This is a genomic window from Methylobacterium ajmalii (genome assembly GCF_036448855.1).
Lineage (GTDB): Bacteria > Pseudomonadota > Alphaproteobacteria > Rhizobiales > Beijerinckiaceae > Methylobacterium > Methylobacterium ajmalii.
This window is the reverse complement of sequence record NZ_JAZFXT010000006.1, coordinates 1-56,027: the sequence shown is the minus strand read 5'-3', so window position 1 is coordinate 56,027 and position 56,027 is coordinate 1. Positions and strand designations below refer to the sequence as shown.

Sequence of the window (56,027 nt, the reverse complement as noted above, 5' to 3'; positions counted from 1 at the left end):
GCAACGCCGAGATCTCGCTGCGCTGCCTGGCGCTCGGCGCCATCGACTACCTGCCCAAGCCCGAGGGCAACCGCGGCGTCACCACCCAGGCGAGCTTCCGCGAGGACCTGGTCCAGAAGATCCGGATGCTCGGCGCCGACCTGCGCAACCGGCCCCGCGCCCGCCCCGCGGCATTGTCCGAGCGGCCGGGCTTCGGCGCCGCCGCGCCGGTCGAGCGGGTCGCCTCGCCGCTCTCGGCCCCCGCGCCGCGCCCGGCCGCCGCGCCGTCCGCGATCTCGACCCGACCACGCCCGCTGCGGGTCGCCGCACCCCGCTGCCTGCTCGTCGGCGCCTCGACGGGCGGTCCCCGGGCGGTGGGGGAGGTGCTGGAGAGCATCGGCGCCGCCACCCTGCGGCGGGTGCCGATCCTGATCGTCCAGCACATGCCGCCGGTCTTCACCGCGGTGTTCGCCGAGCATCTCGGTGCCCGGATCGGCCTGCCGGCGGCGGAGGCCAAGCACGGCGAGCCGGTGCGCCCCGGCGTCGTCTACGTCGCCCCCGGCGGGCGCCACATGGGCCTGTCGGGCTCCGCCGCCGAGGCGGTGATCCAGCTCAACGACGGCCCGCCGGTGAACTTCTGCCGCCCGGCGGTCGACGTGATGTTCCGCGACGCCGCCGAGGTCTACGGCGCCGCCACCCTGTCGGTGGTGCTCACCGGCATGGGATCCGACGGCACCAAGGGCGCCAAGGCCCTGGTCGATGCCGGCGGCGTCATGCTGGCCCAGGACGAGGCGTCCTCGACCGTCTGGGGCATGCCCGGCAGCCTGGTGCGGGCCGGCTACGCCCACGACATCCTGCCGCTGTCGGGCCTCGGCCCGGCCCTCCGCTCCGCCATCGCCGGCCCGGGCCATTGATGCGCGTCCTGCCACGGATCCGGGGGAGGATGCCGCACCAATGACCGAGACCGAGTTCGATTTCCTCCGCGCCTACCTCAAGCAGCGCTCCGGCCTCGCCCTGACGGCGGAGAAGCGCTACCTCGTCGAGAGCCGCCTGTCGCCGGTCTGCCGGCGCTTCAACCTCGCCGGGCTGACCGAGCTCGTCGGCTGCCTGCGGGTCGCCCGGGACGGTGCGATCGAGCGCGCCGTGGTCGAGGCGATGACCACCAACGAGACCTTCTTCTTCCGCGACCGCACGCCGTTCGACCTCTTCCGCGACGTGCTGCTGCCCGGCGCGCTCGTCGCCCGGGCCAACCAGCGCCGCCTGCGGATCTGGTGCGCCGCCGCCTCGACCGGCCAGGAGCCGTACTCGTTGGCGATGATGCTGGCCGAGGCCGCGCCCCGCCTCGCCGGCTGGCGGGTCGAGATCATCGCCACCGACCTCTCGACCGAGGTGCTGGAGAAGGCCAAGCTCGGCCTATACAACCAGTTCGAGGTCCAGCGCGGCCTGCCGGTGCAGCTGATGCTGAAGCACTTCACCCAGGTGGGCGAGCAGTGGCGGATCGCCGAGTCCCTGCGCCAGATGGTCGACTTCCGGCCGCTCAACCTGCTGCAGCCGTTCGAGCAGCTCGGCACCTTCGACATCGTCTACTGCCGCAACGTGCTGATCTATTTCGACACGGCGACCAAGGCCGACGTGCTGCGCCGGATCGCCGACCAGCTCGCGCCCGACGGCGCGGTGCTGCTCGGCGCCGCCGAGACGGTGATCGGCATCACCGAGACGCTGGTGCCCGACCCCGAGCATCGCGGCCTGTACCGCCACGGCCGTGCCGCGGCGAGCCAAGGCCTGTCGAGCCCCGGCTTGTCCACGAGCCCGGCGCTGGCCGCGAGCCACGCGGCGGCGGTCCCGGGCTATCCGGGATTCGCCGCGCCGGCCGCCGGCCCTGCGGCGACGCCGGCCGCTCCGAGCGCGGCCGCCGCGCTCGCCGGCCTGCGCTGGGCCTCGCGCTGACGGATCGGCCCCGCGGCCCGGGACCGCGAGCCCGCGAGGATCGGTCCACCGGTCCTCGCGTCTCGCCGCGGCCATGACGAGCCGGCCGGCGATCCCCTCCGGACGGCGCGGCCGGAGCCCGGCACAGCTTGGCGCAAGGCGGGACAGGAAAGATCGTCCTGCCCCACGATCCTCCCGCTCAGGGTCTCGCGTCTTCCTCGTCCGCTCCCGCCAATCGGTCGGGTTCCCGGCGTCGGCCGCTGTCGTGCTGCGATCCTGGAGCCGCCGCCGTCCGCCCTGCGGCACGAGGGCCTCTTACTGTCGCCGCCGACCGGCCGGAGGCTCGGCTCGCCGCTCCCGAGATGCCGGCTTCGTCCTGCCAGGCGCGGCGCGGGACGGGCGCGCGGCCGGTCGTACACGGCCCCGCCCCGTCGATGTCCCGATTGTCTCCAGACACAAAAAAACCCCGCCGGAGCGGGGTTCTTTGGTCCGTTCCGTCCCCCAGGGGGGATCGGACGGTCAGACCGCGATGCGGTTCTCTTCCTCGGTCGGCTCGCGCAGCACGTAGCCGCGGCCCCAGACCGTCTCGATGTAGTTCTTGCCCTGGCTGGCATTCGCGAGCTTCTTGCGGAGCTTGCAGATGAACACGTCGATGATCTTCAGCTCCGGCTCGTCCATGCCGCCGTAGAGATGGTTGAGGAACATCTCCTTGGTCAGCGTGGTGCCCTTGCGCAGGCTGAGGAGCTCCAGCATCTGGTACTCCTTGCCGGTGAGATGCACCCGGGCGCCCGATACCTCGACGGTTTTCTGGTCGAGGTTCACGATCAGGTCGCCGGTGGTGATCACCGACTGCGCGTGGCCCTTCGACCGGCGCACGATCGCGTGGATTCTCGCGACCAGTTCATCTTTGTGGAAAGGTTTGGTGAGGTAATCATCGGCACCGAACCCGAGGCCCTTCACCTTGTCCTCGATCCCGGCCATGCCGGAGAGGATCAGGATCGGGGTCTTGACCTTCGCCACCCGGAGGGAGCGCAGAACCTCGTAGCCCGACATGTCGGGCAGGTTCAGGTCGAGCAGGATGATGTCGTAGTCGTACAGCTTCCCGAGATCGACACCTTCCTCGCCGAGGTCGGTCGTATACGTGTTGAAGTTTTCGGACTTGAGCATCAACTCGATGCTCTGCGCTGTCGCGCTGTCGTCCTCGATCAGAAGTACCCGCATCTCAGGTCCCCAAGCCCTGGCCCTCAAGGGTTAAGGCAAGCCCCCGCCGCCCGTCTCCCACCGGCCCGTGGGGGACGCCCGTTGTCTTCCGAACCGCGACGCTATGCCTTAACGGTTAACAAACCCTGTTCACGTCCCGCAAGCGGTTATGAAACCGCGTGACGGGCAGGGCCCTTGCGGGTTTGCGTTCCGTTCCGGCCGAATCGCGACACCATACCCGCATCCCGCCTCGCCGGGCCGGCTAAATGGCTCCCGCCATTGACGCCCGCCCGTGATGTTGCGTCCGCGCCACGCCCCCGGAGAACCTCCGGGAGCCCGCCGTGGATCCCATCTGCCTCAGTGTTAAGGAGAGGGGTAAATGGATCGTTGATGGAATCCGGCAATGGCAGCGGCAGGGATCGGGAAACCGCTTCGTATCAACAGGATGCTGCCGTGACCGGCCCGGGGCGCCTCGATGCCGCCCGCGCCGCGCTGGCCGGCATCGACGAGGTCGAGACGTTCGGCCGGGTCGTCGCGGTGCGGGGCCTGCTCGTCGAGGTCGCCGGCCCGGTCGCGGCGATGCGGCTCGGCGGCCGGCTCGACGTGGTGGTGGACGAGGCCGCCGGCACCGCCGTTCCGTGCGAGATCATCGGCTTCTCCGGCCCCCACGCGCTCGCGATGCCGTTCGGCTCGCTCCAGGGGGTGCGCCGCGGCTGCCCGGCTCGGGTCCGGGGGGAGGGGGCGGGCGCGATCCGTCCGAGCCGGGCCTGGCTCGGCCGCGTGATCGACGCGCTCGGCCGCCCGATCGACGGCAAGGGCCCGCTGCCGCCCGGCCCGCTGCCCTACGGCCTCCGGGCCGATCCGCCCCCCGCCCATGCCCGCCGCCGCGTCGGCCCGCCCCTCGATCTCGGGGTGCGCTGCCTCAACACCTTCCTGACGATGTGCGCGGGCCAGCGCATGGGCATCTTCGCCGGCTCCGGCGTCGGCAAGTCGGTGCTGCTCTCGATGCTGGCGCGCTACACCGCCGCCGACGTCGCGGTGATCGGCCTCGTCGGCGAGCGCGGCCGCGAGGTGCAGGAATTCCTCCAGGACGACCTCGGGGAGGAGGGCCTCGCCCGCTCGATCGTTGTGGTGGCGACCTCCGACGAGCCGGCGCTGATGCGCCGCAACGCCGCCTACGTCACCTTCGCCCTCGCCGAGCACTTCCGCGACCAGGGCGCGCAGGTGCTGTGCATGGTCGATTCGATCACCCGCTTCGCCATGGCCCAACGCGACATCGGGCTCGCCGCCGGCGAGCCGCCGACCGCCAAGGGCTACACGCCGACCGTGTTCTCCGAGCTGCCGCGCCTCCTCGAGCGGGCCGGGCCCGGCACCGGGGACGGCGCGATCACCGGCCTGTTCACCGTGCTGGTCGAGGGCGACGACCACAACGAGCCGGTGGCCGACGCGGTGCGGGGCATCCTCGACGGGCACATCGTGATGGAGCGCGCCATCGCCGAGCGCGGCCGCTACCCGGCGATCAACGTGCTGCGCTCGGTCTCCCGCACCATGCCGCGCTCCTGCGACCCGGACTACCTCGAGGTGGTCCGCCGCGCCCGCCGGGTGCTCTCGACCTATGCCGACATGGAGGAGCTGATCCGGCTCGGCGCCTATCGCCCCGGCAGCTCGCCGGAGGTCGACGAGGCGATCGGCCTGATGCCCGATCTGGAGGCTTTTCTGGGGCAGGGTAAGGAAGAAGCAACCTCCATCCGCGAGGGTTATGAGCGCCTCGCCGCGATCGTCGGCGGGCCGTGAGGGTGGGGCGGGCCGCCCGCCCTGCGGCCTCGTGAAGGCGCGCGACGGGCGAGGCTCGGCCGCATGCCGCTGGCGGGAGTGGAGTAACAATGAAATCGCGGGACACGCTCATCCGGCTGCGCCGCTTCCAGGCCGACGAGAAGCGCCGCAAGGTCGCGCAAATCGAGGCGATGATCGCCGATTTCGCCCGCATGGCCGCCGACCTCGACCGTGAGATCGGCCAGGAGGAGCAGCGGGCCGGGATCTCCGACCCCGCCCATTTCGCCTACCCGACCTATGCCCGCGCCGCCGCCCAGCGCCGCGACAACATCCGCCGCTCCGCCCAGGACCTCGACGTGCAGCTCGCCGAGGCCAAGGCGGCCCTCGCCGAGGCGTTCGAGGAGCTGAAGAAGGTCGAGATCCTCGATGACCGCGAGCGCTCGGGCGAGCGCGTCGCCGAGAATGCCCGCGACCAGGCCAGCATGGACGCGATCGGGCTCGGCCGCGCCCGGGCCTGAAGAGGGCCGGGCGGAAGGCCGGCTCGCCCCACCTCGGGGCGTCCGGCGTAAGGTTTCGCGATGAAAGCGCATGACCCTCTTCCGGACGGCGGAGGAGGCAGGCACGCCGTGTTGTCATCACCCGCCCCGTGGGCCGGGCGCCTGGCGTAGGGACGGGTCAGCCGACCCGCTCCAGGATCACCTCCCTGGCGGGCGGGGCATCCCCGCCGATCCGGTAGGCCGCGACGACCGCGGCCTCGGCGCGATCCGCCTCCGCTTCGCTGCGCGCATGCACGATCGCGAGCGGCCGCTCCGGCCCGACCTCGGCTCCCAGAGCCGCCAGGTCGGTGAGGCCGACCGCGTGGTCGATCGGGTCCTGCGGCCGGGTCCGGCCGCCGCCGAGGCCGATCACCGCGACGCCGATGTCCCGGGTGGCGATGGCCTGGACGCGGCCCGCCCGCGGCGCGGGAATCGCCCGCACCAAACCGGCGCGGGGCAGGTGGCGCTCCGGCGCCGCGATCAGGTCGGCGGGTCCGCCGAGCGCCGTCACCATCCCGGAAAACACCTCCGCGGCGCGGCCCGAGGCCAGGCTGTCCTCCAGCCGGGCGGTCGCGTCGGCGAGGTCGGGGCTCAAGCCCCCGAGGACCAGCATCTCGGCGCCGAGCGCCACCGTCACGGCGTGGAAGCGCGGCTCGCGCCGGCGGCCGGCCAGGTAGTCGAGGGCATACGCGACCTCGACGGCGTTCCCGGCGGCCGAGGCCAGGGGCTGGTCCATGTCGGTGAGGAGCGCTCGCGTCGGCAGGCCGGCGCCGTTCGCCACCGTCACCAGGCTCTCGGCGAGGCCCCGCGCCTCCTCGGTACGGGCCATGAAGGCGCCGGAACCCGCTTTCACGTCCATGACGAGGCCCTGCAGCCCGGCCGCGAGCTTCTTCGACAGGATCGAGGCGGTGATCAGGTCGAGGGATTCGACCGTGCCGGTGACGTCCCGGATGGCGTAGAGCCGCCGGTCGGCGGGGGCGAGGTCCGGGGTCTGGCCGATCACCGCGCAGCCGACCTTCCGGGTGACGCGCCGGAACAGGTCGACGTCCGGCGCCGTGGTGTAGCCCGGGATGCTGTCGAGCTTGTCGAGGGTGCCGCCGGTATGGCCGAGGCCGCGGCCCGAGATCATCGGCACGTAGCCGCCGCAGGCCGCGACCATCGCGGCGAGCGGCAGGCTCACCGTGTCGCCGACCCCCCCGGTCGAGTGCTTGTCGAGGACCGGGCCCGGCAGGTCCCACTGCAGGACGGTGCCGGAGCGGGTCATCGCCCGGGTGAGCGCGACGCGCTCGGGCAGCGACAGGCCGCGGAAGAAGACCGCCATGGCGAAGGCCGCCGCCTGGCCCTCGGTCACCCGCCCGTCGGTCAGCCCGGCGATGAAGGCCTCGAGGGCGTCGTCCGGCAGCGCCTGCCCGTCGCGCTTGAGGCGGATCAGTTCCTGCGGCAGCAGCGTCATGGATGGGATCCCGGAAGAGAGCGTCAGAGGTCGCGGGAGAGCAGCGCCGCGACGAGGCGCCCGACATCGTCGGCAGCCTGTTCGGCGACGCGCTTGGTCTCGGCGTGGTGGGGCGCGCCGATTCCGGTCCCGGCCTCGAACCCGGCGGCGTAGTTCGTCACCAGCGACAGGGCCGCGACCCTGAGGCCGAAGAACCGGGCGAGGATCACCTCCGGCACCGTCGACATGCCGACGAGGTCGGCGCCGAGCGCCTTAGCCATGCGGATCTCCGCCGGCGTCTCGAAGCTCGGGCCCGAGAACCAGGCGTAGACGCCCTCCGCCAACGGCACGCCGCAAGCCCGCGCCGCTCGCTTCAGCGCCGCGCGCAGGGCCGGATCGTAGGCGTCCACCATCGGCACGAAGCGGGCGTCGGACGCCTCGCCGTAGAGCGGGTTCATGCCCGACAGGTTGACGTGGTCGGTGACGAGGGCGAGGCGGCCGGGCCCGGCCTCGGGCAGGAGCGAGCCGGCGGCGTTGGTGAGGAGCAGCGGCGGGGCGCCGAGCGCCGCCACCAGCCCGACCGGCACCCGCATCGCGGCGGCGTCGCCGTGCTCGTAGGCGTGGGCGCGGCCCTGGAACAGCAGCACCCGGCGCCCCGAGAGGCGCCCGGCCACCAGCCGCCCGGCATGGCCCGAGACGCCGGAGGCGGGAAAGTGCGGGATCTCGCCGTAGGGCAGGGCGACCGCCTCGGTGAGCCGCCCGGCCAGGGGCCCGAGCCCGGTGCCGGCCACGAGGGCGAGGGCGAAGGGCTCGTCTCCGAGGCGGGCCCGCACATAGGCGGCCGCCGCGGCGATGCGGGGATCGCTCTCGCTCACGCGAGGTTGTCCGGCCCGAACGAGGCGGGCAGCAGCTCGTCGAGGGTGAAGGTCCGGCGCAGCCCCTCCGGCCCGGCGACGTGGATCGGCGTGTCGGGGGCGGCGAATTCGCGGATGCGCTGGCGGCAGGCGCCGCAGGGGGTGACCAGCGCCGCGCCGTCGCCGAGCACCAAAATCGCGGCGATGCGCCGGCCGCCGGCCGCCACCATCGCGGCGATCGCCCCGGCTTCCGCGCAGGTGCCGACCGGGTAGGCGGCGTTCTCGACGTTGCAGCCGGCATGCACCGCCCCGGCCTCGTCCAGGACGGCGGAGCCGACGCGGAAGCGCGAATAGGGGGCGTGGGCGCGGCCCTGGACCGCGCGGGCGGCGGAAAACAGGGTGTCGATCGGGTCCATCCCGGCTCCGGCTGCGTGACGGCGAGACCCGATCATGGCCGGACCGGCGCCCGCCGTCGAGCCCGTCGACAAGCCGGTGCGGTGGTCTTAAACCCGTCGTCTTTCCAAGAGGCGAGGGATCCGGGGCGATGCTGGGACGGTTCGAGCGCAACGGGTCCGGCGAGGCCGTCGTCGAGTACGGCGACAGCAACCTGCGGGTGGTGAAGCCCGGCCGGTTCGTGCGCTGCGGCGTGACCGGCGTCGAGATCCCGCTCGATGCCCTGCGCTACTGGAGCGTGGCGCGCCAGGAGGCCTATGCCGATCCCGACGCCGTGATGGTGCGCCTGCGCCAGGACTCACGGGCCGGGTAGCGGTCGGAGCCGCCGCAGCAGCGCGGCGAGCGCCTCCGGCTCGTCGAGGGCCAGCACCACCGGCAGCGTCGCCACCGGCAGGTCGTCCGGCAGGCGCACCCGGTCCTTCTCGGTCGTCACCAGGAGGAGGTTTGCCCGCGCCGCGTCCGCGACGAGGCCCGCGACCTCCGCGGCCGTGAAGGCGTGGTGGTCCGGGAAGGCCCGGGTCTCGCGTATCTCCGCCCCGATCTCGCGCAGGCTCGCGAAGAACTTTTGCGGCCGCCCGATCCCCGCGAAGGCCAGGACCGGGCGTCCCGCCAGCGCCGCGGCGGCCGCCGGATCGGGCACCAGCCGGCCGCGAAGCGCCGGCAGTCCGCGCGCCCGCGCCTCGGCCAGGATCCGAGCACCCGGTGCCCCCTCGCCGATCACCAGGGCGGCGTGGATGCGGGGCCATTGCGCGGCGGCCGGCGCCCGCAGCGGACCCGCCGGGAAGACCCGGCCGTTGCCGAGCCCCACGGCGCCGTCGAACACCGCGATGGACAGATCCTTGGCGAGGCCCGGGTTCTGCAGCCCGTCATCCATCACCACCACGTCGGCGCCATCCGCCAGGCAGGCCTGCGCGCCCGCCACCCGGTCGCGGGCGACGAAAGCCGGGCCGGCGCGGGCCAGCAGCAGCGGCTCGTCGCCGACCTGCGCCGCGCCGTGCCGGGCGGGATCGACCCGCACGGGACCGGTCAGGCTGCCGCCGTAACCCCGGCTCAGGAAGGCCGGGCGCCGGCCGAGGTCGCGCAGCAGGACCGCCACCGCCAGCGCCGTCGGCGTCTTGCCGGTGCCACCGAGGGAGAAGTTGCCGACGCAGACCACGGGGGCGGGCACCCGGGTGCCCGCCCGCGCCATTCGGCGGGCGGAGAGCGCCCCGTAGACGTGACCGATCGGCGCCAGCAGCCGGGCCGCCGGGCCCGGCGTCTCGTGCCACCAGAAGCCCGGCGCCTGCCTCACGAGGCGAACCGCCCGGCGATGATCAGCTGGCAGATGAAGGGCTCGAGCGCCGCCATCGCCCGGTCGGTGGCGCCGCCGGCCGCCTCGATCGCCGCCGCGCCGGCCCGGGCCATCGCCCGGCGGCTTTCGGAATCGCCGAGCAGCCCGTCGACCGCCGCCGTCAGTTCCTGCCCGTCCCGGACCGTCCGGGCGCCGCCGGCGCGTTCGAGAGCGCCGTAGACCTGGGCGAAGTTGCGGACATGCGGCCCGGTCAGGATCGCCGCGCCGAGGCGGGCCGGCTCGATCGGGTTCTGGCCGCCGTGACGGGCGAGCGAGCCGCCGACGAAGACGAGCGGGCACAGGCGGTAGAACAGGCCGAGCTCGCCGACCGTGTCGGCGACGTAGAGATCGACCTTGTCGTGCGGCTGCCCGCCGGTGGCGCGGCGCCCGACCCGCAGCCCCGCGGCGGCGGCCTGGGCCGCCACCTCCGCCCCCCGGTCGGGATGGCGCGGCACCACGATGGTGAGGAGGCCCGGATGCGTCCGCGCCAGCGCCCGATGGACCGCGGCGGCGGCGGCCTCCTCGCCCGGGTGGGTCGAGGCGGCGAGCCAGACCGGACGGCCCTGCATCACGCCCTGGAGCTGGCGCAGCGCCTCGGGCTCCGCCGGGGGCGGGCCCGCATCGAATTTCAGGTTGCCGCCGGTCTCGACCCGCGGCGCGCCGAGGCGGGCGAAGCGCTCCGCCTCCTCCCGGCTCTGGGCGAGGCAGAGCGCGACCCGCGACAGCAGCGCGCGGGCGACCGCCGGGGTGCGCCCCCAGCCGCGGGCCGAGCGCTCGGACATCCGCCCGTTCACCAGGATCAGCGGCACCCCGCGGGCGTGCAGCGCCAGGATGGTGTTGGGCCACAACTCCGATTCGGCGACGAGGGCGAGGTCCGGCTGCCAATGGTCGAGGAAGCGGGCAACGTAGCGCGGCGCGTCGAGGGGCACGAACTGGTGCAGCGCCCCCGCCGGAAGCCGCCGCGCCAGCAGCTCGGCCGAGGTGCGGGTGCCGGAGGTGACGAGAACCGTGAAGCCGCGCCGGGTCAGCCGCTCGACGAGGCCGAGGAGCGACAGGGCCTCGCCGATGCTGGCGCCGTGGGCCCAGACCAGCGGGCCCGCCGGCCGCGGCCTGCCGGGGCGGCCGGTGCGCTCGGGCAGGCGCACCGGGTCCTCCTTGCCGCGCCGGCGCCGCCAGGCGAGCAGCCCCGCGAGCGCCGGCTCGCCGGCGATCAGCCCGTAATGGTAGGCGCGCAGCAGGGCCGGCAGGTCGCCGGGTCGCTGCTCGCGAGGCCGGGTCTCCTCGCGCCTCATCGGGCCGAGGCCCCCTTGCGGGTATGGCCCTTGCGGGTATGGACCGGATCGATCCGGCCGACCTGCGCGAAGGCCCGGGCATGGACCGCGTTCAGCTCGGTCTCGATGCGCAGGCGCGCCGCCTCGATCCCCGCCGCGTCGAGGTCTCGCGGCACGCTGATCGGCTCGCCGAAGGCCATCACGCCGCGGCCGAAGGGCAGGCCGAGGCTCGCCCGGTCCCAGCTGTCGAATTGCAGGTAGCGGCTCGTCACGACGGCAGTCGGCACCACCGGGCGGCCGGACATCCGCGCCAGCATCACGATGCCCTCGCCGCAGCGCCGCGACACCTTCGGCACGTCGGCGCTGAACGCCACCGACTCGCCGTCCTCCAGGGCCTTGAGGCAGCCGCGCAGGGCCTGGACCCCGCCCTTGGCCCAGATGTCGCGCGCGCGCCGCGCGCCCGAGCCGCGGATCACCCGCACGCCCATCCGCTCCAGGACCGCGGTGTTCACCCCGCCGTCGACCGAGCGCGACACCATGGTGGCGGCCCGGTCCTGCGGCCGGCGCACGAACGGCACCATCAGGTGCTGGCCGTGCCACATCGCGATGATGAAGGGCCGCAGCGGCGTGAGCCAGTCGTAGGCGCCCGGCGGATCGAGGCTGAAGCGGTTCGTGCCCTGCACCAGCTTCAGGTAGCTCGCGCCGAGGAACCCGAGGCTTTCCTGGGCGGCCCGGCTGCGGGCGATGCGGGTGACGACGCTCATCGGCAGCACTTCGTTCGGGAGGACGGGCTCTTCGGTGCGCGGTAAGAAGACCCCGCGCGGCCCCGCACCCGCGGGACGACAAGGGAGCCCGCGCGAATCCGGGCGCCGTCATGCTCCGTTCGGGCCCGCGAGGCAACCGCCGCGCGGGCGCAGATGCGGGCAGCGGCGTGCGGCAACGCACGCATTCCGAGGCGGACATGATCCCCGCGGAGGACGGGGGAGCCACGAGCTGCGTGTTGATCCTGGTGAAGGTGGCGGGTCGATCCCCGCATGGGCGGGGGAGCCCTGGGGCGGCCCGGCTTCGCAATCCAGGTGTGAGGTCGATCCCCGCGAGTGCGGGGGAGCCATTGCCCAAATCCCGGTCCTCCGGCGGCTGATGGGTCGATCCCCGCGAGTGCGGGGGAGCCATCCGGGGCCCGGCCGGCGGCACCTTCGTGGGGGGTCGATCCCCGCGAGTGCGGGGGAGCCGGGCTCGACGCGGTGAAGGGCGCCTATCGCGAGGGTCGATCCCCGCGAGTGCGGGGGAGCCACGCGGCGCGTCACCATCGTCGAGATGCAGTGGGGTCGATCCCCCTCGAGTGCGGGGGAGCCGCCTACGCCCGAGCGGTGATCCACTGGCAGGGGGGTCGATCCCCGCGAGTGCGGGGGAGCCTCTGCCAGCTAACTCTCTGATACCGTTCACGATGTCAAAGATGCCGTTGGGGCAGATACGCAACCGGCGACGCCGCAGGATGCCCGAGACCGGCCCGGTCGTCGAGGGCCATCGTCCGCGCGACGCCCGGCCCCGGATGGCGCGACGCACGCCAGCACTTGTTTGGAATGAATCCAATCTATAGATTGGAGCCATTCCAGACTGGAGCATGCCCGTGAAGGCCCTGACCGATCTCACCGAACGCGAGGTGCTGGCCCTTGCCATCGCCAGCGAGGAGGAGGATTCCCGCATCTACCGCAGCTTCGCCGAGGGCCTGCGGGCCGACCTGCCGGGCTCGGCCGGGGTGTTCGAGGCGATGGCGGAGGAGGAGGCGGGGCACCGCGACGACCTCTACGCGGCGTATCGCCAGCGCTTCGGCGAGCACCTGCCGCCCCTGCGGCGCGAGGACGTGAAGGGGTTTCCCCGCCGCCGGCCGGTCTGGTGGCAGGGGCTCGACGCGGCGCGGATGCGGCGGGAGGCGCAGGGGATGGAGGCGCAGGCCGCCGCCTTCTACGAGCGGGCGGCGGAGCTCTCCCGCGATCTCGGGGTGCGCCAGCTCTTCACCCGGCTCGCCGAGATCGAGCGCGGCCACGGCGACCGGGCCGCCTCCCTGTCGGCCGAGCAGGAGAGCGGGGACGCCGCCGCCGAGGAGGCGCGGGCGGCCCACCGCCTGTTCGTGCTGCGCTACGTCCAGCCGGGCCTCGCCGGGCTGATCGACGGCTCGGTCTCGACGCTCGCGCCGCTCTTCGCCGCCGCCTTCGCCACCCACAACAACTGGCAGACCTTCCTGGTCGGCCTCGCCGCCTCGATCGGCGCGGGCATCAGCATGGGCTTCACCGAGGCCCTGTCGGACGACGGCAGCATCACCGGGCGCGGCTCGCCCTGGCTGCGCGGCCTCGTCTGCGGCGTGATGACGACGGTCGGGGGGCTCGGCCACACGCTGCCCTACCTGGTGCCGGATTCCTGGTCGAACGCCTTCGCGATCGCCACCGTGCTGGCGGCGCTGGTGGTGGTCGTCGAGCTCTGCGCGATCTCGGCGATCCGCACCCGCTACATGGAGACGCCGTTCTGGCGCGCCGCGCTCCAGGTGGTGCTCGGCGGGGTGCTGGTGCTGCTCGCCGGCGTCGCCATCGGCAGCGCCTGATGGGGAGGCGGGCGGCCTCGTGCGGCACCGTGCGCGGGGGGCGGCCCCGAAAGCCGCTCCCGCCACCTTGAAAATGGTCTAGATACGGGGGAGCCGAGGGCCCGACGGAACGGCCCACCAAGAAACGTCCTCCGAGACTCCGCCCGAGGAAACGCCGTGCAGACCAGCTTCACCCCCGCGCAGCTCGCCGACCCGGCCATGGCGGCCTCGGAGAAGATCCTGCGCACCTGCGTGCATTGCGGCTTCTGCACCGCCACCTGCCCGACCTACCTGCTGCTCGGCGACGAGCTCGATTCGCCGCGCGGGCGCATCTACCTGATCAAGGACATGCTGGAGGGCGGCAAGCCGGCGAGCCCCGAGGTGGTCAAGCACGTCGACCGCTGCCTGTCGTGCCTGTCCTGCATGACCACCTGCCCGTCGGGGGTGCATTACATGCACCTCGTCGACCATGCCCGCGCCCATATCGAAAAGACCTATTCCCGCCCGGCCGAGGACCGGTTCCTGCGCGCGGTGCTGGCGCGCGTGCTGCCCTATCCGAACCGCTTCCGCCTGGCACTCCTCGGCGCCACCCTCGGCCGGCCGTTCCGGGGCATCGCCGCGAGGATGCCGAAGGTCGGCAATCGGCTGGCCGCGATGCTCGACCTCGCGCCGGCCTCGCTGCCGACCCGCTCGGCGCACGACAGGCCCGGCCGCTTCCCCGCCGCCGGCCCGCGCCGGGGCCGGGTGGCGCTCCTGCGCGGCTGCGCCCAGAGCGTCCTGCGGCCGGACTTCAACGAGGCGGCGATCCGGCTCCTGAACCGCCACGGCGTCGAGGTGGTGCAGGCCAAGGGCGAGGGCTGCTGCGGCGCACTCACCCACCACATGGGCCAGGAGGAGTCCTCGCACGCGCTGGCCCGGCGCACGATCGATGCCTGGATCGCCGAGATGGACGGCGAGGGGCTGGACGCCATCGTGGTCACGGCCTCGGGCTGCGGCACCACGATCAAGGATTACGGCTTCATGTTCCGCGACGACCCGGCCTATGCCGAGAAGGCGGCCCGGGTCGCGGGGATCGCCCGCGACGTGACCGAATACGTGACGAGCCTCGGCCTGTCCGAGCCGGTGGTCGAGACCGACCTCGTCGTCGCCTACCACTCCGCCTGCTCGATGCAGCACGGGCAGGGCCTGCGCACCGAGCCGAAGGCGCTGCTCGCGCGCGCCGGCTTCACCGTGAAGGACGTGCCGGAGGGCCACATCTGCTGCGGCTCGGCCGGGACGTACAACATCCTGCAGCCGGAGCTGGCCGCGCATCTGCGCGCCCGCAAGGTCGCCAATATCGAGCGCGTGCGCCCCGACGTGATCGCCACCGGCAACATCGGCTGCGCTACGCAGATCGGGAAGGGCACCGCGATCCCGATCGTCCACACGGTGGAACTCCTCGACTGGGCGACCGGCGGCCCGCGCCCGGCGGCCCTGGACGGGGTGGCGGACAAGCGGCCGGCGCTGGCGGCGGCGGAATAGGCGGCGACCCGCCGGACGGGCGGGTCCCGTCCGGCGCTTCCCCCGTCAGAACACCGAGATCAGCACGATCCCGCCGACCATCAGGGCGGCGCCGAGCAGCCGTGGCGGGCCGGCCTTGACCTGACGCATGCCGAGCCAGCCGAAATGGTCGAGCGCCACCGAGGTCAGGAGGTTCGCGGTGATGAGGAGCCCGTTGAGCGCGCCGGCCCCGACCTTGTCGACGAAGAGGAGGCCCGCGAACACCGCGACCGCCCCGGTGATGCCGGCGAGCGGCATCCACCAGCGCACCCCGGCCAAGTCCGCGCGCTTGGGCAGCGGCGTGGGTTTCAGCAGGAACATCAGCGCGAAGGCGAAGACGACCGGCACGAACGACACGGTGGCGGCGAGCCAGGGGTTCACCAGCGCCCCGCGCAGCTGCGAATTCCATACCACGCCGATCGCCATCAGGGCGCCCGCCACCAGGATGAACGGGTAGAGCAGCTTGCCGCTCAGGCTGTGGCCCTCGCCTTCGTCTTTCTTGCCCGCGGTCTTCGCGATGAACACCACGCCGGCCGCCATCAGGAGCCCGCCGAGCCAGGGCAGCGGCTTGAAGCCGGCGGCCTGGAGCCCGAACAGCCCGAAGGCGTCGAGGGCGAGCGAGGTGATGATGTTGGCGGTCAGGGTCAGGCCGTTGAACGGCCCGGCGCCGACCTTGTCGATGAAGGCGAGCCCGCCGAACACCGCGACCGCGCCGGCCAGCCCCCCGAGGGGGGCGTACCAGGGCATCTTCTCCAGGGTCTCGAGGGTCGGCAGCGGCGTCGGCATCACCAGGAACAGGGTGGTGAAGACGAACACGATCGGCAGGAACGACACCGTGGCGGCGAGCCACGGATTGACCATGTGCCCGCGCAGCTGCGCGTTCATCGCGTTGCCGAGCGCCTGGAGCGCACCGGCGACCAGGATGAAGGGATAGAGGAGCGCGGCGATCGACACCGGAAAAACCTTCCTGTGGGAGGAGATCAGACGAGGAGGAGCGGTCAGACGAGAAGAAGACCTGCGAGCGCCAGCGCGAGGGCCGGCGGCATCACCACCAGGCCGAGCTTGAGGAAGCTCCAGAAGCTGACGTCCTGGCCCTCGCGGCGGATGGCGGTGAGCCACAGGATGGTGGCGAGTGAGCCGGTGACCGAGAGGTTCGGCCCCAGATCGACGCCGATCAGCACGGCGCCCGCGACCTTCTCGGGGACGTGCGCGGCCTGGACCGCGGCCCCGGCGATCAGGCCCGCCGGCAGGTTGTTGACGAGGTTGCAGGCGATGGCGATGAGCGCGCCGGCGCCCCAGGCGGTCTCGGTCGGCGCGGCGGTGGCGGCCTGTTTCAGGGCGTCGGCGATCATCGCCAGCACGCCGGTTTTCTCCAGCGCCTCGACCAGCACGAACAGCCCGGCGACGAGCGGCAGCACGCTCCAGGACACGTCCTTGACCACCTCCACGGCGCCGCTGCCGCGACGCAGCGCCAGCACGATGAGGGTGGTGGCGAGCCCCGCCACGAAGGTCGGCAGGCCGAGGTCGCGCCCGAGCGCCGAGGCGCCGATCAGCACCGCGCCGGTCGCCACGATGCCGAGGCCCGCGACGATGCCGGTGCGCGACAGCGCCGTCGCCTCGACGTCGGTGGCGACCGATTGCTGCTTGAGGGTGCCGTTCTGGGTGAGCCGCAGGACGAGGTAGGTCGTCCCGATCGCCAGCAGCGACGGCAGGCCGAACAGGGCGAGCCAGCGTGTCAGCGGCGGCATGTGCTCGGCGAAGACCACGAGGTTGGCCGGGTTCGAGATCGGCAGCACGAACGACGCCGCGTTGGCGATGAAGGCGCAGATGAACAGGTAGGGCAGCGGGTTCTCGACCTTGGCGGCCCGGGTCGCGGCATAGACCGCGGGCGTCAGCACCACCGCGCAGGCGTCGTTCGACAGGAAGACCGTGACGACCGTGCCGACGAGGTAGACCAGGGTGAAGAGCCGGGTGGCCGAGCCCTTGGCGGTGCGCACCGCGATGCCGGCGAGCCAGTCGAACAGGCCCTCCTTCCGGGCGACCTCCGACATCAGCATCATGCCGACGAGGAAGAGGTAGACGTCGGTGCCCTTGAGGACGCCCTCCCAGGCGGTGCCGGCCGGCATCAGGCCGAGGAGCACGAGGGCGAGGGCGCCCGCGACCGCCCAGATCGCCTCCGGCCAGGAGAACGGGCGCACGATCACGCCGAGGGTGGCGAGGGCGGCGATCGCCCAGGTCGCGAGGTTGGGGCTGAGCGTCAGCGCGGCCATCGGAGGAGTGGTCCTGTCGTCACTGTCGGGAGGATCTGAAGGGTGTTCGGCTTGGGACCACCCGCGTTCGCGGCGCTCCCACCCGCGACCCTATCCCGAGGTGCGAGCGAAACGAGCCTCGACGGAGGGCCCCGGGGATCACGGTGGATTCTGGAGGCCTCCTTCGAGGCTCCCGTCGGTCGCACCTCGGGACGAGGTCGCGTGTAGGAAGGGTTTCAGCCGTTGCGGTTCGCCTCGGGAAGCAGGCGGTTCTCCATCACCACTGCCGCCCGTTCCTGTTCGGGCCGAGCTGCGTCCCCATGAGGCCGCGCGCCTCCCAGGCGCCGAGCGCGTCCGCGTCGCTGCCGATGCCGCGGGAGGTGGGCAGGCCGGTCGGATCGCTCGCCGGCTCGATCGCGTCGGTGTCGGTGCCGCCCGCGCCCGTCGCCCGGACCTCGATCGCCCGGGCATCCGCCGGCCAGGCGATCGTGGCCGCGTAGCAGCGTGCCCCGTCCTCCCGCGCCATCGGCCGCCACGACCCGTCGTCGATGCGGTACTCCACCGTCTCGGCCGGTCCCAGCACCAGGGCGCGCAGGGTCACGCTCTCGCCGACCATGTGGCCGGCGTCGCAGGCGAGGCGCCGGTCGGCGGGGGCGGTGATCAGCACGAACGGCCAGGGGCGCGCCATTTCCTTGAAGCGCCAGCTCACCACGCCGCCGTCGATCGCCGCGATCGCGTAGCCGACCGGGCCCTCCTCGATCTGCCCGGTCGAGCGGGTCGCCGCGTAGACGGTGCGTCCGTCATTGGCGAGCTCGTTGTAGTGGGTGTGCCCCATCTCGACGAGGCGCACCGGGCCGCGATGGACGAGGTCGGCGACGCGCTCGGCTTCGCCCTCGCCCTTCAGGTCGGCCGGGTAGCTGTGCATGAACAGGGCGCAGGGCGTGTCGCCGGCCCGTTCCAGCTCGTCGGCGAGCCAGGCGACCTGGGCGGGGCCGAGGCGGAAATCCGGCCCGCCGGAGCCCGGCCCGCACATGTCGAGGAAGAGGCAGCGCACGCCGCGCATGTCGACCGCGTAGGGCAGGTGCGGTACCCCGAGCCCGTCATGGAAGGCGTCGAGGCTGCCGCCCTCCATGTCGTGGTCGCCGGTGATGACATGGGCCGGCAGGCGGAGCCGGTCGAGGCCGGCCCGCACCAGGGCGTATTGCTCGGGGCGGCCGTTATCGGCGTTGTCCCCGGGCACGAAGATGAAGTCGAGCCCCTCCACCTCGTTCAGCTGCGCCACGATGGCGGCGAAGTCGCGGGCGTTGTCGGCTTCCGCCCCGGTGAGGTGGAGGTCGCCGATATGGGCGAAGGCGAGGGGGATCGTCATGGCCGGGCTCAGACCCCCAGAAGGGCGGGCCGACGGTTCGGTCCGGAGGGCGTGCCGGCCTGGGCCGGCTCGAAGCCCCGGGTCTCGGGCATCACCAGCAGGTAGAGGGCGAAGCCCAGGCCCGCGATGCCGGCGAGCGTCAGGAAGGCCGTCGAGTAGCCGGCCGAGACGATGATGAGCCCGGCGAGGGTCGCGCTCAACGAGGCGCCGAGGCCCTGGGCGGTCGCGACCGCGCCCTGGCTGACGTTGAACCGCCCGGTGCCGCGGGTCAGGTCGGCCACCACGATCGGAAAGAGCGCGCCGTAGACGCCGGCGCCGATGCCGTCGAGGAGCTGCACCGCCACGAGGTAGAACGGGTTGTTCGAGAAGGTGTAGAGCACACCGCGCAGCGCCAGCACCCCGAAGGCGGCGAGGAAGATGGGCTTCCGGCCGATCGCGTCGGCCTTGTGCCCGACGAACATCGCCACCGGCACCATCACGCACTGCGCCGCCACGATGCAGATCGCGATCAGCGAGGTGGCGTTCTCCTTGCCCGACAGGTGGGTGAGGAGTTGGCCGACCGAGGTCAGCATCGCGGCGTTCGAGAGGTGGAAGATCGCGGCCAGAAGCGCGAACAGCATCAGGTACTTGTTCTGGAGGAGCGCGGTCAGGCCGGAGGGCTGCTCGCCGCCCGACTGGTCCTCGGCGCTGTCGAGGCCGCGGGCGAGGTCGTTGTCGATCGCGTCCTCCGGCACCATCAGCATCGCGCCGATCGAGAGCGCGGCGAGCACGCCCATCAGCCAGAAGACCACGATCGGGCCGAACAGGTAGGCCAGCCCCCCGGCGAGCGCCGCCGAGACGGCGTTGCCGGCGTGGTTGAAGCCCTCGTTGCGGCCGATGCGCTTGGCGAAGAGCTTGGGCCCCACCACCCCGAGGGTGATGGCGGCGAGCGCCGGCGGAAAGATCGCCCCGGCGATGCCGGCGAGCGACTGGGTGGCGGCCACTGCGTAGAAGTTCGAGATGAAGGGCAGCGCCAGGCAGCTCAGGGTCACGGCGAGCGCCGCCGCGATGACGATGGTGCGCTTGTGCCGAGAACGGTCGATGAGCGCGCCGGCCGGCGTCTGGGCGATCAGGCCGGCGATGCCGGCGATCGTCATGATCATGCCGGTGGTCGCCTCGTTCCAGCCTTGGTCCGGGCCGCGCACGGCAATGAGGTAGATGGCGAGGTAGGGACCGAGGCCGTCGCGCACGTCCGCCAGGGTGAAGTTGAGCGCGTCGAGCCCCCGCAATGCCCGCCGCGACGGCTGTCGGTCGGGCGCGCCGGACCCAGAGGCAGGGAGGGATTGTGCCGTGCTCACCGTGATGTCTCCCTGAGGAAGGACGGGCCTATCCGGAGCCGAGAACCGGCGGGATCGCGAAAAGTTGCGATGCCATCGGGATTAAGCACCTGCGCGGGACGTCCGCGCCGCGCAGGTCGTCTTCAGGCGGGCCGTCCCCGGACGGCCGGGATCAGAACCGGCGCGGTGCCGGGGGCGGAGCGCCCGGGCCGCCGGGGGGCGGAGGTGGCGGAGCCGCACCGGGACCTCCGGGAGGCGGCGGAGGCGGAGGAGCCGCGCCGGGCCCACCGGGCGGCGGGGGCGGCGGCGGCGGCGCGTCGGGGCCGCCGGGCGGGCGGGGCTCGCCGCGAGGGCCCGGCGGACGGGGCGGGGGGCCGCCGACCTCCCAGAGGCTGTCCGGGCTCGCGCCGAGCGCGCGGACCTCGACCACCGCCCCGAGCGGGCTCTTCGTCACCGCGCCGCGCAGGCTGACCGGCTGGCCGGCCTGCAGGACGCTCGAGAGGCGCGCCGCCTCGTGCGGCGGCAGCCGCAGGGTGGTGCCGTCGTCGAGGATCGCACCGTTCACCTCGCCCCGGCGCCCGTGCAGCAGGGCCGCGATGCGCCCGCTCACGACCGTCTCGGCGGCGGCCGGCTCCGGGCCCCCGAGGGTGACGAGGGTCGCGCCGGTGGCCTCGTTGCGGATCTGGGCGCCGTCGACCAGGGGCAGCGCCCGGGCGCGCATGCCCCGCACCGACACCGCGTCGCCCGGCCGGACCGTGAACACCACGGCGCCCGACAGGCGCGGCGGCAGCTTCACCTCGGTGCCGTCGGCGAGGATCAGCCCGTCGACCTCGCCCCGGGGGGTGAGCGTGTACTGCTTCACCGTCCCCTTCGTCTCCGGCAGGGTGCCGGGATCCCAGACCGAGTTGTCCTGCGCCGCGGCCGGACCGGCGGCGAGGAGCAGGGCCGCGAGGCCGGCCGCCCGGAGGCGGAGCGCGGGTGCGCCTGTCGTCATGGCTGTCGCTCGTTCGCGCCGGCGGACGGCCGGCTCGACCGCGACATCCCAATTTCCGTGCCAGACGGTAAGTCTTTGAAAGATCTCGACGAAACGCGGTGCGCGACGGCTCAGGCGTCGGGAATCCCGACACCCTCCGTCGGGTTTTCGGACGCCTCGCGCCCGAGGCCGTGCCGCTCGATCTTGGCGTAGAGGAGCTGGCGCTGGATGCCGAGCGCCTTCGCGGCCCGGGCGCGGTTGCCGCCGCTCGCCCGCAGGGCCCGGCTGATCATCGCCTCCTCGAGCCGCGCCACGGCGGTCGGCAGATCGTCGCCGAGCCAGGCCGGCAGGGCCGCCTCGATGTCTTCCGGCACCGATCCGCCGAGGCCGAGATCGCCGGCCCCGATCACCGGGCCGCGCGCCAGCAGGGCCGCGCGCTCGATCACGTTGCGCAGCTCGCGCACGTTGCCGGGCCAGGGGTGGCGCATCAGCGCGGCGGCGGCCTCCGGCGACAGGCGGGTCGTCCCGGCGCCGGCGAGGGCGAGGAAGTGCTCGGCGAGCGGCAGGATGTCGGCCAGGCGCTCGCGCAGGGGCGGCAGGGCGATCGGCACGACGTTCAGGCGGTAGAACAGGTCCTGGCGAAAGCCGCCCTCGGCGACGAGGCGCGGCAGGTCGCGATGGGTCGCCGCCACCACCCGCACGGCCACCGGGACGGCCCGGCCGCCGACCGGCGTGACCACCCGCTCCTGGAGCGCCCGCAGGATCTTGGCCTGCATGGCAGGGGGCATGTCGCCGATCTCGTCGAGGAACAGCGTGCCGCCCGACGCCTCCCGGAACGCGCCGGCGCGGTCCTGGGTCGCCCCCGTGAAGGCGCCGCGCAGGTGCCCGAACAGCTCGCTCTCCAGGAGGTCGGCGGGTATCGCCGCGCAGTTGACCGGCACGAACGGGCCGGTGCTCCGGCGGCCATGGGCGTGCAGCGCCCGCGCGGCGACCTCCTTGCCGGTGCCGGTCTCGCCCTGCAGCAGCACGGTGGTGTCGCTGTCGGCGGCGAGGCCGACCGCCTTCTGCACCCGCCGCATCGCCTCGCTGGTGCCGATCAGGCCCGGCGCCGCCGCCGGGGCGGGCGGCTCGATCGGACGCGCCGGGCGGGCCAGCATGCCGCCGAGGAGGTCGGCCAGCTCGGCCCGGCCGACCGGCTTCGTCAGGTGGTCGTAGGCGCCGAGCCGCATCGCCTCGATGGTGTTCTCGGCGCTGGCATAGGCGGTCAGCACCGCGACCGGGGGCGCGACGGCCTGCGCCCGTAGGCGCTGGAGCACCGCCATCCCGTCGAGCGCGCCCGGCATCCGCAGGTCGAGGAGCACCGCGGCGATGGCCGGATCGTCCGCGACCCGCGCCAGCGCCTCGGCCCCCGAAGCAGCGAGGATCGGGACATGGCCGAGATCGCTCACCGTCTCGGCCAGCCCTTCGCGCAGGGCCGGCTCGTCGTCGACGATCAGGATGCGGGCGGGGCGGCTGTCCGTCACGGGGCGGTCTCGGGCGGATCCGTGTCTGGCGGATCGATTGCGGGCTGATCGACGAGGGGCAGGTCGATCTCGAAGGTCGCGCCGGGATCCGGCGCGTCGGGGGACGGGCTTGCGGGAGGTGGGGCGGCGAGGTGCACCCGTCCACCATGGGCGCGGGCGATCTCGCGCACGATCGCCAGGCCGAGGCCGGTCCCGTCCGGCCGGCCGGTGACGAAGGGATCGAACAGCCGCTCGCGCAGGGCCGCCGCGACGCCCGGTCCCCGGTCGGCGACGCGGATGCGCACCCGGCCGTTCCCGAGATGGGCCGACAGCCTCACCGTGCCGCCCGGCGGGCTGTGCTGGAGGGCGTTGAGGACGAGGTTGTCGAGGGCGCGCCGAACTTGCGCCTCGTCGAGGCGGACGCGCCGCTCCGGCACCTCCGCGACCACGATCCGCACGCCCCGCTCGCGGGCGAGGTCGTCGTGGAGGTGCGCGCTCTCCTCCAGCACCGCCGCGAGGTCGACGGGCGCGAGGACCGGCGTGCGCGGCTGGGTCAGGCTGAGGAGGTCGCGGGTCAGCCGGTCGAGCCGGGCGACCTGCGCCAGCACGAGATCGAGGGCGGCCCGGGGCCGGGCCGGGTCGGGGCTCGCCAGCGCGTTCTCGGCCTTGAGCCGGATCGCCGCCAGGGGATTGCGGATCTCGTGGGCGATGCCGGCGGTGAGCTGTCCCAGCGCGGCGAGGCGCTCGGCTTCCGCGGCGCGCTGGCGGGCCGTGCCGAGGCGCAGGCCCGCGGCGTTCAGCGCCTCGACCAGCCGGTCGAGCTCGCGCAGGCCCGTCGGCGCCAGGCGGGGCAGGTCGCCCTCCGGGGTCTCGCGGCCGAGCTGGCCCTCGAGCCGGGCGATCCGCCGCCCCAGCACCCAGAGCAACCGCCCGAGGATCAGCGCCGAGCCCAGCACCGTCGCGGCGAGGAAGCCGAACCCGGCGAGGAGCTGGCCGTAGGCCCGGCCCGCGTCGGTATGGACCCGCGTCATCGTCCAGGCCGTCGCCCCGTGGATCGGGCCGCGCAGGGGGCAGCCCTGCAACACCAGGGTCTGGGTGCGGGAGATCCGCCGCGTCGCCACCGGCCGTTCGCCGCCCAGGGTCTCGGCGTTGATGCGCCGGATCGTGTCGATCTCGGCCGAGGGCAGGTCGGTCTTCGGCCCGGTGCCCTCGTAGGTCGGGAAGGCGTAGGCGGCCGAGCCGGCGCCTGCTGTCCAGATGCCGCCTTCCACCCCCGGATGGCCGGCGAGCGCCGTCACCACCACGTCGGTGAGCTGCCCCTTCAGGGTGTCGTCGATCTCGGTGGCCCCGCCGCTCCAGCCGGCGGTGAAGAACGCGAACCGGTCGCCGATCTCGCGGCAGGAGCGCGCCACCTCGACCTCGGCCTGCGCCACCTGCACGGCGGCCGACTGGGCGTAGAACTCGGTCAGCAGATAGCCGGTGGCGCCTGCCGAGGCGAGGAGCAGGGCCCAGAGAGTGAGGAGGTGGGTGCGGAGGGAGTGGAGGCGGGCGGGCATGGCGAGGATCGAATCCGGCCCCGTCGCACGCACGACGGGCCGCATCCCGGAGAATGTGGCCCGTTCATGCCCTCATATCGGGTCGTCCGCCACCGGGGGACGGATCCGGCCTGCGCCGGGACCCGATCCTCCGGCGCGAGCCGGTCTCAGCTGCAGCCGGTCGTCGAACCGCAGGTGTCGCACTTCAGGCAGGTCCCGTTCCGCACCAGCGTGAAGTTGGCGCATTCCGGGCAGGCCTCGCCGACATAGCCCTTCATCTTCGCCTCGGCGCGGCGGTCGGAGACGCTGCGGCCGGCCGGCACCGCCTCGGGCTTGGCGAAGGGCAGGGCCTCCGCCAGCGCCTCGACCTTGCCGGCGAGGCTCGGCTCGGTCTTGAGCGCCACCGCCCCCCGCACCGCGTGGACGGTGCCGCCGGCCGGGGCCGACTGGCCGGTCACCGGCGCGGCGACGCCCGGGGTGGCGCCGGCGGGACCGCCGTGGATCAGGGTCAGCCGGTCGCCCGACCCCCGCAGCAGGCCGCGGGAGACGTTGGTGGCCACCGTCGCGTCGGACGCGCTGGGCTTGGCCGGAGCGACGCCCGTCGCCGTGTTGCCGAGCTCCGAGAGGTCGACATGGGCGAGGTCGTTGCGGCCGAGATACGAGATCGCCAGCTCGCGGAAGACGTAGTCGAGCACCGAGGTGGCGTTCTTGATCGCGTCGTTGCCCTGGACGAAGCCGGCCGGCTCGAAGCGGGTGAAGGTGAAGGCGTCGACGTACTCCTCCAGCGGCACGCCGTATTGCAGGCCGAGCGAGACCGAGATGGCGAAGTTGTTGATGAAGGCCCGGAGCGCCGAGCCCTCCTTGTTCATGTCGAGGAAGATCTCACCCAGGCGCCCGTCGTCGTACTCGCCGGTGCGCAGGAAGATGGTGTGGCCGCCGATCTTGGCCTTCTGGGTGTAGCCCTTGCGGCGGCTCGGCAGCTTCTCCTGGGAGCGCAGGCGCTCGACGCGCTCGACGATCCGCTCGACGATCTTCTCGGTCACCGCCACGGTCTTGGCCACCGCCGGCTGCGCCAGCAGGGCCTCGACCGCATCCTCCTCGTCGTCCGACTCGTCGCTGACGAGGGCGGAGTTGAGGGGCTGCGACAGCTTCGAGCCGTCGCGGTAGAGGGCGTTGGCCTTCAGCGCCAGGGTCCAGGACAGCCGGTAGGCGTTCTTGCAATCCTCGACCGTGGCGTCGTTCGGCATGTTGATGGTCTTGGAGATCGCCCCCGAGATGAAGGGCTGCGCCGCCGCCATCATGCGGATGTGGCTCTCGACCGAGAGGTAGCGCTTGCCGATCCGGCCGCACGGATTGGCGCAGTCGAAGACCGCGTAATGCTCCGGCTTGAGGTGCGGCGCGCCCTCAAGCGTCATCGCCCCGCAGACATGGACGTTGGCGGCCTCGATGTCCTTGCGGCCGAAGCCGAGGAACGCGAGCAGGTCGAAGGACGGGTCGGCGAGCTTGTCGGCCGGCACGCCGAGGGTCTGGGTCAGGAAGTCCTCGCCCAGGGTCCAGCGGTTGAACACGAACTTGATGTCGAAGGCCGACTTCAAGCCCGCCTCCACCGCCGCGATCTTCTCGTCGGTGAAGCCCTTGGCGCGCAAGCTACCCGGGTTGATCGCCGGGGCTTGGCCGAGCGAGCCGTGGCCGACGGCATAGGCTTCGATCTCGGCGATCTCGGCCTCGCGGTAGCCGAGCGTGCGCAGCGCGTCCGGTACCGCCCGGTTGATGATCTTGAAGTAGCCGCCGCCGGCCAGCTTCTTGAACTTCACCAGCGCGAAGTCGGGCTCGATGCCAGTCGTGTCGCAATCCATCACGAGGCCGATCGTGCCGGTCGGCGCGATCACCGTGGATTGGGCGTTGCGGTAGCCGTGCTCCTCGCCGAGCTGCAGCGCCCGGTCCCAGGCCGCCTTCGCGCGCTCCACCAGCTCGCCCTGCGGGCAGCCGGCGTGATCGAGCGGGACGGGGTTGGTGTTGAGGAACTCGTAGCCCTCGGTTTCGCCGTGGGCGGCCCGGCGATGGTTGCGGATCACCCGCAGCATCGCGTCGGCGTTCTCCTCGTAGGCCGGGAACGGCCCGAGCTCGCGCGCCATCTCGGCCGAGGTGGCGTAGGACACGCCGGTCATGATGGCGGTGAGCGCGCCGGCAATCGCCCGGCCCTCACGGGAATCGTAGGACAGGCCCATGGTCATCAGGAGGCCGCCGATATTGGCGTAGCCGAGGCCCAGCGTCCGGTACTTGTAGGAGAGGTCGGCGATCTCGCGGCTCGGGAACTGCGCCATCAGCACCGAGATCTCGAGGACCACGGTCCAGAGCCGGCACAGGTGCTCGTAGCCCTCGACGTCGAAGCTCTTGGCGCCCCGGTCGTAGAGCGCCAGCAGGTTCGCCGAGGCGAGGTTGCAGGCGGTGTCGTCGAGGAACATGTACTCGGAGCACGGGTTCGAGGCCCGGATCCGCCCGCCCGACGGGCAGGTGTGCCAGTCGTTCATCGTCGTGTTGAAGTGCAGGCCCGGATCGGCCGAGGCCCAGGCGGCCTCCGCGATCTTGTCCCACAGCTCGGTCGCCTTCACGGTCTTCGCCACCTTGCCGGTGGTGCGGTGGGTCAGCGACCAGTCGGCATCCACATCGACCGCGCGCAGGAAGTCGTCGGTCAGCGAGACCGAGTTGTTCGAGTTCTGGCCGGCGACCGTCAGGTAGGCCTCGGAATCCCAGTCGGTGTCGTAGATCGGGAACGAGATGTCGGTGTAACCCTGGCGGGCGTACTGGATCACCCGCTTGATCGCGGCATCCGGCACCATCACCTTGCGGGCGGCCTTGACCTCGCGCTTGAGCGCCGGGTTGCGGTCGGGGTCGAAGCAGGCGTCGCCCGCGGCCTCGCAGTTGACGCAGGCCTTCATCACCGCCTTGAGGTGCTTGGACACCACCTTGGAGCCGGTGACGAGGGCGGCGACCTTCTGCTCCTCCTTGACCTTCCAGTCGATGAAGGCCTCGACGTCCGGGTGATCGATGTCGACGATCACCATCTTGGCGGCGCGCCGCGTGGTGCCGCCGGACTTGATCGCGCCCGCCGCCCGGTCGCCGATCTTGAGGAAGCTCATCAGGCCCGACGACTTGCCGCCGCCGCCGAGCTTCTCGTTCTCGCCGCGCAGGCGCGAGAAGTTCGAACCGGTGCCCGAGCCGTACTTGAACAGGCGGGCCTCGCGCACCCACAGGTCCATGATGCCGCCGTCGTTGACGAGGTCGTCGGCGACGGACTGGATGAAGCAGGCGTGGGGCTGCGGGTGCTCGTAGGCCGAGGCCGACTGGGTCAGCTCGCCGGTCTTGTAGTCGACGTAGAAGTGGCCCTGCGCCGGGCCGTCGATGCCGTAGGCCCAGTGCAGGCCGGTGTTGAACCATTGCGGCGAGTTCGGCGCCACCATCTGGCGGGCGAGCATCGCGCGCAGCTCGTCGTGGAACGCGCTCGCGTCCTCCTCGCTGGTGAAGTAGCCGCCCTTCCAGCCCCAGTAGGTCCAGCAGCCGGCCAGGCGATCGAAGACCTGCGTCGCCGAGGTCTCGGAGCCGGTCCGCTCGCCCTCGGGCAGGGCGGCGAGGGCCGCCTCGTCGGGCACCGAGCGCCACAGGAACGAGGGAACGCCGTTCTCCTCGACCTTCTTCAGGGCCGCCGGCACGCCGGCCTTGCGGAAGTACTTCTGGGCCAGCACGTCGCAGGCGACCTGGCTCCAGGCCTCCGGCACGTCGATCCCGTCGAGGCGGAAGACCACCGAGCCGTCCGGGTTGCGGATCTCGCTCACCGCCTTGCGGAACGGGATGCTGGCGTAGGGCGACTGCCCCGCGGTGGTGATGCGACGCTCGAACCGCATGGGATACTCTCCGGTCACGAACAGCCGGGGACCGCCCGCACGCATGCGGGGTCCGCCGGTTTCAAGGGAAGGGCGGGGCGCGAAAGATTCGGCGGACGAGCCTCGGCGCCTCTCGGGGAGCCGCCCGTCCTGTCGTCTGGAAACTACCGATCTCGGTGGCTTCCCGTCAATAACTTGTGTCAGCCGACTCCGTTCCTCGCTATATGTTGTGTCGAAGGGCGGATTCCTGTGGATAGCGCCGTGCCCCCGGCTAAGCGCGCTTCCGGCTTGGGAGAATCGCGCTCCGTCCCCCGCCGCCCACAGGCCGCGCCGCGTCCGGAGCTTGACTTGTTCACAGGCGGGTGGGGATTTTCGGTCACTTTCGGCACCACGACCGGGTCGGCCGCCGCCGCGCGGGGAATCGTGTTGCGGCGCGGGACGCGCTGGACATCCGGGGGGCATCTCACCATAGTCCCGCGCGACGACGGGGGGCCGGACCTCCCATTCCCGGGGGCTCCCCGCGAGAGAGACGGTCGCGATGGCGCTGAAAGACACCCTGCTTCGGATCTTCACCTGGTGGAGCGGCTCGACCGTCAGCCTGGAGTTCTACACCAAGCGCCGCGGCAGCTTCGTGGGCGAGGACGAGCTCGGCAACCGCTACTACCGGGCGCAGGGGCCCCTGATCGACGCCTCGGTCGGCTCCGAGCGCCGCTGGGTGATCTACAACGGCTACGCCGACGCCTCGAAGGTGCCGCCCGGCTGGCGCGGCTGGCTCTGCCACGCCACCGACGTGCCGCCCTCCGAGGAGACCTACGTCCCGCGCGAGTGGCAGAAGCCGCACGAGGAGAACCTCACCGGCACGGTCGCGGCCTACCGTCCGCGGGGCTCGCAGCTCTCCTACGGCCAGCGGCCGGCGGCGACCGGCGACTACGTGCCGTGGGTCCCGGGCGAGTAGACCGCCCTTTTTCCACCATCCTCCTTGTGTCTATCGCGGGTGGGCCGACCGAGCCCGCGCGCCCGGTCATCCCGGGTGCCGGAGGCCGCGCCAGGGGCCGCCGAACTTCCAGCCGGGAGCGATTGGGTTTTGAGCCGCATGACCGCACGCCGCGCCGCGAGCGCCTTCCCGCTCCTCCGCGGTGTCGTTCTGGGTGCTGCCGTCCTGGGCGGCGCGCTGTCCTCCGGGCCGGCCCGGGCCGACAAGATCCGCAACCCGACCGCGGTGTTCGCCGGCCTCGACAAGATCACCGGCCGCACCGTCTCCTTCGAGGTGGCTGTGGACGAGACGGTGCAGTTCGGCGCGCTGCAGCTCACCCCGCGGGTCTGCTACACCCGGCCCCCGACCGAGAGCGCCAAGACCACCGCCTTCCTGGAGGTCGACGAGGTCACGCTCGAGAACAAGTACCGCCGCATCTTCACCGGCTGGATGTTCGCCTCGAGCCCGGGCCTGCACGCGATCGAGCACCCGATCTACGACGTGTGGCTGGTCGACTGCAAAGGCGGCACCGACCTCATCGCCGAGCCGAAGGAGCAGGAGGACGCGCCGGTGGCCGCCGCCAAGCCCGAGGGCCGCAAGCGCCGCGAGCAGGCCCGCGGCGGCGACGAGGCGCCTCGCGCCCGCCAGGTCAACCGCCAGGGCCAGGTCGACGTCGAGCCGCTGCGCGGCACGCCGGTCCAGCCGCGCCAGACGCCGTCGCGACGCTTCTTCCCGACCAACGACGGCCCGCGGCCGGGCGGTGGCGACCCGATGGATCCGAACCCGCGCTGAGGATCGGCCGATTCGAGCCGGGCAGCCGCTCTGACGTTCGCGATCGCGGCCGATGGTAGAAACACGCTCGCCGTCAGTCCGGAGCCGCGAAGCGGAGCCCGGGATCAAGATACGCGGCAGCGAGGTAGCCAATCTGTACGCTGGCGGTAGTGTCCTCGGCACTCTGCGGTTCCGGGCTCTGCCTTCGCGGTACTCCAATAATCAAAGGAATGTCAGCCCTGTCCCGCTGAACGAGGCAGGCTGCGACGCCTCTAATCCTACGGCCCGAGCAGATCCACGATCGCCGGCAGCAGCGGCAGGTCGGCCGGGGGCATCGGGTAGCTCGCGAGGTCGCGCGGCCGCACCCATTTGAGCGCCTGCCCCTCCCGCGGCTGGGCAAACCCCTCCCAGCGCCGGCAGACGTAGAGCGGCATCAGCAGATGGAAGCTCTCGTAGGCGTGGCTGGCGAAGGTGAGGGGGGCGAGGCACGCCTCCTTCACGGTGATGCCGAGCTCTTCCGCCAGCTCCCGGATCAGCGTCTCCTCCGGCCGCTCGCCGGGCTCGATCTTGCCGCCGGGAAACTCCCACAGCCCTGCCAGGGTCTTGCCCGGCGGGCGCTGGGCCAGCAGCACGCGCCCGTCGGGATCGACGAGGGCGACCGCCACGACGAGGAGGAGCTTCAACGGATCGGCCATGGCGGGCTCGCGCGAGGAGGGACGTCGGTAAGGATCGCGCCCCGTCAGGGCGCGACCGCGTAGGTGGCCTCGACGCTCGCCTCGACCGTCAGGGTCCCGGGCTCGACCGGCACCGCGAGGCCGCCCGGCATGCCCTTGGCCGCGAAGGCGCGGGCCTGCATTGGCATCGCCCCACCCTGGCGGGGCGGCGAGACCAGGCTCTCGAGGCGGCCGAGGCGCAGGCCCGCCGCCTCGGCCAGGGTCTCGGCCTGGCGCTTGGCGTCCCGCACCGCGTCGGCCCGCACGGTATTCTCGGCCTGGCCGGGATCCGACAGGCCGAACGCCACGCCGCCGATCCGGTCGGCGCCGCCGTCGATGAGGCGCCGCATCAGGGCGCCCAGGCGCTTGAGGTCGCGCACCCGGACGCTGACCGCGTTGGTGGCCTGGAAGCCGTCGGGGGCGTCCCGCATCTGGCCGCCGGGGTCGCGCACCGTCTTGGTGGCGGGGCGCAGGGAGACCGCCGCGGTGGCGAGGTCCGGCCCGGTGATGCCGAACTCGCCGGCGAGTTCCACTACCTTGCGGGCGGCGGTCGAGTTCTGGTCGAGGGCGGCGGCGGGCGTCGCCCCCCGGCTCTCGACCGCGACCTCGACGGTGGCGAAGTCCGGCGCCACCTCGCGGCTCGCCCGCCCGACGACGCCGATCCGGGCCGGAGCCTCCTCGGCGAGGGCGGGCCCGGCGAGGAGGAGCGCGAGGAGCCCGGCGGCCGCCCTCACGAGCGGTAATCCCCGTTGATCTCGACGTAGGCCTTGGTGAGATCGCAGGTCCAGACCCGGGCCTTGCCGGCACCGAGGCCGAGATCGACCCGGATCGTCACCGCGTCGCCCTGCATCGCCGCGGAGGCCGCCTCCTCGTCGTAGCCGGGATCGCGGGCCCCCTCGACGGCCACGCGCACGTCGCCGAACCATATCGCCAGGCGGTCGCGGTCGGCGGGCTCGCCGGCCTTGCCGACCGCCATCACCACCCGGCCCCAATTGGCGTCCTCGCCCGCCACCGCGGTCTTCACCAGCGGCGAGTTGGCGATCGACATCGCGATCCGGTGGGCGGAGGCGTCGTCGGTGGCGCCCCCCACCTCGACGGTGACGAACTTGCGCGCGCCCTCGCCGTCGCGGGCCACCAGCTGCGCGAGCTCGGCGAGGAGGTCGTCGAGCACCGCGGCGAACTCGCCCAGCGCCGGGTCGTCGGCCGAGGCGACCGGGGCGTTGCCGGCCTTGGCGGTCGCGAACAGCATCAGGGTGTCGGAGGTCGAGGTGTCGCCGTCGACCGTGCAGCAGTTGAAGCTCGTGGCGACGCCCTTGGTCAGGAGCGCCTGCAGCACCGGGGCCGGCAGGTCGGCATCGGTGAACACGAAGGACAGCATCGTCGCCATGTCGGGGGCGATCATGCCGGCGCCCTTGGCGATCCCGTTGATCGTCACCGCGGTCCCCCCGATCGACACCGTGCGGGTGGCGAGCTTCGGGAAGGTGTCGGTGGTCATGATCGCGCTGGCCGCCTCGGTCCAGCGCTCGGCGCCCGGCCCGGTGCGGCCGGCGCACTCGGCCAGCACGCCGTCGAACTTGGTGGCGTCGAGGGGTTCGCCGATCACGCCGGTCGAGGCGATGAACACCTCGCCGGGGGCGCAGCCCGCGGCCTTGCCGGCGATCTCGGCGGTGAGCCGCACGGATTCGCGGCCCTTGAGGCCCGTGAAGGCGTTGGCGTTGCCGGAATTGACCACCAGCGCCCGGGCCGACTGGCCGCCGCCCAGGGTCTCGCGGCACCAGTCGACCGCGGCCGAGGGGCATTTCGAACGGGTGAAGACGCCGGCGGCCCGGGTGCCCGGATCGAGCAGCACCAGCAGCACGTCGGTGCGGCCGCGGTAGCGGATGCCGGCCTGCGCGGTGGCCAGGCGCACGCCGGCGATCGGCGGCAGCTCGGGCTGATGCTTGGGCGCGAGCGGCGAGACGGGATGGGACATGCGAGGCTCCGGTCCGCCGACGCCGCGTCGTCCGCGCCGGCGCGGCGGTGTTGCCCCGCCGAGGTGCCCTGCGTCAACCGGGCCCGGCCCTGATGCGAGAATACGGTTGTAGGCAAGGTTGTGCAGGCCGGAGTTGCGTTGCCGGCTCATCCTCGCGGCTCCGCCGGCTCCCCCTCGCGCGTCGAGGCGAAACGCCGCCGACGCATGGAAAAACGAACCTTACGTCCGCCCGGAGTTTCCTTATCTAGAGTTGCAGCATATCATCTAGAGGATGAGGTCGGGATGCGCCAAGGCGCGTCGCCACCCGATGCCCGGAGGTTTCCGTTTGGCCCACCCGCAAGTCCTCCGCGACATGGCGCTCTTCGTCGAGGTCGCGAAGCGGAAGAGCTTCAGCCAGGCCGCCGCCGCGCTCGACGTGCCGATCTCCTCCCTCTCGCGGCGCATCACCCAGTTCGAAACCGCGATCGGCCTGCGCCTGCTCGACCGGACCACCCGCAAGCTCGTCCTGACGCCGCACGGCGAGGCCTATTACGCGCAGGCGATCCGCCTGGTGGAGGAGGCGCAGCGCACCTTCGACGAACTGATCGCGCAGGCCAAGGGCCCGAGCGGCCTGCTCAAGATCGCCGCGCCGCCCGACCCCTGGGTGATGCACCACCTCTCGACGGTCGCGGCGGAGTACTCGCAGCGCTTCGCCCAGGTGCGGGTGCATCTCGACCTCTGGCCCCACCTCGTCGACCTCGCCCAGGAGGGTTACGACCTGGCGCTCGCCGTCGGGGTGCCGCGGGAGACCTCGCTGATCACCCGCAAGGTGGCGGAACTCGAGAACGGCCTGTTCGCCGCCCCGGTCTACCTCGACCGGGCTGGGCGGCCGGACGATCCCTCCGACCTCGCGCGCCACCAGGCGGTGGTGGTCGGGGCGCCGGCGGCCTCGAACGCCTGGCCGCTCCAGTCCGGCGACCGGACGGCGTCGGTCTCCGTCGGTGCCACCGTGTCCAGCAACAGCCAGACGATGGCCCGGCGCTTCGCCGCCTCGGGACGCGGCATCGCCCTCCTGCGGGTGATCGACGTCGAGCAGGACGTGGCGGAGGAGCGCCTCGAGCGGGTGCTGCCGGACTGGTGCGGCGCGCCGAGCCCGGTCTGCATCGTCACCACCTCCCGGCTCCTGCCGGCCAAGACGCGCAGCTTCATCGCCTTCGCGTCGCGCCACTTCGCCGAGCAGCTGGCGCCCCGCGGCATCACACTGGACGACGCCGAGCTCGCCGCCCTCTACGATCTGCAGGAGGCGTGACGCGGGCCGTACGCCCGTGCTTTAGCACGCCGTGCGGACGGCCCGCGGCGGGGTAGCAGGCGTGCAGGACCTTTCGACCCTCGCGTATGTCGGCGGCACGCTGGTGGCGGCGGCGCCCGCCGGATGTGTGGCGGCCGATCTGCCGCCGGATCGCCGCGCCCTGCCGCCGGACGAGGCCGCCCGCATCGCCCGCTTCCTGCGGCCCCAGGACCGGCAAGAGCGCAAGGCGGCCCACGGGCTCCTGCGCCATCTGCTCGGCGGGCATCTCGGCCGTGATCCCGAAACGATCGTTCTGGCGCGAGACGGCAACGGCCGGCCCTTCCTGCCCGATCGTCCCGCCCTCGACCTGAATCTCAGCCACGGCGGCGGCTGGGTCGCGGTCGGGCTGTCCGCCGCGGGCCGGATCGGCGTCGACGTCGAGGGATCCGTCCGGCCGGTGGACTGGGACGGGATCGCACCGGTCTTCCTGCACCCGGCGGAACTCGACGCCTATCGCGGCTTGCCGACGGGCGCGCGGGCGCGTCACGCGCTCGAGCTCTGGTCGGTGAAGGAGGCGTTCCTGAAGGCGACCGGCGAAGGTCTGATCGCAGAACCGCGCTCGGTCCGTCCCATCGCCGACGGGTCGGCCTGGCGCCTCGCCCGGGCCGGACTGTCGTTGCGGGCCGGCTCGCGGCTCCTGTCCGACGGGGCACGGCTCGCCTGGGCGGTGGAGGGGGAACGGGAGGTCGCGGTCGTCGTGGCGGTATAGCGGGGCCGCCAACAGAACCCGTAGCGACCCGCACGGAAAACGAAAACATCCTCCCCTGTCCTGCCGGGCCCGCGGCGCGACAGGACGAGGAAGGATGTCGGTGCGATCGGTCAGACCGATCGACGCTCAGACGTAGGCGCTCATCCCGGCATTCGACTGTGGGAACCGCTCGGCCAGGGCCCGGCGCAGCTTCTCGAGGGCGCGGTTCTCGATCTGGCGAACGCGCTCCTTGGAGATGCCGAGGCGGTGGCCGAGGGCTTCCAGGGTCGCCTGGTCCTCGGCGAGGCGCCGCTCGTGCAGGATGCGCAGCTCGCGCTCCGACAGGACGGTCAGGGCTTGGCGCAGCCAGGTCAGGCGGCGCTCGCCGTCGACGGCGTCGGAGACGGTCTCGTCAGGGAGGGGGGCGTTGTCGACCAGGAAGTCGACCCGCTCGGCCGAGGCGTCGCCATCGTCGCCGATCGGGGCGTTGAGGGACATGTCGGGGCCCGACAGGCGGGCATCCATCAGCGCCACGTCCTCGCGGGAGACGCCAATGGCGGTGGCGATGCGGCGGTGGATCTCGTCGCCGACGCGCTCGTCGGTCGACTGCATCAGCCTGGCACGCAGGCGCCGGAGGTTGAAGAACAGGGCCTTCTGGGCCGAGGAAGTGCCGCCGCGGACGATCGACCAGTTGCGCAGGATGTAGTCCTGGATCGAGGCGCGGATCCACCACGTCGCGTAGGTCGAGAACCGCACCTCCCGCTCCGGCTCGAACCGGGCCGCCGCCTCCATCAGGCCGACATGGCCTTCCTGGACGAGGTCGGCCATCGGCAGGCCGTAATGGCGGAACCGGCCCGCGAGGGCGATGACGAGACGCATGTGAGCGGAGATCAGCCGGTGCAACGCCTGCTCGTCGCGATCGTCCTTCCACCGGACGGCGAGGCCGCGCTCCTCTTCCCGCTCCAGGAAGGGGGCGTCCATCGCGACCCGCACGAACTGCCGACGTATGCCTGCGATTTCCGCCATCCCCGCCTCCGCCACGTTGGTGAGCGCTGTGTGTCGCGATGACGTCGAGACGCGGCATGGAGCGCGCCCGTTGCACCGCAAGGCCTGCGACAACGGCACGAGCCGGTCATCGGTTCCCGCATTGCGAAAAAATCCCGCGAGGGCGCGATTTCGTCGTGGGCGTGGGGATCGGGCAGGCTTGGGGAGACGAAGCGGTCGGGCGGGTGGAAGCGGGCGGTCTGCGGGTCTTCGAGGCAGGGATGTCCGCACGAGAGCGGCCGGGAGGCGTACCGGATCCCCGAAAACGAGAAAGCCCGGCGCTGGGCCGGGCTTTCGTTCATCCGTTATGGGGGAGAGCGGCCTCAGGCGGCCTCGGCCTCGTCCTGGACGTCCTCGCCGTCGGCCTCGGCCTCGGCGCCCTTGGCACGGCGGGGCGACTTGGCGAGGCTCTGCTCGATGAGCTTGAGCGACTCGGTGTCGGTGATGCGGTTCACCGCCGCGATCTCGCGCACCACCCGGTCGAGGGCCGCCTCGTAGAGCTGACGCTCGGAGTAGGACTGCTCGGGCTGGGCGTCGGAGCGGAACAGGTCGCGCACCACCTCGGTGACGGCGATCAGGTCGCCGGAATTGATCTTCGCCTCGTATTCCTGGGCCCGGCGCGACCACATCGTGCGCTTCACCCGGGCGCGGCCGGTGAGCACGTCGAGCGCCTTCTTGACCAGCTCGGGCTCGGCGAGCTTGCGCATGCCGACCGAGTTCGCCTTGGCGGTCGGGACCCGCAGGACCATCTTGTCCTTCTCGAACGACACCACGAACAGCTCGAGCTTGTAGCCGGCGATCTCCTGCTCCTCGATGGCCGTGATGCGGCCGACGCCGTGAGCCGGATACACGACCGCTTCGCCGGTCTTGAAACCCTGCCGGGCAGCTGTCGTCTTCTTGGCGGTCGTCATGCGGGGGTGGCCTCCAGGTCACCGTTCGCGGCAATGTCCGCGACCGGATCGTTCATCCGGGTCAGGGCGCCCGGCGAAAAATACGCGCCTGCCGGACGTCCCCGAAGAGATGCCCGTCAGTCCCTGTCAAACCATAGCTAAGGAACGTCCGAACGCGCCGCAGGCGGGATAGGATCCACCACGGCTGGTCGCATGCCCCGTCGCCCCATCGATGAAATCCCGCTCGGTGGTCGAGGGCAGCACGTCGGACGCAAGCGACGGCAAGCAGGAAGCTAGCACGAAGAGGCCCTAAAATCAAAAAAATTCAGGCGCCCGGCGTGGAGACGCGGGCACCTTGCACCATCTTTCACCAGCTTGGCGGGGCGATCGCAGGGCCGCCATGCGGGCAGGGAAGAGGTCGTCTTCCCCGGCCGGCGGCCCCCGTCGGCAGGCCTCAGTCGCCCGAGCCCGGATTGGTCGAGAAATGCGCCTCGAACTTGCCGGTCTTGCCGTCCCACTCCTTGGCGTCGGCCGGGGCGGGCTTCTTCTGGGTGATGTTCGGCCAGCCCTTGGCCATGTCGGCGTTCAGCTTCAGCCAGCTCTCCAGGCCCGGCTCGGTGTCGGGCTTGATCGCCTCGGCCGGGCACTCGGGCTCGCACACGCCGCAATCGATGCACTCGTCCGGGTGGATGACGAGCATGTTCTCGCCCTCGTAGAAGCAGTCGACCGGACACACCTCCACGCAGTCCATGTACTTGCACTTGATGCAGTTGTCGGTGACGACGTAGGTCATGGGCCGCTGAAACCTCGACGCAGGTGAGGGCGCTCGTGCGCGGCGCCCGGACGTATGGGGCGGGCCTTAGACCCGGGCGGGCGGGCTTGCAAGCCGAACCGTGGCGGTGGACGTCGCGTTGCCGCCCGGCGTCGCCTTCGCGTCACGCTTTCGCGGCCTCAGCCGGCCGCGTCGCCGGGAGCACCGTCCGCCGGATCGGCCGAGGGATCCGCGGCGAGATCGGCGTAGAGCAGCCGGGCCTCGGGAGCCGGACCCCGGCGCATCCCGAGATCGCGCACCCGCACCGCCGCCGTGACGTGCTGGGCCGCGACGGTGACCACGTCGCCGACCGCCAGCGCCTTCGCGGGGGCGTCGGCCCGATGGCCGTTCACCCTCACGTAGCCGTCCTCGACCAGGCGCGCGGCGAGGGAGCGGGTCTTGGCGAAGCGTGCGAACCACAGCCACTTGTCGAGCCGCTGACGGTCCTCACGCATCGCCGGTCACCGCGCTTCGGTCATCGCTTGTCGCCGTCCCGCGATTCCATCTGGGCCTTGAGGGCCAGGAGCTTGGCGAAGGGCGAATCCGGGTCCGGGGCGCGGTCGCGCCGCGGCGGCCGGGCCTCGTGCATGCCGCCGCCGCGGGGGGCGCCGTCGCGGCGGTCCTGCGGAGGACGACCGCCCTCGCGACCGCCCGGATGCGGCCCGCGCGGGGGCCGCCCGTCGCGGTTGCCGCGGTTCTCGCCGCCGCGGCCCTCGAAGCGGCCCTCGGGCCGACCCTCGCCGGCGGGGCGGTTCTCCGCCGGTCGCCGGTCGCCCCAGCGCTGCCCCTCGCGCGGGCCGGAGCGGTTGGCCCGCTGCTCGGCCGGCGCACCCTCGCCGCCTTCCGGACGCTGGTCCGGGCGCGGGAAGCCGCGGGAGCGGTCGCGCTGCTGGCCCTCGCGCGGGCCCTGGCCGTCCTGGGGACGGCCGCGGCCCTGGTGACGCGGCGCGTGGTTGCGCTGGTGGCGGTGCATCCGCCACACCTCGATGACGATCGGCTCGGCCGGCTCGGCGGGGGCATCCGCAGCAGCGGCGTCCTCGGCACCCGCCTCGGCCCCGGCAGCCGCGACCGGCTCGGACCGGCCCTCGTCGGAGGCGCCCTCGGTGGCCTCGGCCGTCTCGGGCTCGCTCGTCGCGACCGCAGCCTCGTCGCCCACCGCTTCCGCCGTCGGAGCGGGCTCCTCGGCGGCGGCCGCCTCGACGGGAGCGTCCTCCATCGACGCCTCGGCCGGTGCCTCGTCGGCCGGCGCACCGGCGGTCACGGCCTCGGGGGCCGGGTTGCCGTGGTCGGAACCGTCCTGGGGGACAGCGTCCTGAGTGGAGGTTTCCTGAGCCCCGGTTTCCTGAGGGGCATCTTCCTGCGCGGCGGGGTCCTGAGCCGTCTCGCCGGCTTCGCCGTCGGTCGCGGTCGCGGCGGTCTCCCCAGCAGTCCTGGGCTGCACCGGCACCGTCGGGGCGGACGGGCGCAGGGCGACCGTGATGGCCGGGCCGGGCCGGCGGTCGACGACGTAGCCGAGCGACTTCAGGATCGAGGCGAAGTCCTCGCCCGAGCAGCCGACCAGCGAGGTCATGCCGACGGTCGGCACGAAGCCGTCCTTGTCGGCCGCGCCCGGAGGCGGCGCGCCCGGGGTGGTGCCGGGCACGTAGGCGATGGCCGGGCGGATCAGGTCGGCCAGGCGCTCCAGGATGTCGACGCGCACCGCCCGGCCGCCGCAGACCCGGAAGCCGGCCGCGCGGTAGAGGCCCTTGGCGATCTCGGGATCGACCGGCATCGAGGTGCGGCCGGAGCCCGCGAGATGCGCGATCTCGTCGAGGCCGCGCTGGTCGAGGCCGCCGTTCTGCAGCGCCCAGAGCTGCGCCGCCAGCGTGCGCGGCGCGGGCTTGAGCAGCGCCGGCATGGTGATGTGGTAGGCGCCGAAGCGCACGCCGTGCTTGCGCAGGGCCCCGCGACCGTCCTGGTCGAGGCTGCGCATCTCGTTGAGGACCTTGGCGCGCTCCAGCACGCCGAGCGCCTCCGCGACCTGGAAGCCGATGCCGCGGGCGAGCCCGGTCACGTCGGCGGCGGTCTCGAGTTCCAGCGCCGGGCCGAGCAGGCGCACGATATGGGCCTTCAGCCAGGCCTCGAGGCGGCCCTCGACCTTCTCGCGGGCGGCACCCGTGAGCTGCTCGTCGGCGAGCAGGCGCAGGCCGGGGGCGTAGAGCTTCTCGCCCGGGACCAGCTTGGCGACCGGGTTTCCGGTCCAGCGGATCGTGCCGTCGTTCGAGAGCACCAGCGCCGCGTCCGCCGCGGCGGCGAACCGGTCGGCCCGCGCCTCGATCTCGCTCGCCAGCGCCTTCTCGGCCGCGCTGCGCAGGGTCTTGGCTTCCTGGCCTTCGGCACCGGGATCCGGCACGAACTGGAATCCGTGCAGGTGGCCGACGTGCTGTCCCTCGACCGTCACGTCGCCGCCCGCGGTGATCTCAGCTTCCAACATGGTATTCTCTCTCAGGCGCCGCATCAGCACGCTGGTGCGCCGATCGACGAATCGACTCGCCAGCCGCTCGTGCAGGGCGTCGGACAGCCTGTCCTCTACCCGACGCGTCTCGCCCTGCCAATGCTCCGGGTCGGCGAGCCAGTCGGGTCGGTTCGCCACGAAGGTCCAGGTGCGCACGTGGGCGATGCGCTGCGACAGGGCGTCGATGTCCCCGTCGGTGCGGTCGACCATGGCGACGTGCTGCGAAAACCAGTCGACCGGGATGCGCCCGGCCATGCCCCGCATCAGGAAGCGGAAGAGCTGGGCGATGAGGTCGGCGTGGGTCTGGATCGCAGACTTGCGGTAGTCCGGCACGCCGCAGACCTGCCACAGCCGCTCGACCGCGCTGCGCGACGTGGCGTAGTCGCGGATGTCGTCCTCCTTGGCGAGGAGGTCGAGGGCGGCCTCGTCGTCGCCGGTCGGCGCGCGGGTGAGCCCGCGCTCGCTCGGATGCTCGCCGAGGCTGCGGCGCAGCGCGTCGACCGAGCGGAAATCGAGGTCGGGGTTGCGCCATTGCAGCATCCGCAACGGCTCGAAGGTGTGGCTCTCCAGCGCCTCGACCATCTCGGCGTCGAGGGGCGGGCAGCGTCCGGTGGTGCCGAAGGTGCCGTCGCGCAGGTGGCGCCCGGCGCGGCCGGCGATCTGCGCCATCTCGGACGGGGAGAGGTCGCGAAAGCGCGTGCCGTCGTACTTGCGGTTCGACGCGAAGGCGACGTGGTCGACGTCGAGGTTGAGCCCCATCCCGACCGCGTCGGTCGCCACGAGATAATCGACCTCGCCGGACTGGTAGAGCTCGACCTGGGCGTTGCGGGTGCGCGGCGAAAGCGCGCCGAGCACCACCGCGGCGCCGCCGCGCTGGCGCCGCAGCAACTCGGCGATGGCGTAAACCTCCTCGGCCGAGAAGGCGACGATGGCGCTGCGGTGGGGCAGGCGCGAGAGCTTGCGGCTGCCGGCAAAGCTCAGCTGCGACAGGCGGGGGCGCGTCGTGACGTGGATGCCCGGGATCAGCGACTTGACCAGCGGCTCCATCGTGGCCGAGCCGATCAGCAACGTCTCCTCGCGCCCGCGCTGGTGCAGCAGGCGGTCGGTGAAGGTGTGGCCGCGGTCGCGGTCGGCCCCGAGCTGGATCTCGTCGATGCCGACGAAATCGACCTCGTTGTCCCGCGGCATCGCCTCGGCGGTGCAGATCCAGTAGCTCGGCCGGTTCGGCTTGATCTTCTCCTCGCCGGTGACGAGGGCGACCCGCTCGGGGCCGACCCGCTCGACGACGCGGTGATAGACCTCGCGGGCGAGCAGCCGCAGCGGCAGGCCGATCATGCCGGTCGGATGGCCGAGCATCCGCTCGATGGCGAGGTGGGTCTTGCCGGTATTGGTCGGACCGAGCACCGCCGTGGCGCCGCGCAAGCGGGCCTGCGGAGAGAGGGAGCGGCGCGTCATCGGGCGGGGCTGAAGTCCTCGGGGCCGGGGGCGGAACCGGGTTCTCCGGGGACCTGGCGAGAGGCCCTCCGGCGGCCCTGACGAAGGGCTCCGGCGCGGCCGCCGCGTCGTGTCGGGCTTCACGGCGCCGAGGATCGCGCCGCGGCCCCGTCAGCGCTCCGGACCGCGACCGTAGGGCGGACGCGGCCCCAGCGGCGGCCTCCCCCCATATGGGGCGGGGGCGTACCGATCGCCATATGGCGGCGGCCGATCGCCGTAGGGCGGGGCGAGGCCCGGGGCGATCACCTCGATCCGCGTGCCGGCCGCCGGCCCGGGCTCGAGATCGGCGCAGAGCGTGTCCGGCACCGCGGTGAGGGGCCCCGGCGGGTTGGGGCCGACCACGGCCGAGGAATAGGCGTCGCCGCCGCAATCGGGCCCGTTCGCCAGCGCCGGGGCCGGCACCAGGAGGAGCAGGAGGGCGAGCGCGCGCATCAGTGCTCAGCGCCCGTCCGTCGGGGTCTCGACCGGCTGGGCGGCGGCCTGCGCCACCGCCTCGGCCGGCCCTTGCCCGCTGCGCGACCAGCGCGTCGCCTCGATGATGTTGAGGCCGAGCTGGGTCCGCACCGCGATGCGGAGCGGTAGCAGCACCCGCGTCCCCTCGACGGGGGCGAGCCACACCGACATCTCGGTGTTGTCCTCCATGAACTTCACCCCCGGCCGGTCGGGCCTGTGGCCGGCGATCGGCTGGTACCGGGCGTTGCAGACCAGGATCGGCCCGGCATAGCCGGGCTTCTGGACGCTGCGGGTCTCGCCGTAGCTCAGCACGACGTTGAACCGGCTCGCGCCGTCGAAGACCGGGATGGTGCGGTTGCAGTTCTGCGGGTCGATGAGCTCGCCGCGCCCCTGCGCCGGCATCATCAGGGCGCTCACCGGGTCGATGACGCCGCGCTTGTGCACCTCGCTGACGGTCACGCGCTCGGGGTCCGGCACCAGCGGCGGGGCGATGTCGGAGGCCACGACGTTGCCGCGGGCGAGCGCCATCCGCACGGTGATCGAGGCGCTGGCGCTGTGGGAGGAGAGCGCGAAGGCCGCGGGCACCGGCTTGGCCGTGACCGTGCCGCTCGCCCGGCCCGAGCCGTAGCCGCCGGTGATCGCCCCGACGAGCCCGGTGAGGCGGGCGCTGACGTCCATCGTGTAGCGCGGACCCTCGATCGCCCCCGTCACCTGCGCGGTCCCGATCGGCACGCCGGCGAGCATGATGCCGTAATCGACCGTGACGGCGGTCTCTCCGGCCTTCGGCGCGCGGCTGCGCGCGGCCTTGGCCGGGGTCGCCTCGCCGGCCGGGAGGGAGAGTGCCGCCGCCAGGGCGAGCGGGAGGAGGGCCCGAGCCGAGGGGAAGGCCCGTGTCGGGAGGAAGGCCCTTGTCGGGTGGAAGGGCTTGGAACGCATGCGGGAACCGATCTCGATCGCCGTCGCCTGCCGCCGAGGAGGCGGGGAGAATCTGGCCCTATCGTGGCGCGGTTAGGGTTAACGGATCGTCTCGCCGGCGCGGCCCCGCATCCTCGACCGGACCCGGCCCGGCCGGCGCCCCCGGCCGGCATCGCCCGGATCGCTTGACCGGGATGCCCGTGGGCTGCGACAATCGCAGCCGTCGAGGTCCTGCGCCCCTCGCGATCGGCGGCTCCCGCCTTGACGGGACCCGCCTTCCCCCTCTATAGGCGCGTGCTTTCCAGGGACTTCGCGGGGTCCGGTTCATGCCGGGGTGCGCAGCACGCCCGGCTCTCGCGTTGCGTGGTCCCTCGCCGAACGATGACCAGTTGAGGATAGAAGACCATGTCGCGTCGCTGCGAGCTCACCGGTAAGGGGGTGCTCACCGGCCACCTCGTGAGCCACTCGAACCACAAGACCAAGCGCCGGTTCCTCCCGAACCTGTGCAACGTCACGCTGCTGTCCGACACGCTCGGCCGTTCGGTCCGCCTGCGCGTCTCGGCGAACGCCCTGCGCACGGTCGAACACCGCGGCGGCCTCGACGCGTTCCTGGTCAAGGCCGGCGAGACCGAGCTGTCCCAGAACGCCCGCCTGCTGAAGCGCGAGATCGAGAAGAAGCTGGCCGAGGCGGCCTGATCTTCTTCGCGGTGGAGGCGCCCGGCGCCTCCTTCCTCGGGACGACGACGAAAAACCCCCGGATGTGCCGCTGGCACCCGGGGGTTTTTCGCGTTGGCCGTCGATACGCTTTTCGGGTCGTTCGCGTCCACCAGCGGACTTCATACCCTCCATCGTCATCCTGGGGCCGCGCAGCGGAACCCGGGATCCATAATCGCTGACTGTACAGGAGGAGGCGGAACGCCGATCACCTGGTTCTTGCATGGCCAGCAGTTATGGATCCCGGGTTCTTGCCAGCGGCGAGCCTCAGGATAACGCAGCGAGTTCGAGGCGGTCGTGCCCGATCGATCGGTGAATCGGTCGATCAGGCTCGGAGGACGGCGCTGACCGTCAGGGCCGTCCGCCGGCCGCCATCCTGCGCCTCGGCACCGGGCCGCCATCCTCCTCGAACAACTCGGCCAGCTTCTCGGTCATCACCCCGCCGAGCTCCTCGGCGTCGATGATGGTGACGGCCCGGCGGTAGTAGCGGGTCACGTCGTGGCCGATGCCGATGGCGAGCAGCTCCACCGGCGAGCGGGTCTCGATCTCGTCGATCACGTAGCGCAGGTGGCGCTCCAGGTAGTTGCCCGGGTTGACCGAGAGGGTCGAGTCGTCGACCGGGGCGCCGTCGGAGATCACCATCAGGATGCGGCGCTGCTCGGGCCGGCCGAGCAGGCGCTTGTGGGCCCAGTCCAGCGCCTCGCCGTCGATGTTCTCCTTGAGCAGGCCCTCGCGCATCATCAGCCCGAGGTTCTTGCGCGCCCGCCGCCACGGCGCGTCGGCCGACTTGTAGACGATGTGGCGCAGGTCGTTGAGGCGGCCCGGGGTCGGCGGCTTGCCCGATTGCAGCCACGCCTCGCGCGACTGCCCGCCCTTCCAGGCCCGGGTGGTGAAGCCGAGGATCTCCACCTTGACGCCGCAGCGCTCCAGCGTGCGGGCCAGGATGTCGGCACAGGTCGCCGCCACGGTGATCGGCCGGCCGCGCATCGAGCCCGAATTGTCGAGGAGCAGGGTGACGACCGTGTCGCGGAAGTTGGTGTCCTTCTCGTGCTTGAACGAGAGCGGCTGATGGGGGTCGATCACGACTCGCACGAGGCGGGCCGGGTCGAGCTGGCCTTCCTCCAGGTCGAACTCCCAGGCGCGGTTCTGCTGCGCCAGGAGCCGCCGCTGCAGGCGGTTGGCGAGGCGCCCGACCACGCCCTGCAGGTGGGCGAGCTGCTTGTCGAGGTAGGAGCGCAGCCGCGCCAGCTCGTCGGCGTCGCACAGGTCCTCGGCGTGGATGACCTCGTCGTATTTCTGCGAGAACACCTTGTAGTCGGGACCGCGCGGCTCGTTCGCCCGCGGGCCCGGCGGGCGCCACGACTCGGAGGCTTCCTCCGAATCGGCGTCCTCGGCATCCTCCGGCAACTCGCCCGACGGCGCGTCGGCGGCCTCGGTGGCGCCTTCCTCGATCTCGTCGGAGGCCTCGTCCGAGACCTCCATCTCGGCCCGGTCGCCCTGGCTCTGCTGCTCGGCCTCGCCCTCGCCGGCCTGCTGCTCGTCGGACTCGGCCTCGTTCTCGTCGTCGTTCTCCTCGTCGTCGGGGTCGAGTGGGGCCTCGTCCGCCATGTCGAGGGAGGAGAGCAGGTCGCGCACCGAGCGGGCGAAGGCGCGCTGGTCCTCGATGGTGCCCATCAGCCCGTCGAGGTTGCGCCCGGCGCGATCCTCGATGAACTCGCGCCACAGCCCGACGATGCGCTGCGCGGCCTGCGGCGGCGCCTGGCCGGTCAGGCGCTCGCGTACCATCAGGGCGACGGCATCTTCCAGCGGCGCGTCGGCCCGGTCGGTGATCTCCTCGTACTTGCCGCCGCGGTGGTAGCGGTCCTCCAGCATCGCCGTGAGGTTGCCGGCCACACCGGCCATCCGGCGAGAGCCGATCGCCTCGACCCGGGCCTGCTCGACCGCGTCGTAGACCGCGCGGGCGGCGGCGTTCTCGGGTGCCAGGCGGCGGTGGACGGCGTTGTCGTGGCAGGCAAGGCGCAGCGCCATCGAGTCGGCGTGGCCGCGCAGGATCGCGACGTCGCCGGGGGACAGCTTGCGCGGCGGCTCGGGCAGGCGGGCCTTGTCGCCGGTGAGCGCCGGCCGGTCGGTCGCGAAGGTGACCTCGATCTCGGCCTTACGGGCGATGGCCCGCAACGTCCCGGCCACCGAGCGCTTCAGCGGCTCGGCGACGGACTCGCGCTTCTCGCCGGGCTTGCGGTTGGAGATGGACATGGCGCGGCTACTTCTTCAGCGAGTCGAGGTCGAAGGGATGCAGCATCGAGGCCTGCCGCACGAGCGCCCGGGAGGCACCATCGTCGTCCCGGCCAGGCCCGGTTCCGCGCGCGGGCACCCTGACGGGCGCTCGCGCAACGGGACCGGGCCCGGCCGTCGGACGATGGGTTCGGCGCCGTCAGCTCAGCGCGACGTTGACCGCGCTCTCGGGCAGCTCCTTGCCGAAGGAGCGCTGGTAGAACTCGGCCACCAGCGCGCGCTCCAGCTCGTCGCACTTGTTGAGGAAGGTGACCCGGAACGCGAAGCCGATATCGTTGAAGATGTCGGCGTTCTCGGCCCAGGTGATCACCGTGCGCGGGCTCATCACGGTCGACAGGTCGCCGTTGATGAAGGCGTTGCGGGTGAGGTCGGCCACCCGCACCATCTTGTTGACGATGTCGCGCCCGCCCTCGCCGCGGTAATGCGGCGCCTTGGAGAGCACGATGTCGACCTCGCGGTCGTGCGGCAGGTAGTTGAGGGTGGTGACGATCGACCAGCGGTCCATCTGGCCCTGGTTGATCTGCTGGGTGCCGTGATACAGGCCCGAGGTGTCGCCGAGGCCGACCGTGTTGGCGGTGGCGAACAGGCGGAAGCCGGGATGGGGCCGGATCACCCGCTTCTGGTCGAGGAGCGTCAGGCGGCCCGACACCTCGAGCACGCGCTGGATCACGAACATCACGTCCGGCCGGCCGGCATCGTACTCGTCGAAGACCAGCGCGACGTTGTTCTGCAGCGCCCAGGGCAGGATGCCGTCCTGGAAGGCGGTGACCTGCTTGCCGTCCTTGAGCACGATCGCGTCCTTGCCGACGAGGTCGATGCGCGAGACGTGGCTGTCGAGGTTGATGCGGATGCAGGGCCAGTTCAGCCGGGCCGCGACCTGCTCGACGTGGGTGGACTTGCCGGTGCCGTGATAGCCGGTGATCATCACCCGGCGGTTGCGGGCGAAGCCGGCCAGGATCGCCAGGGTGGTCTCGCGGTCGAACAGGTAGTCCGGATCGAGATCCGGCACGTGCTCGTCGGTGGCCGAGAAGGCCGGGACCTCGAGGTTCGAATCGATCCCGAACACCTTGCGCACCGAGACGGTCGTGTCCGGGAGTGCGGGTGGCGTGTCATCAGCAAGCATACGGAGCCTCGTCGGGGCAGGCCGGCCCGGCATGGGCGGCCTGCGAATGTCGCGACGGCGCGGAGGAGACCGGCGGGCGCCGCTTGTCCTTAAGCTGCGGGGGAAGCCGGCGCAAACGTGCCTGACCCGGATATATGGGGCAGGCGCCGCGTTTCGACCCCCCTTCGCGCCGGATCAGGGATGCGAGATCCGTGCCCGGCGCGGGACCGGCCAGGAAGCCGGCGACCCGGAAGCCGGCGACCTGGCCGGGGCCGGGCTCAGCACAGGCCGGCGCCCCGCAGGGTGTCGTGGGCCTTGATGATGTCGCGCAGGCGGTCCTCGAACGACCGTTCGCCACCATTGGCATCGGGGTGGAAGCGCTTCACCAGCGCCTTGTACTGTGCCTTGATCGCCGCGGAGTCGGCGCTCTCGTCGAGGCCGAGCACGTCGAGCGCCTTGCGCACCGGCGCCGAGTAGCGCGGCGTCGGCGGTTCGGCCCGGGCGCGGCGCGAGGCGGCGGGGCCCGCGCCCTCGCCGCGCAGGATGCCGAGGGGATCGACGTAGTCCCAGTCGCGCTGCGGCGTGTCGGGCTTCGCGCCGGTCTTGGCCCCCGGATTGACGCCCATCGCCCAGGTCGGCCGGTGCCCGATCACCGCGTCCTTCTGGTAGGCCTGGACGGCGGCGTCGTTCATCCCGTCGAAGTAGTTGTAGGACGCGTTGTACTCGCGCACGTGCTGCATGCAGAAGCGCCAGTACTGGCCCTCCTGCTTGCGCCCCTTGGGCGCCTTGTGGAGCCCCGGCTGGGTGCAGCCCGGCCGGTCGCAGGCCGGACCCTCGGCCTTCTTCGGCTCGTCGCACGAGGGCCGGATGCGGATGCGGTCGAACAGGGGCGAGTTCAAATCCATGACGGGGCGATTATGAGGGGCGGGGGGACGGGCACAAGGGCTCCGGGCCTGATGCCGCAGGCGGAACCGGACGGCTTGACGGGGGATGCCCGCTCCGGCCACTCGATCCGAAGCAGGTTAAGGACGGGTGCGCGATGAGCCTGGGCGACTGGATCAGGACGACGCTGGAAGAGCGGCTGGCGCCGACGGCGCTCAGCGTCGTCGACGAATCACACCAGCATGCCGGCCATTCCGGCTGGCGGGAAGGCGGGGAAACTCACTTCCGACTCGACGTGGTGTCGGCGGCCTTCGAGGGAAAGAGCCGGGTCGAGCGCCACCGCATGGTGAACGCGCTCCTCGACGATGCCTTCAAGCGCGGGCTCCACGCCCTGGCGCTGCGGGCGCGGACGCCCGGGGAGGCGGGGTAGCGCCGTCCGTCCCGCGCTCCGGGTCACCGGAAGCGCGCGACCCGAAAGCCGGCTCCCGCGGCGCGGCCGCATAGACCGCGGTGGCGGCGAGGAGCGCCAGCCCGTAAGCCAGGAACAGCCGGCCGTAGAGCGCGTCGGGGCCGAGGCCGCCGGTCTCCAGCACGAACAGGGCCGACAGGCCCTGGATCGCCGCCGCCCCGCCCATGAAGACGATGTTCATGAAAGCGACGCCGCGCCCCAGCAGGTGGGCCGGGAAGAACCGCCGGGCATGGGCCATCAGGATCCCGTAGCTCAGGCCGGCCGCACCGGTCAGTGCCAGCAGCGCGACGGCCAGCGCGGTGGAGCCGCTGCCGAACACGCCGAGCCCTGAGAGCGCCAGCCCGGTCACGAGGCAGCCCGCGAAGGCCGTGCGCTTGGGATCGCGCACCAGCCGCTCCAGCGGCCCGTACCCGATCGCGCCGGCCGCCATGGCGGCGCTCATCGCGAGGGTGCCGTTGCCGCGCTGGAGCGCGTCGAGGCCGTGGACGGCGCCGAGATACGACCCGACCCAGAGCGAGCGGGTCGCGATGACGACGGCGTAGCTCACGAACACCACCGGGAAGACCGGCCACAGGGCCCGCATCCGGGCGACGTCCGCGAAGCCGCGCCAGACCGATGTCCTGTCCGAACCCTTACCCGAGCCCTTGGCCGGATCGGCCAGACGCGGCGGATCCGCGATCAGCCACAGGATCAGACCCGCCGCCGCCAGGGTGACGAGGGCGAGGCCGAACAGGATCGTGCGCCAGCCGAAGGCGTGGCTGGCGAGCGCCAGCGGCGTGGAACCGAGGAGGTCGCCCGAGGTGCCGAGCCCGATCATCAGCGAGGACAGCATGGCGAAGCGCTCGGGCGGATAGGACCGCCCGAACAGGTAGAGCCCGCCCATCAGGGCCGGCGCGCAGCCGAGGCCGATCAGCGCCATGGCGCAGGCGGCACCGGCAAAGCCCTGGGCGAGCCCGAGGAGCCCGGCGCCGAGGGCCGCCAGCACCAGGAACCCCGCCACGGTGCGCCGCGGCCCGATCCGGTCGAGGAGGAGCCCGGTCGGGACCTGGCCGACCGCGAAGGCCAGGAACCAGCCGGCCGAGAGCAGCGCCAGGTCGGAGGGCGCGAGGCCGAGATCGGGCCCCAGATCTGGCGCGACCATCGCCAGGAAGCCGCGGTCGAACTGGCTGATCGTGTAGGCGAGCAGCAGGACCAGGAACGCCGTCATGGTCCTGCGACCCCCATTCCCTACTTGATGCGCTCGAGCACGCTGACGTAGTTCGCCACCGCGACGCCGCCCATGTTGAACACCCCGGCGAGCGTCGCATCGGGAATCTGCATGCCGCCGGCCTCGCCGCAGAGCTGCATCGCCGACAGCGCGTGCATCGACACGCCGGTGGCGCCGATCGGGTGGCCCTTGGCCTTCAGCCCGCCTGACGCGTTGACCGGCAGCTTGCCCTCCTTGGTGGTCCAGCCCTCGCGGATCGCGTCGGCGCCGCGCCCCTCTCGGGTCAGGCCCATCGCCTCGTACTCGATGAGCTCAGCGACGGTGAAGCAGTCGTGGGTCTCGACCAGCGACAGGTCGTCGAGGGTGATGCCGGCCTGGCTGAGCGCCCGCGCCCAGGCCGCGGCTGCGCCCTCGAACTTCAGCACGTCGCGCTTCGACATCGGCAGGAAGTCCTGCGCATGCGCGGTCGCCCGGAAGGCGACGGCACGGCGCATGCGGAGCGCCGTCTCGGTGTCGGCGAGCACGACCGCGGCGGCGCCGTCCGAGACCAGCGAGCAGTCGGTGCGCTTGAGGGGGCCCGCCACGAACGGATTCTTGTCGGACTCGGTCCGGCAGAACTCGAAGCCGAGATCCTTGCGCATCTGCGCGTAGGGGTTCTGGACGCCGTTGTGGTGGTTCTTGGCGGCGATCATCGCCAGCGCGTCGGACTGGTCGCCGTGGCGCTGGAAGTAGGCCCCGGCGATGTTGCCGAACACGCCGGCAAAGCCCGCCGGGTTGTCGCCGTCCTCCGGCAGGTAGGAGGCCTTGAGAAGGGTCTTGCCGATCTCGGGGCCCGGCGTGCGGGTCATCTGCTCGACGCCGACCACCAGCACCACCCGGGCGCGCTTCGCCTCGATGGTCTTGATGCCCTGGTGCACCGCCGCCGAGCCGGTGGCGCAGGCATTCTCGACCCGGGTCGCCGGCTTGAACCGGAACCCGTCATCGGCCTGGAGCACCAGGGAGGCGGTAAAGTCCTGCGGGGTGAAGCCGGCGTTGTAGTGGCCGAGCACGATCTCGTCGACGTCCTGCGGGCCGATCCCCGCATGGGCGAGCGCCTCGTTCGTCACGCGGACGATCAGGCTCTCGACGGTCTCGGAATCGTGCTTGCCGAACGGCGTATGGCTCCAGCCGACGATGCAGGCGGTCATGTCAGGTGTCCTCCCATTCTTTGCGGCGCACTCTGCGCGAACGGGAGGGCGGCGGGCAAGCGCCGCTCACGCATCCTCGGCGCGGAAGCGCGCATAGCCGGCGGCACGCAGCGCGCAGGCCGGGCAGGTGCCGCAGCCATGGCCCCAGGCATGCAGCGCGCCGCGCTCGCCGAGATAGCAGGTGTGGCTCTCGCGCACGATCAGGTCGACCAGGACCTCGCCGCCGAGGTCGCGGGCGAGCCGCCAGGTCTCGGCCTTGTCGATCCACATCAGCGGTGTGTGCAGCACGAAGCGGCGATCCATGCCGAGGTTGAGCGCCACCTGCAGCGCCTTGATCGTGTCGTCGCGGCAATCGGGGTAACCGGAAAAATCCGTCTCGCACATGCCGCCCACGATGTGGCGCAAGCCGCGCCGATAGGCCAGGGCCGCCGCGAAGGTCAGGAAGACGAGGTTGCGGCCCGGCACGAAGGTGTTGGGCAGGCCGCCCGCCTCCATGGCGATGGCGGTGTCCCGGGTGAGCGCGGTCTCGGATACCTCTCCGAGCGCCCCGAGGGAGAGCGTGTGATCGTCGCCGAGCCGCCCGGCGAAGGCCGGCACGATCCGGGTCATCTCGGCACGCAGCTGCGCGCGGCAATCGAGCTCGATGCGGTGGCGCTGGCCGTAATCGAAGCCGAGGGTCTCGACATGGGCGAAGCGGTCGAGGGCCCAGGCGAGGCAGGTGGCGGAATCCTGTCCGCCGGAAAACAGGACCAGGGCGCCGTCGGGGGACGTCATGCGGGCTCCACACGCGAAAGGGCGGCCCCGTTCCCGGAGCCGCCCCCTTATAATCCCGTCGCCGGGCGCGGCCTACCGGCCTGCGCCCAAGGATCTTACGCCCAAGGACCCTGCGCCCAAGGACCCTGCGCTTACTGGCCCTGGGCCTGGCTCGCCTTCTTGTTGGCGTTGTGGTGGCCGACGGCGCAGCCGGCCGCGGCGCCGGCCTTGCCGTGGCCGACCGCCTTGCCGGCGAGACCGCCGACGATGGCGCCCTTGATGCAGCCCTTGGCCTCGGCCTGGTGCGGGACCGCGACGGCGCCGAGCGCGAGAAGGCCGGCGGCGAGGAGGGAAGCGGAGCGGATCATGGTGATCTCCCGTGTCTTGTGAGAAGCTCAACCAATGACGCGTCAGGGTGTTCCGATGCCGGAGAGAGTCCGGCGTTGACGATCCACCCGGTCGCGTCTATAGACCGCGGATCGCGGACCTGCGGGCTTTCGTCCGGCGGGTTGCCCGTGCTTCCATGCCCTGACACGCGACGCCACGATCCCGCCGGGATCGCTCGGGCCTCGCTTTGAGAATGAGGAACGCCGATGGCCAACACCGTGTCGGCCAAGAAGATGACCCGCAAGATTGCCAAGCGTACGGCAGTCAACCGCTCGCGCCGCAGCCGCATGCGCACCTTCATCCGCAAGGTCGAGGAGGCGATCGAGTCCGGCGATCACGGCACCGCCATGACCGCCCTGCGCAGCGCCGAGCCCGAGATCATGCGCGCCTCCCAGAAGGGGATCGTGCACAAGAACACCGCGTCTCGGAAGGTCTCGCGCCTCGCCGCCCGCGTGAAGGGCCTGCAGGCCGCCCAGGCGTAACGCGCGCCAGCGCAACGCTTCGCCACGGATCCGCGTCGCGCCGACGGGCGTACGGGGTCCGGGGACCGAGAGGAAATGGCCCGGCCATCGCGCCGGGCTTTTTCGTGTCCGGAGAACTGTTTTTCAGATCTGGGTTGTACCCGGTGGGTGCGCCCACTAACGTTGCGGCAGGACAGCAGCCCGAAAGTCCCGCCCGCATGGTCACCCGCGTCGCCACCGTCGCCTTCGAGGGAATCGAGGCGCGCGCCGTCGACGTCCAGGTGCAGATCACGCCCGGCGCCGTCGCCTTCACGGTGGTCGGGTTGCCCGACAAGGCGGTGGCCGAATCCCGCGAGCGGGTGCGCTCGGCCCTGATCGCCTCCGGTCTCGCGCTGCCGGCCAAGCGCATCACCGTCAACCTCGCTCCCGCCGACCTGCCCAAGGAAGGCTCGCACTACGACCTGCCGATCGCGCTCGGCATGATGTGCGCCATCGGCGCCCTGCCGGCGGACGCGCTCTCCGGCTACTGCGTGCTGGGCGAGCTGGCGCTTGACGGCAGCCTCACGGCGGTGGCAGGCGTGCTGCCGGCCGCGATGGCGGCCAATGCCCGGGGCCTCGGCCTGATCTGCCCGGCGGCGAGCGGCCCGGAAGCCGCCTGGGCCGCCGGCGACATGGACGTGCTGGCACCCCGCTCCCTGATCCAGCTCGCCAACCACTTCAAGGGCACGCAGGTGATGGCCCGGCCCGTGCCGGCGGTGGCCGCCCCGGCCGGCGTGCTGCCGGACCTGCGCGAGATCAAGGGCCAGGAGGGCGCCAAGCGCGCGCTCGAGATCGCCGCGGCAGGATCTCACAACCTCCTGATGAACGGCCCGCCGGGCGCCGGCAAGTCGATGCTCGCAGCCCGGCTGCCCTCGATCCTGCCGCCGCTCGGGCCCCGCGAGCTCCTCGAAGTCTCGATGATCCAGTCGGTGGCCGGGACGCTGAAGGACGGTGCGCTGTCCAACCGCCGGCCGTTCCGGGCGCCGCATCACTCCGCCTCGATGGCGGCTCTGGTCGGCGGCGGCCTCGGTGCGCGGCCCGGCGAGGTCTCGCTCGCCCATGGCGGCGTGCTCTTCCTCGACGAATTGCCCGAGTTCAACGGCCAGGTGCTCGATTCCCTGCGCCAGCCGCTCGAGACCGGCAACGTGATGATCGCCCGGGCCAACCACCGGGTCACCTACCCGGCCCGGTTCCAGCTCGTCGCAGCGATGAATCCGTGCCGCTGCGGCCAGGCGACCGAGCCGGGCTTTGCCTGCCGGCGCGGCCCCAACGAGCGCTGCGTCGCCCAGTACCAGGCCCGGCTCTCCGGCCCGCTCCTCGACCGGATCGACCTGCAGATCGAGGTGCCGGCCGTCACCGCCGCCGACCTGATCCTGCCGCCGCCCGACGAGGGCTCGGCCGAGGCCGCCGCCCGCGTCGCTGCGGCCCGCGCCCTGCAGGAGCGGCGCTATGCCGAGGCCGGCCAGCCGGCCGGCACAACCAACGCGTCCTGTCCGGCGACTCTCATCGAGGAGGCCGCACGGCCCGACGGGGAGGGCATGGCGCTGATCCGCGACGCGGCCGACGCGATGCGGCTCTCGGCCCGCGGCTTCCACCGGGTCCTGCGCGTCGCCCGCACGCTCGCCGACCTCGACGGCGAGGCCCGGGTGCGCCGGCTCCACCTGGCCGAGGCGCTGTCCTACCGCAGCCGGAGCGACCGGCGGCCGGCGGCCGCGTGACGCGCGAGGTCAACGAACCGTCATCCGCATCCCTCGAATCCCGGCCGTCGGCTGAACCTGCGGCTCAGCGACTTTCCCAACCCATCCTTCAGCTCCGCCGCCTAGCCTCGGGCGGGACGCAGGAGGATGCGGGATGGTGTGGTTCTGCGCGGTGATCGGTCTCTCGGCGGCCCTCGCCTGGCTGGCGGTGCGCTGGAGCGGCGAGCGCCGGAGCCGGCAGGACGGCGAGGTCGAGCGACTGCACGACCTCGTCTGGCGCACCTCGGAGAGCGAGGAACGTTACCGCAGCCTGGTCGAGGCGCAGATCGAGCTCGTGGTCCAGCGCGATGCCGAGGGCCGCATCACCTTCGCCAATCACGGCTTCGCCGCCCTGCTCGGCACCACGCCGGAGGCGCTGCTGGGCACCACCCGGGAGGTGGATGTGGCGGAATCGGACGAGATGCGCCAGCGGGCGGACGGGGCCCGCCTGGTCGACCTGGCGATCGTGCCCGCCGGCGGCGGCTCCCCGCGCTGGTTCGCCTTCGTCGAGACCGTGGCCACCGGGCGCGACGGCCGGCCCGAGGTGCTGCGGGCGGGCCGCGACGTCACCGAGCGGGTCGAGTCCGCCCGCTACCTGGAGGAGGCCCGCAGCCGGGCCGAGGCGGCCAGCGTGGCGAAATCCCGCTTCCTCGCCAGCGTCAGCCACGAGTTTCGCACGCCGCTCAACGGCATCATGGGCATGGCCGACCTGATGCTCGAAACACCCCTGAACCCCGAGCAACGCACCTATGCCGCGGCGGTGAAGACCTCCGGCGAGGCGCTCCTCTCGCTCATCGACGGCATTCTCGATTTCTCGAAGATAGAGGCCGGCCGCCTCGACCTCGCGGCGGAGCCGTTCGACCCTACGGCCCTGGTCGAGAGCGTGGTCGAGTTGCTGGCACCTCGTGCCCAGGACAAGGGCCTCGAGATCGCCGCCGACATCGAGGTTCTTCCGGCGACCCTGGTCGGCGATGCCGACCGGGTGCGGCAGATCCTGATCAACCTCGCGGGCAACGCGGTGAAGTTCACCGATGCCGGCGGCGTCGGCATCACGGCCGCCTGGGAACCGGGCGGGTTGACGCTCGCCGTCCACGATACCGGCCCCGGTATCCCCGCGGACCGCCTGCCGGTACTGTTCCAAGAGTTCGAGCAGGGCGACGCCAGCGCCAGCCGACGCCACGAGGGAACGGGGCTCGGCCTCGCCATCACCATGCGCCTCGTCGAGCGCATGGGTGGACGTCTCGACGTCGTGTCGGAGCCGGGCGAGGGGAGCTGCTTCCAGGTGCATCTGCCGCTGCCGCAAGGTCCCGGCCGGGTGCGGCCGGACGCACCCGATCTCGCCGGGCACAGCGTGCTGGTGGTCGCTGCGGCCACCTTCGAGGCGCCCTACATCGCGCGCCGCCTCGGACGGGCCGGCGCCGCCGCGGTGGTGGTGGAGACCGAGGCCGCGGCCCTGGCGGCTCTGTCGAGGGATAACGCCTTCACGGCCGTGATCGCCGACCGGGCCCTCGGCGACGTGGCGGTCCGCCGGGTCGCTGCCGCGGCCCGGCAATCGGGCATCGCCCGCAGCATCGTGCTGCTGTCGCCGTTCGACCGGCGCGATTTCGGCTCGCCGGCGGCGGCGGGCTTCGACCGCTACCTGATCAAGCCGGTGCGGCTCACGTCGCTGCTCGCCCGCCTCGCCGAGCCGGCGCCGCCGCGGATCGTGGCACCGCAGGCAAAAAAGGAGCAGATCCGGCCGGCCTCCCATCGGCCAAGGGTGCTGCTGGCGGAGGACAACCCCATCAACGCGCTTCTGGCCACCAAGGCGCTGGAGCGCCTCGGCGCTTGCGTGCTGTGGGCCCGCGACGGTGCAGAAGCGGTGGCACGGATGCAGGAGGCGGCCACCTCGCCGACGCCGTTCGATCTCGCCCTCATCGATATCCGCATGCCGATCCTCGACGGGCTCGAGACCGCGCGGCAAGTTCGTCGCCACGAGATCGACCGGAACCTGCCCCGCCTGCGGCTCGTTGCGCTGACCGCGAACGTCCAGGCCGAGGACGAGGCCGCCGCCCGCGCGGCTGGCTTCGACGGCTTCTTGTCGAAGCCTCTCGATCTCAAGGCCCTGCCGCCCCTCCTGGTGGCTCGCGCGGCATGAGTTTCGCGGACCCTGGTCGCTTCGGCCCCGTTGGATGTGGAGCCTCGTGCTGTCCGTCCGCGGGTAACGCCGACGCGCTTACCCCCGGTCGGGTCCTCCGGCTGTTCGTGAACACCGCGAGCGTTGCGGGTCATGCCGGGTGGTGGAGCTGTCGGTCCTGCGGCATGGCTGGACTCATTCGACGAGATGCTACGGCGGGCAGGGGCGGCGATGGTGCGGGGAACGCCATGAGGGGGAGGGGGCACGAACACGACGAAGCCCGCCCGGCATGAGCCGGGCGGGCTTCGTGGTTTGGATTGTGTCGAGGAAACGTGTGACGTGCTTGGCAGGTCTGGCGGTGACCGACTCTCCCGTGTCTTGAGACACAGTACCATAGGCGCTGGGGCGGTTAACGGCCGAGTTCGAGATGGGATCGGGTTC

At 72.4% G+C, this 56,027-nt stretch carries 48 protein-coding genes, 1 rRNA gene and 1 CRISPR repeat array (1 of these 50 running past the window's edge); of the genes, 16 read left to right on the top strand and 33 right to left on the bottom strand.

Annotation, left to right across the window (positions count from 1 at the left end):
* Nucleotides 1-893, top strand: the 3' portion of a protein-coding gene (locus V3T34_RS01905) for a protein-glutamate methylesterase/protein-glutamine glutaminase (protein WP_305076991.1). The gene continues 304 nt to the left of window position 1, outside the view; 893 of the gene's 1,197 nt are visible here — the last part of the coding sequence; its start codon lies off the left edge, out of view; the stop codon is at nucleotides 891-893.
* Between the two features lie 40 nt (nucleotides 894-933).
* Nucleotides 934-1,926 (top strand): CheR family methyltransferase, encoded by a 993-nt coding sequence (locus V3T34_RS01900; RefSeq protein ID WP_305076990.1) that lies wholly within the window; start codon nucleotides 934-936, stop codon nucleotides 1,924-1,926.
* Nucleotides 1,927-2,424: 498 nt separating this feature from the next.
* Here V3T34_RS01900 and ctrA read toward each other — a convergent pair whose 3' ends face one another.
* Nucleotides 2,425-3,126: a response regulator transcription factor CtrA gene (gene ctrA / locus V3T34_RS01895; RefSeq protein WP_060848866.1), complete on the bottom strand. Its 702-nt coding sequence runs from the start codon at nucleotides 3,124-3,126 to the stop codon at nucleotides 2,425-2,427.
* Nucleotides 3,127-3,558: 432 nt separating this feature from the next.
* On the opposite strand from ctrA, the gene fliI reads away from it, so the two are divergent.
* Nucleotides 3,559-4,899, top strand: coding sequence for a flagellar protein export ATPase FliI (fliI, locus tag V3T34_RS01890; RefSeq protein ID WP_305076989.1), 1,341 nt, complete (start codon nucleotides 3,559-3,561; stop codon nucleotides 4,897-4,899).
* Between the two features lie 89 nt (nucleotides 4,900-4,988).
* Nucleotides 4,989-5,396: a flagellar export protein FliJ gene (fliJ, locus tag V3T34_RS01885; protein WP_060848864.1), complete on the top strand. Its 408-nt coding sequence runs from the start codon at nucleotides 4,989-4,991 to the stop codon at nucleotides 5,394-5,396.
* A 157-nt stretch (nucleotides 5,397-5,553) separates the two neighbouring features.
* Here fliJ and deoA read toward each other — a convergent pair whose 3' ends face one another.
* From deoA to cdd, 3 genes are read right to left on the bottom strand one after another with little or no spacing between them, the layout of a single operon-like run.
* A complete protein-coding gene (gene deoA, locus V3T34_RS01880; RefSeq protein ID WP_305076988.1) occupies nucleotides 5,554-6,867 on the bottom strand; it encodes a thymidine phosphorylase in 1,314 nt (437 codons plus the stop codon).
* A 23-nt stretch (nucleotides 6,868-6,890) separates the two neighbouring features.
* Nucleotides 6,891-7,721 (bottom strand): purine-nucleoside phosphorylase, encoded by an 831-nt coding sequence (locus V3T34_RS01875; protein WP_082742673.1) that lies wholly within the window; start codon nucleotides 7,719-7,721, stop codon nucleotides 6,891-6,893.
* Complete coding sequence (gene cdd, locus V3T34_RS01870) at nucleotides 7,718-8,116, bottom strand: cytidine deaminase (RefSeq protein ID WP_305076987.1); 399 nt, start codon at nucleotides 8,114-8,116, stop codon at nucleotides 7,718-7,720. The genes V3T34_RS01875 and cdd overlap by 4 nt, the downstream gene beginning before the upstream one ends.
* Nucleotides 8,117-8,244: 128 nt before the next feature.
* Here cdd and V3T34_RS01865 point away from each other — a divergent pair, with 128 nt between their 5' ends.
* Nucleotides 8,245-8,466: a DUF2093 domain-containing protein gene (locus V3T34_RS01865; protein WP_060848861.1), complete on the top strand. Its 222-nt coding sequence runs from the start codon at nucleotides 8,245-8,247 to the stop codon at nucleotides 8,464-8,466.
* Here V3T34_RS01865 and lpxK read toward each other — a convergent pair.
* From lpxK to V3T34_RS01850, 3 genes are read right to left on the bottom strand one after another with little or no spacing between them, the layout of a single operon-like run.
* On the bottom strand, nucleotides 8,452-9,444 hold the full coding sequence (gene lpxK / locus V3T34_RS01860; RefSeq protein ID WP_305076986.1) for a tetraacyldisaccharide 4'-kinase: 993 nt from the start codon (nucleotides 9,442-9,444) through the stop codon (nucleotides 8,452-8,454). The two genes, V3T34_RS01865 and lpxK, sit on opposite strands and share 15 nt — an antisense overlap.
* On the bottom strand, nucleotides 9,441-10,775 hold the full coding sequence (locus V3T34_RS01855) for a 3-deoxy-D-manno-octulosonic acid transferase (RefSeq protein ID WP_331369090.1): 1,335 nt from the start codon (nucleotides 10,773-10,775) through the stop codon (nucleotides 9,441-9,443). Before V3T34_RS01855 ends, lpxK begins: the two co-directional genes overlap by 4 nt.
* Nucleotides 10,772-11,518, bottom strand: a complete 747-nt coding sequence (locus V3T34_RS01850; protein ID WP_305076984.1) for a lysophospholipid acyltransferase family protein — start codon at nucleotides 11,516-11,518, stop codon at nucleotides 10,772-10,774. Before V3T34_RS01850 ends, V3T34_RS01855 begins: the two co-directional genes overlap by 4 nt.
* Before the next feature lie 256 nt (nucleotides 11,519-11,774).
* Nucleotides 11,775-12,047: a CRISPR direct-repeat array (repeat unit 29 nt; unit sequence GGGTCGATCCCCGCGAGTGCGGGGGAGCC).
* A 337-nt stretch (nucleotides 12,048-12,384) separates the two neighbouring features.
* Between V3T34_RS01850 and mbfA the strand changes: the two genes are divergently transcribed.
* Nucleotides 12,385-13,353 carry an iron exporter MbfA gene (gene mbfA / locus V3T34_RS01845; protein ID WP_060849587.1) on the top strand — a complete coding sequence of 323 codons (969 nt, stop codon included), beginning with the start codon at nucleotides 12,385-12,387 and terminating at the stop codon, nucleotides 13,351-13,353.
* A 156-nt stretch (nucleotides 13,354-13,509) separates the two neighbouring features.
* A complete protein-coding gene (glcF, locus tag V3T34_RS01840; protein WP_305076983.1) occupies nucleotides 13,510-14,853 on the top strand; it encodes a glycolate oxidase subunit GlcF in 1,344 nt (447 codons plus the stop codon).
* A gap of 45 nt (nucleotides 14,854-14,898) precedes the next feature.
* Here glcF and V3T34_RS01835 read toward each other — a convergent pair whose 3' ends face one another.
* The 8 genes from V3T34_RS01835 to V3T34_RS01800 form a co-directional block, all read right to left on the bottom strand.
* Entirely contained in the window at nucleotides 14,899-15,825 is a 927-nt protein-coding gene (locus V3T34_RS01835) for a DMT family transporter (protein ID WP_305076982.1), read from the bottom strand.
* A 44-nt stretch (nucleotides 15,826-15,869) separates the two neighbouring features.
* Entirely contained in the window at nucleotides 15,870-17,141 is a 1,272-nt protein-coding gene (locus V3T34_RS01830; protein ID WP_060848856.1) for an arsenic transporter, read from the bottom strand.
* Between the two features lie 256 nt (nucleotides 17,142-17,397).
* Nucleotides 17,398-18,489, bottom strand: a complete 1,092-nt coding sequence (locus V3T34_RS01825) for a metallophosphoesterase family protein (RefSeq protein ID WP_305076981.1) — start codon at nucleotides 18,487-18,489, stop codon at nucleotides 17,398-17,400.
* Between the two features lie 8 nt (nucleotides 18,490-18,497).
* On the bottom strand, nucleotides 18,498-19,826 hold the full coding sequence (locus V3T34_RS01820) for an MFS transporter (RefSeq protein ID WP_060848854.1): 1,329 nt from the start codon (nucleotides 19,824-19,826) through the stop codon (nucleotides 18,498-18,500).
* 151 nt (nucleotides 19,827-19,977) lie between these two features.
* Nucleotides 19,978-20,799 carry a hypothetical protein gene (locus tag V3T34_RS01815; protein ID WP_305076980.1) on the bottom strand — a complete coding sequence of 274 codons (822 nt, stop codon included), beginning with the start codon at nucleotides 20,797-20,799 and terminating at the stop codon, nucleotides 19,978-19,980.
* Between the two features lie 110 nt (nucleotides 20,800-20,909).
* Nucleotides 20,910-22,301 (bottom strand): sigma-54-dependent transcriptional regulator, encoded by a 1,392-nt coding sequence (locus tag V3T34_RS01810; RefSeq protein WP_305076979.1) that lies wholly within the window; start codon nucleotides 22,299-22,301, stop codon nucleotides 20,910-20,912.
* The gene (locus V3T34_RS01805; RefSeq protein ID WP_331369089.1) at nucleotides 22,298-23,869 is read right to left on the bottom strand and encodes a HAMP domain-containing sensor histidine kinase; all 1,572 of its coding nucleotides are present in this window, start codon (nucleotides 23,867-23,869) and stop codon (nucleotides 22,298-22,300) included. Before V3T34_RS01805 ends, V3T34_RS01810 begins: the two co-directional genes overlap by 4 nt.
* A 113-nt stretch (nucleotides 23,870-23,982) precedes the next feature.
* Complete coding sequence (locus V3T34_RS01800) at nucleotides 23,983-27,717, bottom strand: vitamin B12-dependent ribonucleotide reductase (RefSeq protein WP_305076978.1); 3,735 nt, start codon at nucleotides 27,715-27,717, stop codon at nucleotides 23,983-23,985.
* A 517-nt stretch (nucleotides 27,718-28,234) separates the two neighbouring features.
* Between V3T34_RS01800 and V3T34_RS01795 the strand changes: the two genes are divergently transcribed.
* Both V3T34_RS01795 and V3T34_RS01790 read left to right on the top strand, forming a co-directional pair.
* Nucleotides 28,235-28,651, top strand: a complete 417-nt coding sequence (locus tag V3T34_RS01795; protein ID WP_082742672.1) for an NADH:ubiquinone oxidoreductase subunit NDUFA12 — start codon at nucleotides 28,235-28,237, stop codon at nucleotides 28,649-28,651.
* A 138-nt stretch (nucleotides 28,652-28,789) separates the two neighbouring features.
* Nucleotides 28,790-29,461, top strand: a complete 672-nt coding sequence (locus V3T34_RS01790) for a DUF2155 domain-containing protein (protein ID WP_060848850.1) — start codon at nucleotides 28,790-28,792, stop codon at nucleotides 29,459-29,461.
* A gap of 257 nt (nucleotides 29,462-29,718) precedes the next feature.
* On the opposite strand, the gene V3T34_RS01785 is transcribed toward V3T34_RS01790, so the two are convergent.
* The 3 genes from V3T34_RS01785 to argJ are packed head-to-tail and all read right to left on the bottom strand — an operon-like array spanning nucleotide 29,719 to nucleotide 32,125.
* Nucleotides 29,719-30,135, bottom strand: a complete 417-nt coding sequence (locus V3T34_RS01785; RefSeq protein ID WP_091754020.1) for a (deoxy)nucleoside triphosphate pyrophosphohydrolase — start codon at nucleotides 30,133-30,135, stop codon at nucleotides 29,719-29,721.
* Between the two features lie 44 nt (nucleotides 30,136-30,179).
* Nucleotides 30,180-30,887: an SIMPL domain-containing protein gene (locus V3T34_RS01780; RefSeq protein ID WP_305076977.1), complete on the bottom strand. Its 708-nt coding sequence runs from the start codon at nucleotides 30,885-30,887 to the stop codon at nucleotides 30,180-30,182.
* A complete protein-coding gene (argJ, locus tag V3T34_RS01775) occupies nucleotides 30,884-32,125 on the bottom strand; it encodes a bifunctional glutamate N-acetyltransferase/amino-acid acetyltransferase ArgJ (RefSeq protein WP_305076976.1) in 1,242 nt (413 codons plus the stop codon). The genes V3T34_RS01780 and argJ overlap by 4 nt, the downstream gene beginning before the upstream one ends.
* Nucleotides 32,126-32,450: 325 nt before the next feature.
* Between argJ and V3T34_RS01770 the strand changes: the two genes are divergently transcribed.
* Both V3T34_RS01770 and V3T34_RS01765 read left to right on the top strand, forming a co-directional pair.
* Nucleotides 32,451-33,413 carry a LysR family transcriptional regulator gene (locus V3T34_RS01770; protein WP_305076975.1) on the top strand — a complete coding sequence of 321 codons (963 nt, stop codon included), beginning with the start codon at nucleotides 32,451-32,453 and terminating at the stop codon, nucleotides 33,411-33,413.
* Between the two features lie 61 nt (nucleotides 33,414-33,474).
* Entirely contained in the window at nucleotides 33,475-34,161 is a 687-nt protein-coding gene (locus V3T34_RS01765) for a 4'-phosphopantetheinyl transferase family protein (protein WP_305076974.1), read from the top strand.
* Between the two features lie 126 nt (nucleotides 34,162-34,287).
* On the opposite strand, the gene V3T34_RS01760 is transcribed toward V3T34_RS01765, so the two are convergent.
* From V3T34_RS01760 to V3T34_RS01730, 7 genes are all read right to left on the bottom strand, one after another.
* Nucleotides 34,288-35,166, bottom strand: a complete 879-nt coding sequence (locus V3T34_RS01760; RefSeq protein ID WP_060848845.1) for an RNA polymerase factor sigma-32 — start codon at nucleotides 35,164-35,166, stop codon at nucleotides 34,288-34,290.
* 341 nt (nucleotides 35,167-35,507) lie between these two features.
* Nucleotides 35,508-36,095 carry a CarD family transcriptional regulator gene (locus V3T34_RS01755; RefSeq protein WP_060848844.1) on the bottom strand — a complete coding sequence of 196 codons (588 nt, stop codon included), beginning with the start codon at nucleotides 36,093-36,095 and terminating at the stop codon, nucleotides 35,508-35,510.
* Between the two features lie 433 nt (nucleotides 36,096-36,528).
* The gene (gene fdxA / locus V3T34_RS01750; RefSeq protein ID WP_060848843.1) at nucleotides 36,529-36,867 is read right to left on the bottom strand and encodes a ferredoxin FdxA; all 339 of its coding nucleotides are present in this window, start codon (nucleotides 36,865-36,867) and stop codon (nucleotides 36,529-36,531) included.
* A gap of 158 nt (nucleotides 36,868-37,025) precedes the next feature.
* Nucleotides 37,026-37,340, bottom strand: coding sequence for an RNA-binding S4 domain-containing protein (locus tag V3T34_RS01745; protein ID WP_060848842.1), 315 nt, complete (start codon nucleotides 37,338-37,340; stop codon nucleotides 37,026-37,028).
* A gap of 20 nt (nucleotides 37,341-37,360) precedes the next feature.
* Nucleotides 37,361-40,834 (bottom strand): helicase-related protein, encoded by a 3,474-nt coding sequence (locus tag V3T34_RS01740; protein WP_305076973.1) that lies wholly within the window; start codon nucleotides 40,832-40,834, stop codon nucleotides 37,361-37,363.
* Nucleotides 40,835-40,984: 150 nt separating this feature from the next.
* Nucleotides 40,985-41,305: a hypothetical protein gene (locus V3T34_RS01735; protein ID WP_060848840.1), complete on the bottom strand. Its 321-nt coding sequence runs from the start codon at nucleotides 41,303-41,305 to the stop codon at nucleotides 40,985-40,987.
* Nucleotides 41,306-41,311: 6 nt separating this feature from the next.
* Nucleotides 41,312-42,262: a DUF3108 domain-containing protein gene (locus V3T34_RS01730; protein ID WP_060848839.1), complete on the bottom strand. Its 951-nt coding sequence runs from the start codon at nucleotides 42,260-42,262 to the stop codon at nucleotides 41,312-41,314.
* A 384-nt stretch (nucleotides 42,263-42,646) separates the two neighbouring features.
* On the opposite strand from V3T34_RS01730, the gene rpmB reads away from it, so the two are divergent.
* Nucleotides 42,647-42,937 (top strand): 50S ribosomal protein L28, encoded by a 291-nt coding sequence (gene rpmB / locus V3T34_RS01725; protein ID WP_060848838.1) that lies wholly within the window; start codon nucleotides 42,647-42,649, stop codon nucleotides 42,935-42,937.
* 369 nt (nucleotides 42,938-43,306) lie between these two features.
* On the opposite strand, the gene cobT is transcribed toward rpmB, so the two are convergent.
* The 3 genes from cobT to V3T34_RS01710 all read right to left on the bottom strand — a co-directional run bounded on the left by cobT (nucleotide 43,307) and on the right by V3T34_RS01710 (nucleotide 47,254).
* The gene (gene cobT / locus V3T34_RS01720) at nucleotides 43,307-45,208 is read right to left on the bottom strand and encodes a cobaltochelatase subunit CobT (protein WP_305076972.1); all 1,902 of its coding nucleotides are present in this window, start codon (nucleotides 45,206-45,208) and stop codon (nucleotides 43,307-43,309) included.
* Nucleotides 45,209-45,386: 178 nt separating this feature from the next.
* Nucleotides 45,387-46,370, bottom strand: coding sequence for a cobaltochelatase subunit CobS (gene cobS, locus V3T34_RS01715; RefSeq protein WP_305076971.1), 984 nt, complete (start codon nucleotides 46,368-46,370; stop codon nucleotides 45,387-45,389).
* A 257-nt stretch (nucleotides 46,371-46,627) separates the two neighbouring features.
* Nucleotides 46,628-47,254: a J domain-containing protein gene (locus V3T34_RS01710; RefSeq protein WP_305076970.1), complete on the bottom strand. Its 627-nt coding sequence runs from the start codon at nucleotides 47,252-47,254 to the stop codon at nucleotides 46,628-46,630.
* Between the two features lie 134 nt (nucleotides 47,255-47,388).
* Between V3T34_RS01710 and V3T34_RS01705 the strand changes: the two genes are divergently transcribed.
* Entirely contained in the window at nucleotides 47,389-47,661 is a 273-nt protein-coding gene (locus V3T34_RS01705) for a BolA family protein (RefSeq protein WP_048452134.1), read from the top strand.
* Here the strand turns inward: V3T34_RS01705 and V3T34_RS01700 are convergent.
* From V3T34_RS01700 to V3T34_RS01685, 4 genes are all read right to left on the bottom strand, one after another.
* Nucleotides 47,603-48,907, bottom strand: a complete 1,305-nt coding sequence (locus tag V3T34_RS01700) for an MFS transporter (protein ID WP_305076969.1) — start codon at nucleotides 48,905-48,907, stop codon at nucleotides 47,603-47,605. The genes V3T34_RS01705 and V3T34_RS01700 overlap by 59 nt on opposite strands.
* Before the next feature lie 20 nt (nucleotides 48,908-48,927).
* Nucleotides 48,928-50,094, bottom strand: a complete 1,167-nt coding sequence (locus V3T34_RS01695) for an acetyl-CoA acetyltransferase (RefSeq protein ID WP_060848834.1) — start codon at nucleotides 50,092-50,094, stop codon at nucleotides 48,928-48,930.
* A gap of 66 nt (nucleotides 50,095-50,160) precedes the next feature.
* Nucleotides 50,161-50,868 carry a 7-cyano-7-deazaguanine synthase QueC gene (gene queC / locus V3T34_RS01690; RefSeq protein ID WP_091887498.1) on the bottom strand — a complete coding sequence of 236 codons (708 nt, stop codon included), beginning with the start codon at nucleotides 50,866-50,868 and terminating at the stop codon, nucleotides 50,161-50,163.
* A 131-nt stretch (nucleotides 50,869-50,999) separates the two neighbouring features.
* Nucleotides 51,000-51,215 carry a hypothetical protein gene (locus tag V3T34_RS01685; RefSeq protein WP_060848832.1) on the bottom strand — a complete coding sequence of 72 codons (216 nt, stop codon included), beginning with the start codon at nucleotides 51,213-51,215 and terminating at the stop codon, nucleotides 51,000-51,002.
* A gap of 225 nt (nucleotides 51,216-51,440) precedes the next feature.
* On the opposite strand from V3T34_RS01685, the gene rpsT reads away from it, so the two are divergent.
* From rpsT to V3T34_RS01670, 3 genes are all read left to right on the top strand, one after another.
* On the top strand, nucleotides 51,441-51,716 hold the full coding sequence (gene rpsT, locus V3T34_RS01680; protein ID WP_060848831.1) for a 30S ribosomal protein S20: 276 nt from the start codon (nucleotides 51,441-51,443) through the stop codon (nucleotides 51,714-51,716).
* Nucleotides 51,717-51,913: 197 nt separating this feature from the next.
* Complete coding sequence (locus tag V3T34_RS01675; RefSeq protein WP_305076968.1) at nucleotides 51,914-53,452, top strand: YifB family Mg chelatase-like AAA ATPase; 1,539 nt, start codon at nucleotides 51,914-51,916, stop codon at nucleotides 53,450-53,452.
* A 133-nt stretch (nucleotides 53,453-53,585) separates the two neighbouring features.
* The gene (locus V3T34_RS01670) at nucleotides 53,586-55,607 is read left to right on the top strand and encodes an ATP-binding protein (RefSeq protein WP_305076967.1); all 2,022 of its coding nucleotides are present in this window, start codon (nucleotides 53,586-53,588) and stop codon (nucleotides 55,605-55,607) included.
* A 329-nt stretch (nucleotides 55,608-55,936) separates the two neighbouring features.
* On the opposite strand, the gene rrf is transcribed toward V3T34_RS01670, so the two are convergent.
* Nucleotides 55,937-56,027, bottom strand: a 5S ribosomal RNA gene (gene rrf, locus V3T34_RS01665); the annotation flags it as partial.

Bases quoted from the DNA above. Each gene is read 5' to 3' on its own strand.
- V3T34_RS01900 (WP_305076990.1), top strand. From the start codon at position 934: ATGACCGAGACCGAGTTCGATTTCCTCCGCGCCTACCTCAAGCAGCGC.
- ctrA (WP_060848866.1), bottom strand. From the start codon at position 3,126: ATGCGGGTACTTCTGATCGAGGACGACAGCGCGACAGCGCAGAGCATC.
- fliJ (WP_060848864.1), top strand. From the start codon at position 4,989: ATGAAATCGCGGGACACGCTCATCCGGCTGCGCCGCTTCCAGGCCGAC.
- deoA (WP_305076988.1), bottom strand. From the start codon at position 6,867: ATGACGCTGCTGCCGCAGGAACTGATCCGCCTCAAGCGCGACGGGCAG.
- cdd (WP_305076987.1), bottom strand. From the start codon at position 8,116: ATGGACCCGATCGACACCCTGTTTTCCGCCGCCCGCGCGGTCCAGGGC.
- V3T34_RS01865 (WP_060848861.1), top strand. From the start codon at position 8,245: ATGCTGGGACGGTTCGAGCGCAACGGGTCCGGCGAGGCCGTCGTCGAG.
- V3T34_RS01855 (WP_331369090.1), bottom strand. From the start codon at position 10,775: ATGAGGCGCGAGGAGACCCGGCCTCGCGAGCAGCGACCCGGCGACCTG.
- V3T34_RS01850 (WP_305076984.1), bottom strand. From the start codon at position 11,518: ATGAGCGTCGTCACCCGCATCGCCCGCAGCCGGGCCGCCCAGGAAAGC.
- V3T34_RS01830 (WP_060848856.1), bottom strand. From the start codon at position 17,141: ATGGCCGCGCTGACGCTCAGCCCCAACCTCGCGACCTGGGCGATCGCC.
- V3T34_RS01825 (WP_305076981.1), bottom strand. From the start codon at position 18,489: ATGACGATCCCCCTCGCCTTCGCCCATATCGGCGACCTCCACCTCACC.
- V3T34_RS01815 (WP_305076980.1), bottom strand. From the start codon at position 20,799: ATGACGACAGGCGCACCCGCGCTCCGCCTCCGGGCGGCCGGCCTCGCG.
- V3T34_RS01800 (WP_305076978.1), bottom strand. From the start codon at position 27,717: ATGCGGTTCGAGCGTCGCATCACCACCGCGGGGCAGTCGCCCTACGCC.
- V3T34_RS01795 (WP_082742672.1), top strand. From the start codon at position 28,235: ATGGCGCTGAAAGACACCCTGCTTCGGATCTTCACCTGGTGGAGCGGC.
- V3T34_RS01790 (WP_060848850.1), top strand. From the start codon at position 28,790: ATGACCGCACGCCGCGCCGCGAGCGCCTTCCCGCTCCTCCGCGGTGTC.
- V3T34_RS01785 (WP_091754020.1), bottom strand. From the start codon at position 30,135: ATGGCCGATCCGTTGAAGCTCCTCCTCGTCGTGGCGGTCGCCCTCGTC.
- argJ (WP_305076976.1), bottom strand. From the start codon at position 32,125: ATGTCCCATCCCGTCTCGCCGCTCGCGCCCAAGCATCAGCCCGAGCTG.
- V3T34_RS01760 (WP_060848845.1), bottom strand. From the start codon at position 35,166: ATGGCGGAAATCGCAGGCATACGTCGGCAGTTCGTGCGGGTCGCGATG.
- V3T34_RS01755 (WP_060848844.1), bottom strand. From the start codon at position 36,095: ATGACGACCGCCAAGAAGACGACAGCTGCCCGGCAGGGTTTCAAGACC.
- fdxA (WP_060848843.1), bottom strand. From the start codon at position 36,867: ATGACCTACGTCGTCACCGACAACTGCATCAAGTGCAAGTACATGGAC.
- V3T34_RS01745 (WP_060848842.1), bottom strand. From the start codon at position 37,340: ATGCGTGAGGACCGTCAGCGGCTCGACAAGTGGCTGTGGTTCGCACGC.
- V3T34_RS01740 (WP_305076973.1), bottom strand. From the start codon at position 40,834: ATGACGCGCCGCTCCCTCTCTCCGCAGGCCCGCTTGCGCGGCGCCACG.
- V3T34_RS01735 (WP_060848840.1), bottom strand. From the start codon at position 41,305: ATGCGCGCGCTCGCCCTCCTGCTCCTCCTGGTGCCGGCCCCGGCGCTG.
- V3T34_RS01730 (WP_060848839.1), bottom strand. From the start codon at position 42,262: ATGCGTTCCAAGCCCTTCCACCCGACAAGGGCCTTCCTCCCGACACGG.
- rpmB (WP_060848838.1), top strand. From the start codon at position 42,647: ATGTCGCGTCGCTGCGAGCTCACCGGTAAGGGGGTGCTCACCGGCCAC.
- cobT (WP_305076972.1), bottom strand. From the start codon at position 45,208: ATGTCCATCTCCAACCGCAAGCCCGGCGAGAAGCGCGAGTCCGTCGCC.
- cobS (WP_305076971.1), bottom strand. From the start codon at position 46,370: ATGCTTGCTGATGACACGCCACCCGCACTCCCGGACACGACCGTCTCG.
- V3T34_RS01710 (WP_305076970.1), bottom strand. From the start codon at position 47,254: ATGGATTTGAACTCGCCCCTGTTCGACCGCATCCGCATCCGGCCCTCG.
- V3T34_RS01705 (WP_048452134.1), top strand. From the start codon at position 47,389: ATGAGCCTGGGCGACTGGATCAGGACGACGCTGGAAGAGCGGCTGGCG.
- V3T34_RS01700 (WP_305076969.1), bottom strand. From the start codon at position 48,907: ATGACGGCGTTCCTGGTCCTGCTGCTCGCCTACACGATCAGCCAGTTC.
- V3T34_RS01695 (WP_060848834.1), bottom strand. From the start codon at position 50,094: ATGACCGCCTGCATCGTCGGCTGGAGCCATACGCCGTTCGGCAAGCAC.
- queC (WP_091887498.1), bottom strand. From the start codon at position 50,868: ATGACGTCCCCCGACGGCGCCCTGGTCCTGTTTTCCGGCGGACAGGAT.
- V3T34_RS01685 (WP_060848832.1), bottom strand. From the start codon at position 51,215: ATGATCCGCTCCGCTTCCCTCCTCGCCGCCGGCCTTCTCGCGCTCGGC.
- rpsT (WP_060848831.1), top strand. From the start codon at position 51,441: ATGGCCAACACCGTGTCGGCCAAGAAGATGACCCGCAAGATTGCCAAG.
- V3T34_RS01675 (WP_305076968.1), top strand. From the start codon at position 51,914: ATGGTCACCCGCGTCGCCACCGTCGCCTTCGAGGGAATCGAGGCGCGC.
- V3T34_RS01670 (WP_305076967.1), top strand. From the start codon at position 53,586: ATGGTGTGGTTCTGCGCGGTGATCGGTCTCTCGGCGGCCCTCGCCTGG.